This is a genomic window from Pseudomonas sp. PB103, from assembly GCF_009764635.1.
Taxonomy (GTDB): Bacteria; Pseudomonadota; Gammaproteobacteria; order Pseudomonadales; family Pseudomonadaceae; genus Aquipseudomonas.
Genome location: NZ_RWIL01000055.1, coordinates 1 through 56161, shown reverse-complemented (window position 1 = coordinate 56161; position 56161 = coordinate 1). Strand labels below are relative to the sequence as shown.

At 59.6% G+C, this 56161-nt stretch carries 51 protein-coding genes (1 of these 51 cut by a window edge); 21 read left to right on the top strand and 30 right to left on the bottom strand.

Annotated features, from left to right (window positions below):
* The 4 genes from EJA70_RS11545 to EJA70_RS11530 form a co-directional block, all read right to left on the bottom strand.
* Positions 1-278, bottom strand: the 5' portion of a protein-coding gene (locus EJA70_RS11545; protein ID WP_158830829.1) for a helix-turn-helix domain-containing protein. The gene continues 34 nt to the left of window position 1, outside the view; 278 of the gene's 312 nt are visible here — the first part of the coding sequence; it begins with the start codon at positions 276-278; its stop codon lies off the left edge, out of view.
* Between the two features lie 3 nt (positions 279-281).
* Positions 282-605, bottom strand: a complete 324-nt coding sequence (locus tag EJA70_RS11540) for a type II toxin-antitoxin system RelE/ParE family toxin (RefSeq protein ID WP_158830828.1) — start codon at positions 603-605, stop codon at positions 282-284.
* A gap of 200 nt (positions 606-805) precedes the next feature.
* Positions 806-1183: a DUF6124 family protein gene (locus EJA70_RS11535; RefSeq protein WP_158830827.1), complete on the bottom strand. Its 378-nt coding sequence runs from the start codon at positions 1181-1183 to the stop codon at positions 806-808.
* A gap of 437 nt (positions 1184-1620) precedes the next feature.
* Positions 1621-2724: a cytochrome P450 gene (locus EJA70_RS11530; RefSeq protein ID WP_158830826.1), complete on the bottom strand. Its 1104-nt coding sequence runs from the start codon at positions 2722-2724 to the stop codon at positions 1621-1623.
* A gap of 768 nt (positions 2725-3492) precedes the next feature.
* On the opposite strand from EJA70_RS11530, the gene EJA70_RS11525 reads away from it, so the two are divergent.
* The 5 genes from EJA70_RS11525 to EJA70_RS11505 all read left to right on the top strand — a co-directional run bounded on the left by EJA70_RS11525 (position 3493) and on the right by EJA70_RS11505 (position 7612).
* Positions 3493-3915: a hypothetical protein gene (locus EJA70_RS11525; protein WP_158830825.1), complete on the top strand. Its 423-nt coding sequence runs from the start codon at positions 3493-3495 to the stop codon at positions 3913-3915.
* 160 nt (positions 3916-4075) lie between these two features.
* A complete protein-coding gene (locus EJA70_RS11520; protein WP_158830824.1) occupies positions 4076-4495 on the top strand; it encodes a hypothetical protein in 420 nt (139 codons plus the stop codon).
* 180 nt (positions 4496-4675) lie between these two features.
* The gene (locus EJA70_RS11515) at positions 4676-5437 is read left to right on the top strand and encodes a helix-turn-helix transcriptional regulator (RefSeq protein WP_158830823.1); all 762 of its coding nucleotides are present in this window, start codon (positions 4676-4678) and stop codon (positions 5435-5437) included.
* 121 nt (positions 5438-5558) lie between these two features.
* Positions 5559-6779, top strand: a complete 1221-nt coding sequence (locus EJA70_RS11510) for a putative DNA modification/repair radical SAM protein (protein WP_158830822.1) — start codon at positions 5559-5561, stop codon at positions 6777-6779.
* Positions 6776-7612, top strand: coding sequence for a TIGR03915 family putative DNA repair protein (locus EJA70_RS11505; protein ID WP_158830821.1), 837 nt, complete (start codon positions 6776-6778; stop codon positions 7610-7612). Before EJA70_RS11510 ends, EJA70_RS11505 begins: the two co-directional genes overlap by 4 nt.
* Positions 7613-7860: 248 nt before the next feature.
* Here the strand turns inward: EJA70_RS11505 and EJA70_RS11500 are convergent, their stop codons facing one another.
* From EJA70_RS11500 to EJA70_RS11480, 5 genes are all read right to left on the bottom strand, one after another.
* Complete coding sequence (locus EJA70_RS11500; protein WP_008086978.1) at positions 7861-8880, bottom strand: branched-chain amino acid aminotransferase; 1020 nt, start codon at positions 8878-8880, stop codon at positions 7861-7863.
* A 255-nt stretch (positions 8881-9135) separates the two neighbouring features.
* Complete coding sequence (gene lpdA, locus EJA70_RS11495) at positions 9136-10509, bottom strand: dihydrolipoyl dehydrogenase (RefSeq protein WP_158830820.1); 1374 nt, start codon at positions 10507-10509, stop codon at positions 9136-9138.
* A gap of 7 nt (positions 10510-10516) precedes the next feature.
* Positions 10517-11791: a dihydrolipoamide acetyltransferase family protein gene (locus tag EJA70_RS11490; RefSeq protein ID WP_158830819.1), complete on the bottom strand. Its 1275-nt coding sequence runs from the start codon at positions 11789-11791 to the stop codon at positions 10517-10519.
* On the bottom strand, positions 11792-12850 hold the full coding sequence (locus tag EJA70_RS11485) for an alpha-ketoacid dehydrogenase subunit beta (RefSeq protein WP_008086973.1): 1059 nt from the start codon (positions 12848-12850) through the stop codon (positions 11792-11794).
* Position 12851: 1 nt separating this feature from the next.
* Positions 12852-14087, bottom strand: a complete 1236-nt coding sequence (locus EJA70_RS11480; RefSeq protein ID WP_158830818.1) for a 3-methyl-2-oxobutanoate dehydrogenase (2-methylpropanoyl-transferring) subunit alpha — start codon at positions 14085-14087, stop codon at positions 12852-12854.
* A 185-nt stretch (positions 14088-14272) separates the two neighbouring features.
* Here EJA70_RS11480 and bkdR point away from each other — a divergent pair, with 185 nt between their 5' ends.
* Entirely contained in the window at positions 14273-14761 is a 489-nt protein-coding gene (gene bkdR / locus EJA70_RS11475) for a Bkd operon transcriptional regulator BkdR (RefSeq protein WP_158830817.1), read from the top strand.
* 178 nt (positions 14762-14939) lie between these two features.
* Here bkdR and EJA70_RS11470 read toward each other — a convergent pair whose 3' ends face one another.
* Positions 14940-15803 carry an MBL fold metallo-hydrolase gene (locus EJA70_RS11470; protein WP_158830816.1) on the bottom strand — a complete coding sequence of 288 codons (864 nt, stop codon included), beginning with the start codon at positions 15801-15803 and terminating at the stop codon, positions 14940-14942.
* A gap of 91 nt (positions 15804-15894) precedes the next feature.
* Here EJA70_RS11470 and EJA70_RS11465 point away from each other — a divergent pair, with 91 nt between their 5' ends.
* The 3 genes from EJA70_RS11465 (at position 15895) to EJA70_RS11455 (ending at position 18458) form a co-directional block, all read left to right on the top strand.
* Complete coding sequence (locus tag EJA70_RS11465) at positions 15895-16236, top strand: helix-turn-helix transcriptional regulator (protein ID WP_008086967.1); 342 nt, start codon at positions 15895-15897, stop codon at positions 16234-16236.
* A gap of 167 nt (positions 16237-16403) precedes the next feature.
* On the top strand, positions 16404-17648 hold the full coding sequence (locus tag EJA70_RS11460; protein ID WP_158830815.1) for an FAD/NAD(P)-binding oxidoreductase: 1245 nt from the start codon (positions 16404-16406) through the stop codon (positions 17646-17648).
* Between the two features lie 9 nt (positions 17649-17657).
* The gene (locus EJA70_RS11455; RefSeq protein ID WP_158830814.1) at positions 17658-18458 is read left to right on the top strand and encodes a sulfite exporter TauE/SafE family protein; all 801 of its coding nucleotides are present in this window, start codon (positions 17658-17660) and stop codon (positions 18456-18458) included.
* A gap of 101 nt (positions 18459-18559) precedes the next feature.
* On the opposite strand, the gene EJA70_RS11450 is transcribed toward EJA70_RS11455, so the two are convergent.
* The 6 genes from EJA70_RS11450 to EJA70_RS11425 all read right to left on the bottom strand — a co-directional run bounded on the left by EJA70_RS11450 (position 18560) and on the right by EJA70_RS11425 (position 24923).
* On the bottom strand, positions 18560-19840 hold the full coding sequence (locus EJA70_RS11450; protein ID WP_158830813.1) for a TRAP transporter large permease: 1281 nt from the start codon (positions 19838-19840) through the stop codon (positions 18560-18562).
* On the bottom strand, positions 19840-20367 hold the full coding sequence (locus EJA70_RS11445; protein ID WP_008087213.1) for a TRAP transporter small permease: 528 nt from the start codon (positions 20365-20367) through the stop codon (positions 19840-19842). The genes EJA70_RS11450 and EJA70_RS11445 overlap by 1 nt, the downstream gene beginning before the upstream one ends.
* 79 nt (positions 20368-20446) lie before the next feature.
* The gene (locus tag EJA70_RS11440) at positions 20447-21418 is read right to left on the bottom strand and encodes a TRAP transporter substrate-binding protein (protein ID WP_008087215.1); all 972 of its coding nucleotides are present in this window, start codon (positions 21416-21418) and stop codon (positions 20447-20449) included.
* Positions 21419-21473: 55 nt separating this feature from the next.
* Entirely contained in the window at positions 21474-22367 is an 894-nt protein-coding gene (locus EJA70_RS11435) for an SMP-30/gluconolactonase/LRE family protein (protein ID WP_008087217.1), read from the bottom strand.
* A 29-nt stretch (positions 22368-22396) separates the two neighbouring features.
* The gene (locus EJA70_RS11430) at positions 22397-23221 is read right to left on the bottom strand and encodes an NAD(P)-dependent oxidoreductase (protein WP_158830812.1); all 825 of its coding nucleotides are present in this window, start codon (positions 23219-23221) and stop codon (positions 22397-22399) included.
* Positions 23222-23627: 406 nt separating this feature from the next.
* The gene (locus EJA70_RS11425) at positions 23628-24923 is read right to left on the bottom strand and encodes an OprD family porin (protein WP_158830811.1); all 1296 of its coding nucleotides are present in this window, start codon (positions 24921-24923) and stop codon (positions 23628-23630) included.
* 286 nt (positions 24924-25209) lie between these two features.
* Between EJA70_RS11425 and EJA70_RS11420 the strand changes: the two genes are divergently transcribed.
* Together EJA70_RS11420 and EJA70_RS11415 are read left to right on the top strand one after the other, a co-directional pair.
* A complete protein-coding gene (locus EJA70_RS11420; RefSeq protein WP_158830810.1) occupies positions 25210-26865 on the top strand; it encodes an MFS transporter in 1656 nt (551 codons plus the stop codon).
* Positions 26862-28004, top strand: coding sequence for an HlyD family secretion protein (locus tag EJA70_RS11415; RefSeq protein ID WP_158830809.1), 1143 nt, complete (start codon positions 26862-26864; stop codon positions 28002-28004). Before EJA70_RS11420 ends, EJA70_RS11415 begins: the two co-directional genes overlap by 4 nt.
* 78 nt (positions 28005-28082) lie before the next feature.
* Here EJA70_RS11415 and copD read toward each other — a convergent pair whose 3' ends face one another.
* Positions 28083-28940 (bottom strand): copper homeostasis membrane protein CopD, encoded by an 858-nt coding sequence (gene copD / locus EJA70_RS11410; protein ID WP_158830808.1) that lies wholly within the window; start codon positions 28938-28940, stop codon positions 28083-28085.
* Between the two features lie 3 nt (positions 28941-28943).
* Positions 28944-29306, bottom strand: coding sequence for a copper homeostasis periplasmic binding protein CopC (copC, locus tag EJA70_RS11405; protein ID WP_158830807.1), 363 nt, complete (start codon positions 29304-29306; stop codon positions 28944-28946).
* 138 nt (positions 29307-29444) lie between these two features.
* Between copC and EJA70_RS11400 the strand changes: the two genes are divergently transcribed.
* A complete protein-coding gene (locus tag EJA70_RS11400) occupies positions 29445-30065 on the top strand; it encodes a TetR/AcrR family transcriptional regulator (protein WP_008081940.1) in 621 nt (206 codons plus the stop codon).
* 141 nt (positions 30066-30206) lie between these two features.
* Here the strand turns inward: EJA70_RS11400 and preA are convergent, their stop codons facing one another.
* From preA to hydA, 3 genes are all read right to left on the bottom strand, one after another.
* Complete coding sequence (gene preA, locus EJA70_RS11395; protein ID WP_008081943.1) at positions 30207-31481, bottom strand: NAD-dependent dihydropyrimidine dehydrogenase subunit PreA; 1275 nt, start codon at positions 31479-31481, stop codon at positions 30207-30209.
* Positions 31482-32849 (bottom strand): NAD(P)-dependent oxidoreductase, encoded by a 1368-nt coding sequence (locus EJA70_RS11390; protein ID WP_158830806.1) that lies wholly within the window; start codon positions 32847-32849, stop codon positions 31482-31484. It abuts the gene before it with no gap.
* 194 nt (positions 32850-33043) lie between these two features.
* Positions 33044-34483 carry a dihydropyrimidinase gene (gene hydA / locus EJA70_RS11385; RefSeq protein ID WP_158830805.1) on the bottom strand — a complete coding sequence of 480 codons (1440 nt, stop codon included), beginning with the start codon at positions 34481-34483 and terminating at the stop codon, positions 33044-33046.
* A gap of 635 nt (positions 34484-35118) precedes the next feature.
* Here hydA and EJA70_RS11380 point away from each other — a divergent pair.
* The 3 genes from EJA70_RS11380 to EJA70_RS11370 all read left to right on the top strand — a co-directional run bounded on the left by EJA70_RS11380 (position 35119) and on the right by EJA70_RS11370 (position 39066).
* Positions 35119-36603, top strand: a complete 1485-nt coding sequence (locus tag EJA70_RS11380) for an NCS1 family nucleobase:cation symporter-1 (RefSeq protein ID WP_158830804.1) — start codon at positions 35119-35121, stop codon at positions 36601-36603.
* 159 nt (positions 36604-36762) lie between these two features.
* On the top strand, positions 36763-38046 hold the full coding sequence (locus EJA70_RS11375; RefSeq protein WP_158830803.1) for a Zn-dependent hydrolase: 1284 nt from the start codon (positions 36763-36765) through the stop codon (positions 38044-38046).
* Between the two features lie 105 nt (positions 38047-38151).
* On the top strand, positions 38152-39066 hold the full coding sequence (locus tag EJA70_RS11370) for a bifunctional oligoribonuclease/PAP phosphatase NrnA (RefSeq protein ID WP_158830802.1): 915 nt from the start codon (positions 38152-38154) through the stop codon (positions 39064-39066).
* A 98-nt stretch (positions 39067-39164) separates the two neighbouring features.
* Here EJA70_RS11370 and EJA70_RS11365 read toward each other — a convergent pair whose 3' ends face one another.
* The 9 genes from EJA70_RS11365 to EJA70_RS11325 all read right to left on the bottom strand — a co-directional run bounded on the left by EJA70_RS11365 (position 39165) and on the right by EJA70_RS11325 (position 49190).
* Positions 39165-39362, bottom strand: coding sequence for a hypothetical protein (locus EJA70_RS11365; protein ID WP_158830801.1), 198 nt, complete (start codon positions 39360-39362; stop codon positions 39165-39167).
* A gap of 214 nt (positions 39363-39576) precedes the next feature.
* Positions 39577-40965, bottom strand: a complete 1389-nt coding sequence (locus EJA70_RS11360) for an amidohydrolase family protein (RefSeq protein ID WP_158830800.1) — start codon at positions 40963-40965, stop codon at positions 39577-39579.
* A gap of 13 nt (positions 40966-40978) precedes the next feature.
* Entirely contained in the window at positions 40979-42346 is a 1368-nt protein-coding gene (locus EJA70_RS11355; RefSeq protein ID WP_158830799.1) for a nucleobase:cation symporter-2 family protein, read from the bottom strand.
* Positions 42347-42602: 256 nt separating this feature from the next.
* Positions 42603-43658, bottom strand: coding sequence for a GTP-binding protein (locus EJA70_RS11350; protein WP_158830798.1), 1056 nt, complete (start codon positions 43656-43658; stop codon positions 42603-42605).
* A 131-nt stretch (positions 43659-43789) separates the two neighbouring features.
* Positions 43790-44437, bottom strand: a complete 648-nt coding sequence (locus EJA70_RS11345) for a UbiX family flavin prenyltransferase (RefSeq protein ID WP_256677669.1) — start codon at positions 44435-44437, stop codon at positions 43790-43792.
* Between the two features lie 11 nt (positions 44438-44448).
* Positions 44449-45834: a UbiD family decarboxylase gene (locus EJA70_RS11340; RefSeq protein ID WP_158830796.1), complete on the bottom strand. Its 1386-nt coding sequence runs from the start codon at positions 45832-45834 to the stop codon at positions 44449-44451.
* A gap of 303 nt (positions 45835-46137) precedes the next feature.
* Positions 46138-47043 carry an amidohydrolase family protein gene (locus EJA70_RS11335; protein WP_008081961.1) on the bottom strand — a complete coding sequence of 302 codons (906 nt, stop codon included), beginning with the start codon at positions 47041-47043 and terminating at the stop codon, positions 46138-46140.
* Between the two features lie 4 nt (positions 47044-47047).
* Positions 47048-47977, bottom strand: a complete 930-nt coding sequence (locus tag EJA70_RS11330) for an amidohydrolase family protein (protein WP_008081962.1) — start codon at positions 47975-47977, stop codon at positions 47048-47050.
* Between the two features lie 322 nt (positions 47978-48299).
* On the bottom strand, positions 48300-49190 hold the full coding sequence (locus tag EJA70_RS11325) for a LysR substrate-binding domain-containing protein (protein WP_158830795.1): 891 nt from the start codon (positions 49188-49190) through the stop codon (positions 48300-48302).
* A 118-nt stretch (positions 49191-49308) separates the two neighbouring features.
* On the opposite strand from EJA70_RS11325, the gene EJA70_RS11320 reads away from it, so the two are divergent.
* From EJA70_RS11320 to EJA70_RS11295, 6 genes are all read left to right on the top strand, one after another.
* Positions 49309-49773, top strand: coding sequence for a (2Fe-2S)-binding protein (locus EJA70_RS11320; RefSeq protein ID WP_158830794.1), 465 nt, complete (start codon positions 49309-49311; stop codon positions 49771-49773).
* Positions 49773-51986 (top strand): molybdopterin cofactor-binding domain-containing protein, encoded by a 2214-nt coding sequence (locus tag EJA70_RS11315; RefSeq protein WP_158830793.1) that lies wholly within the window; start codon positions 49773-49775, stop codon positions 51984-51986. Before EJA70_RS11320 ends, EJA70_RS11315 begins: the two co-directional genes overlap by 1 nt.
* A gap of 6 nt (positions 51987-51992) precedes the next feature.
* Complete coding sequence (locus tag EJA70_RS11310) at positions 51993-52886, top strand: LysR substrate-binding domain-containing protein (protein ID WP_158830792.1); 894 nt, start codon at positions 51993-51995, stop codon at positions 52884-52886.
* 168 nt (positions 52887-53054) lie between these two features.
* Positions 53055-54545, top strand: coding sequence for a helix-turn-helix transcriptional regulator (locus tag EJA70_RS11305; RefSeq protein ID WP_158830791.1), 1491 nt, complete (start codon positions 53055-53057; stop codon positions 54543-54545).
* Between the two features lie 135 nt (positions 54546-54680).
* Positions 54681-54938 (top strand): DUF1652 domain-containing protein, encoded by a 258-nt coding sequence (locus tag EJA70_RS11300; protein WP_158830790.1) that lies wholly within the window; start codon positions 54681-54683, stop codon positions 54936-54938.
* A gap of 565 nt (positions 54939-55503) precedes the next feature.
* Positions 55504-56097, top strand: coding sequence for a trimeric intracellular cation channel family protein (locus EJA70_RS11295; protein WP_256677668.1), 594 nt, complete (start codon positions 55504-55506; stop codon positions 56095-56097).
* Positions 56098-56161 lie beyond the last annotated feature (64 nt).

Here is a 56161-nt window from a genome sequence, read left to right as displayed (position 1 = left end):
CAGATGTCTACTTCCAACTCTGCTGCTGCCGAAATATTGACCAAGGCATCAAGGGAGAACTTGTCGATTTTCCCGTTGAGTACATCATTGAGGCGTGGCTGAGTAATGCCCAGACGCTTGGCTGCCTCCTTTTGTGGAAGCTCCCAAGCGCGAATGGTCTCGCAAAGCGTACGCATCAATTTGGCCCGCAGACGCAAATTGGCTGCGTCCTGCGGCGTGTCTTCCAGTGCATCCCAGACGCTTGTAAAACGCAGGGATTGGTCTTGATGATCCTTCATGGCCTAACCTATTTCCTGGTATCTGGCGCGAGCCAGTTCGATATCTCGCGTTTCAGTTTTTCGTGTGGTCTTGTGCATGGCGTGCAGCACATAAATGGCTTCAGGCCGATTGACCACATAAAACACCCGAAACGCTCCTGAATCCTCAGTGATCCTGATTTCGTTGACGCCACGGCCCATGGTTTTCATAGGACGCCAATCAAAAGGTTCTTCACCCTGTTGCAAAAGATCCAACTGAAAACCCGCAGCCCTTCGGGCATCAAGCGGGAATGCACGCAGATCTTTGAGCGCACTCCCGACAAACATCACATCCTTGTGTCTGGGCATCGACTTCTCCTGTTAGAAAGGAAAAGCGTAATAGCTCAGAACCGATCGTGATGCGTCGGAGTGTTGCAAGGGATGGCAAGAGTCTCCATGCCAAAGGTTATATCAGAACAGATATAAAACAAGCTGGGTTTGATCCATCAGACATCTGGTAACAGAAAGCAGAGGTGCGGAAGTACGCTCCCTCACCTCATCAACCCACTTCAATTTCTGGTCGGCGGCTCCAGGTTGTCGAGCGCGCGGTTGACGGCGAGTTCGCCGAGCATCACCACTTGCTGAATGCCGAGCAGGGTATTGCGGTAGGGCGTTTCGAGCAGGCCGGCGAAGTCGCTGAGCATGATGCTGGCCGAGGCCATGGATTCGCAGGCGTGAGCAAGGAGGGTTTCGGTGTCCATGTTCGGGGCGACCAAGAACATGGTGCTGGGTGTTCGCTGCGGTGGGGCGTGGGGTTTGAGGTAGTGATCGAGGGCGCGTTCGGCGGCGTCGTTCAGTTTTGTCGGGTCTAGCGTGGAGTAAGGGGATGTTGGATCGGATTCGGGTATGGCATCCGCTTCTGGCGGATTTGGCGTTACTTTGAACATATCTTGGGCAACCTCATTGAAGGCTGACACGTTCTTGCGACTAAACAATAGGTGGCAGCTGTACGCAGGTTAGTCGACCAGTACCCAAGCATTACCGGCGCGCCCGAAGGCGCCCTGCGCACAGCTACCATTTAGCGCAGGCGTATAAATACCTGACTGAATGACAGCTCGCGAACCTGGAAAAACACCGAGCGACTAAACCCGATCACTGAACATTCAGTGACGCGAACCAAGTTACCGGCGCCCCCCAAGCCGCACAAGCCGGCGGATTCTGGCGTAGTTGTAGGCAAAGGCGCAAGGCGCTGTAGCCTGGTGGATGATGTCGAAATGATGCGTTGTTTTTCCGGGCTTTTTCGCGAGCAAGCTTTGCTCCTGCAGTGTCTCGGGGTGTGCAAGAAACCTCTGTAGGAGCCGGGCTTGCCCGCGAAGGCGGACGATCAGTCACCGACGATATTGAACAGTGGAATCCGCCCATTCAGCGAAGGCCGGTAATGCCAGGCCAGTCGCTCCAGATTCACACCGTGATCAAGGATTTTCCTGACAGTCGCACAGGCAATTTCCATCGCCAACATTTGCCCCGGACACTGATGCCGCCCGCTGCCAAAGCTGAAACTGCGCCGATTTGGCCGATCCAGCAAAAACCTGTCTGGCTGTTCATTAAGCGCCGGATCGCGGTTGGCCGAGGCCAGCAGCACCAGAATCACATCCCCGGGCTCGACGCGCACACCGTCGATCTCACAAGCCGCAGCCACAAACCGCCGAGTGTTCTGCACTGGCGGATCAAAGCGCTGCACCTCAGCCAACACCGCAGCCATGGACGCCCTGCGCAATTCGGGCTGACGCTTCAGTGCCACCAACCCATTGCCAATCAACCCGGCGGTGGCTTCATAAGTCTGCGAACAAAGGCCGATCAGATTGGCGATCAACGCCTCTATATCCCCTTCGAATCGTTGCCGAATGGCCGTCAGCAGTTGGCTGTCGGACTCGGCCAGCAACTCAACGAAGTAACCGCGCAATTGCTCAGCCGCCCCGTGTGCCTCCACGAGTTGCAAGTCATTGCTCAACGGCGACAGACACGCGACGAAATCGGCGGTCAGCGCACTGATCGTTCGACCCTGCGCCGGGTTGAAACCGAGCAGCGCAGCGACCACGCACACCGGCCCGCGAAACATGGCTTTATATAAGCCGTCGGCGTCTAGGTTGATCAATCGAGCGGCCACCAAGGCTCGAATGTGCGCCTCATCAATTAGCTCAAGCGCAGGCTCGATCGCCGCACGCGGACAGCGTTGGCGTTCGCCGTCATTCATCCGCATCAACTGACCAAACACCTTGCCAGCCATGCCCTCAGCGATCGCTTTGGGTACCGGCTCCTGCGCAGGGCGCACCCGACAATCGGCATGCGCCAACACCGCGCACACCGCCCGCGCGCTGCTGGCGACCCACACTTTTAGCCCTGCATGAAAGGCGAGCCCGCCCTCGGTGCGAAGTTGCGCGTAGTAGGGATAAGGTTCGGCATGCGTCGCAGCAATGATCGGGTCCATGGTTTACCGCCTTGTGGTGGGAGAGAGGGCTTCTACTGTCTGCCGTTTTTGAGGGCGATGATTCGTTGTGCAGCGAAATGTGTTAGCTGATGTTTGAATAGGGTTTTTGCTGTTTTATGTAAAAGTTAAAGTAGTGATGAACCTGTTTTTTTCCAAAAATACTTAAGTAAAGAAGGGCTTGCGCATCATGATGGCTGAGAACTTACTAACATTGCAAAAGTGTTTTGTGTCGTCAACTGTCAGATATGACAGTTGACGATAAAAGGCGCGTGGCGCAATGTTCAAGATATGGGCAGATACTATAAGAGGGGAGCAAAACTGAACCTCGTTTAATGTTTTTAAGGAGGATGCTCGGATGCCGGGCGAATGAAGCTGAAGTCTTTTTTCAGGCAAGTAAAATGCTTTTACCTGCCCAAGCGAGCGAAAGAGCGGTCGAGGTGACGAATTTTGAGAACGACGGTCTGGTAGTTGCGGGATCTATTAAGGTGAAAACTGGCTATAAGCTGGGTGTCAGGTTTGAAGTGTCTTTGTTGTTAGATTAGTTCATGCGTCGGACAGTTATTTAAGTGCTGAGAAAGTCGTGAATACGGCCGCTCGGCTTTAGGTCGTGCAACTCGCAAAGAAATTTGAGTGCAGAGATCTCACGCTTGTCGGCAATAAAATGATGCGCGTATCTTCACTCCGCAGTGGCGATCATTTACTTGGTGGCGAAGGAAGGACGTCTAAATGAGTGGCTGAAAATCAGAAAATGTATTTGGAGGAAAAGAAATGAATGATGTCGTTTCAAGTGTGAGTGAAGACAAATTTCCCAGAGTATGTCTGGTTGACGGTGCTATCAGCAGACCAGACGGTTCGTTTGAGCTGGTAAGAATCAAACGGCTTGATGTCTTTAATTATAGCTTGATTTACTTGCTGTTTAAAATAAGCGGGAATCAACACGGGAAGACACAGACTTTAATGGTCGAGTTCAAAGTTCCGCCGGTGGTAAAGACCTACACGGTGACGGACAGGTCTTCCAATCCGGTTCATGTTTTTTTTATGCCTAGTGGAATGCCTGTAATGTTGCAAGCAACCTCTGGAACGTTAGCCGTGACCAGGTTTGATGTGCTGACGGGGATTATCGAGGGTCGTCTGCAAGTGGCCACTGAGAAATATAAGATGCAGGCTAAATTCGAAGTTCTTGCGGCGTGAGTGTGTTTTGCCGAATGTGCATTTTGCTCTTGATTTTAACGTAGATGTACAATGTCAGTTTCACAGGAAATAAACTTTACGGGTGTGTCACTCTGCGGCGAGCCTTAAAGAAAGGCTCGGGAGAGCTCAATTTATTCACGATTTTTCCGAGGGCGCTAAAATGGATGATGTTATTGTCGAAGCGACTGAAACCAGTTTCTCTAAAGCTGGTTGGTTAGAAGGTGCTGTAAAGTCCCCTGACGGGGTGTACGAGATTCTGAAGATGTACATGTCTTCGTACAGCCTCGGTTCAGGGAGTGAAATTTGGTACTTTATGAATAACCCGCTGGTGAATGAGAGTTTTCATGTCAAAATTACGATTAGAAACCCAGATGTAAGGGAGTACGTTGTGGATACATGGGGCGCGACTGAAGCGAAAGTTACCTTTCAGTCCAGTAAAATGGTTTTGCCAGCCAATGCTAGCAACGGCACTCTCAAGGTGACGAAGTTTGAAAACGGTGGCCGGGTTGTAGCAGGCCATATTCGCGTGGGTGCCAACGGTAATGATTTGGATGCCAAGTTCGAAGTGGGTTTGTTGTGAGATGAATGCATATACCAATAGTTGCTTAAGTGCCAGATTGAATCGCATCGATTTTTTCAAGAGTGATTAAATGGACGACAGTATTTCGACGTTGAGGAAAACAAGATCACGCTTGTCGGCATTAAAGTGATACGCGTATCTTCAAATCAACAGCGGCGATCATTCGCCCAGGAGCGAAGTATGCACGCGGATCACCAGGACATCGGCGTTTCACAGGTGGCCGCCGCCATCGCGGAACCGGCGCGAACGAGAATCCTCTGTTCACTGATGGACGGTCACGCCCGCACCAGTACGGAGTTGGCGACTATCGCCGAGGTCAGCACTTCAACGGCGAGCGCGCATCTGGCCAAACTCAAAGACCTGGCGTTGATACGCCTGCACGTACAGGGCCGCCACCGTTATTACAGCCTCGCCGACAAACGTGTCGCTCAAGCGCTGGAAGCCTTGATGGTGATTGGTCAGAACGCCACGCCGACGTTCAAACCGCATACTCCGGATCGACTGCAATTTGCTCGCACCTGTTACGACCACATGGCCGGGACACTCGCGGTGTTGCTGCATGACCGTTTGATCGAGGCGGGATGGCTGGTCGAGACCGACGAGCAGGCGTATCGCTTGAGCGACAGTGGCGCGGCGTTGTTCGAAGGGCTGGGCATTGAGGTGCAGAATTTGAGCACGCTGCGGCGCAAGTTCGCCTGCCCGTGCCTGGACTGGAGCATGCGCCGGCCGCATCTCGGTGGGTCGCTGGGGGCGGCGTTGTTGCAAGCGGCGTTGAAGCGCCAATGGGTGACGCAGGATCTGGACAGTCGGGCGCTGGCGTTGACGGTGGTGGGGCGCAAGGAAATCGCCGCGCGGTTTGGCGTTGAGTTGGCGATTGAACACGGCCAGAGCAAAAGATCGCAGCCTTCGGCAGCTCTTACAGGAGTTCGAGATCTCATGTAGGAGCTGCGGAACGCTGCGATCTTTTGATCTGGAGCTCCTGACCGACGAGGTGCGCTTCTACCACCTTGTAACCCCGAGCTCGACCCTATACTGTACATCCAAACAGTAAAGAGCCCGCGCCATGCAAATCATCGACAAGCTCAGCATCCTCGCCGACGCCGCCAAGTACGACGCCTCCTGCGCAAGCAGCGGTGCGCCCAAGCGCAGCTCCGAGGGCAAGACTGGCCTGGGCTCGACCGATGGCATGGGCATCTGCCACAGCTACACGCCTGACGGGCGTTGCGTTTCGTTGTTGAAAATCCTCCTGACCAACTTCTGCCTCTACGATTGCCAATACTGCGTCAATCGTCGTTCCAGTGATGTTCCCCGCGCGCGCTTCACCCCTGAAGAGGTGGTGGCGCTGACCCTGGATTTCTATCGACGCAACTGCGTCAGCGGTCTGTTCCTCAGCTCCGGCATCATCCGCTCGGCGGATTACACCATGGAACAGCTGGTGCGCGTGGCCAAGCTGTTGCGTGAAGAGCATGAGTTTCGCGGCTACATCCATCTCAAGACGATTCCCGACGCCGACCCGGCGTTGATCGCGGAAGCGGGGCGCTACGCCGATCGTCTCAGCGTCAATATCGAGTTGCCCACCGACGTCAGCCTGCAAACTCTGGCACCGGAAAAAGACATTGGCTCCATCAAACAGGCCATGAACACCATCTACACCGGCGTGCAAACGGTCCTCAACGAACCCCGTTCGGCGAAGTTCGCGCCCGCCGGGCAAAGCACGCAAATGATCGTCGGCGCCGATGACACTGACGACAGTACGATTTTGCACAGTGCCCAGTCGCTCTACGGCAACTACCGCTTGCGCCGTGTGTACTATTCGGCGTTCAGCCCGATCCCCGACAGTCCGAAAAGCGTGCCACTGGCCGCGCCACCACTGATGCGCGAGCACCGTTTGTACCAAGCCGATTTCCTCCTGCGCAGCTACGGTTACAGCGCCGACGAACTGCTAAAGGGACCGGGCAACCTGGCGTTGGACATCGACCCGAAACTGGCGTGGGCGTTGCAGAATCGCGAGGTGTTCCCACTGGATCTGAACCGTGCCGAAGCATCCCTGATTTCGCGCATTCCCGGCATCGGGCTGCGCACCACCGAACGTCTGGTCGAGCTGCGCCGGCAACGCAAGATCCGCTACGAAGACGTCGCGCGCATGCGTTGCGTATTGGCCAAGGCCAAACCGTTCATCATCACCAGCGACTACCACCCGCAGCAGGCCGAGGTCACCAGCCATATGCTTTATCAGCAACTGCGCGACAGGCCGATGCCGCAGCAAATGGGGCTGTGGGGATGATCAACCTCGATTGCGACGACCTGTTCGCCACCTGGCGCCAACAGGCGCGCTGGCTGCTCAGCCATGAAATCGACCCGAGCTTGGTGAGCTGGGCCTCGGAAGGCGTGGGTGATCTGTTTGCCAATAATGATGATCCGGTGCCTGAAGGGCAGGGGCCGTTTATGGCGAAGATCCCGCGTGTGCTGCTCGATACCTTGGAGCAAGCCGCGCAATACCGGGGCGACCAGCGCTGGAGTCTGTTGTACGAAGTGTTGTGGCGCGTCAGCCACGGTGATCGCACGGCAATGATGACCGGTGACAAACTGGGCAGCGAGTTGCAGCGGCGAATCAAACAAGTGCGCCGCGAAGCGCATCACCTGCATGCGTTTGTGCGCTTCATTGAACGGCCGAAATCCAGTGTCGGCCCGCAATATGTCGCGTGGCACGAACCGGCCCACGACATCCTGCACAGCGCCAGCGAACACTTCATCGGGCGCATGGGCCAGCATCGCTGGCTGATCGCCACGCCGCGTGACGGGGTTTATTACGATGGCGAGCAACTGCTTCATCAGCGCCAATGCCCGCTGGAATGGCAACAATTGGCGCAGAACGTCGACGATCCGCATGGCGAACTGTGGCTGACCTATTACAGCCACATCTTCAACCCGGCGCGGTTGAACGAGAAGGTCATGCAAGGGCATCTGCCGGTGCGATTCTGGAAGAATTTGCCGGAGGGGGAGTTGATTCCCGGGTTGATTACGCAGGCGCGGATGGGAAAACAGCAGAATGGGCAGGCGAGTGGGATAGCTGAACGACTTGGTAAACGGATAACGCTGAAAAGCCCCTCACCCTAACCCTCTCCCGGAGGGAGAGGGGACTGACCGAAGTGTTCTCGCCTACTACATCGGCCTGAAAATCCGCGTCGAACTTCAGTCTGGAGAACAACCGAGATCGGCTCCCTTTCCCCCTCGCCCCCTTGGGGGAGAGGGCTGGGGTGAGGGGGAAAAAATCTCAAGCCCTACACAAAAATCCCCACCAAACGCAATAAAAGCCCCCCACCAATCACTCGGTGGAGGGCTTTTATACATCCAGAGCCGTCAAATCAAACCTTGACGATCCAGCCCGCTGGCGCTTCGATGTCGCCGGTCTGCACACCCGTCAGCTCTTTATAAAGCTTCTGAGTCACTGGACCGACTTCAGTCTCACTGTGGAACACATGCAGATGATCGTTGTAGCTGATGCCACCGATCGGCGTGATCACCGCAGCGGTACCGCAGGCACCGGCTTCTTTGAAGTCCGACAGTTTGTCGATCAGCACGTCGCCTTCAACCACTTCCAGGCCCAGACGCGATTTCGCCAGTTCGATCAGCGACAGGCGGGTGATGCCTGGCAGAACGGACGGCGAGTTCGGGGTGATGAACTTGTTGTCGTGGGTGATCCCGAAGAAGTTGGCCGAGCCGACTTCTTCGATCTTGGTGTGGGTCATCGGATCCAGGTAGATCGCGTCGGCGAAGTTGGCTTTCTTGGCTTTCGAGCCCGGCATCAGGCTGGCCGCGTAGTTGCCACCGACCTTGGCCGCGCCGGTGCCTTGTGGGGCGGCGCGGTCGTAGCTGGAGATCTGGAAGTTGTGCGGGGTCAGGCCGCCCTTGAAGTAGGCGCCGACCGGGATGCAGAAGATCGAGAAGATGAACTCGGGTGCAGTGCGCACGCCGATGTTGTCACCGACGCCGATCACGAACGGACGCAGGTACAGCGCGCCGCCGGTGCCGTATGGCGGGATGAAGCGCTCGTTGGCACGCACCACGGCTTTACAGGCTTCGATGAACTGCTCGGTGTCGACCGTCGGCATCAGCAGACGCGCGCAGCTGCGTTGCATACGCAGGGCGTTCTGGTCCGGGCGGAACAGGTTGATCGAGCCGTCCTTGCAACGATAGGCCTTCATGCCTTCGAAGCACTGCTGGCCATAGTGAAGGGCAGTCGAGCCTTCGCTGATGTGCAGCACGTTGTCTTCGGTCAGGGTGCCTTTGTCCCACTCGCCATCGCGAAAGTACGACAGATAGCGCTTGTCGGTCTTGATGTAGTCAAAACCCAGCTTGTCCCAATTGATGCTTTCGTTACCCATGACACCCTCTATCACTGAACAACCGTCGAAACGGTTCAAGGCTTCTGACGTTTTTTGGATGGGCACAACAATACTTCATTCTTGAGCGGTTTCGCAGCCCGGACGATGGAGGGATGAGCAGATTTATTAGCCTGCTTATGAAAAATCCTCGTTCATCGCTGAAAAGATCGCAGCCTGCGGCAGCTCCTACAGAATCGGCGAACCCCTGTAGGAGCTGCCGAAGGCTCGGGCCGCGATCGGACGATCTTTTGATCTTTACAGGTGCAACGCATGCCCGAGAGCACGCAACGCCGCTTCCTGCACCGCTTCACCCAGCGTCGGATGCGCATGAATGGTGCCGCCGATGTCTTCCAGTCGCGCGCCCATTTCCAGGCTTTGCGCAAACGCGGTCGACAACTCGGAAACCCCCACGCCCACCGCCTGCCAACCGACAATCAGATGATTGTCCCGACGAGCGACCACGCGCACGAAACCGCTTTTCGACTCCAGCGTCATCGCCCGGCCATTCGCCGCGAACGGGAAACTGGAAACGATGCAGTCCAGACCGGCAGCCTTGGCCTCGTCCGGGGTCTTGCCGACCACCACCAGTTCCGGATCGGTAAAGCACACCGCAGCAATCGCCGTAGGGCTGAATTCGCGGGTTTTGCCGCTGATCAACTCGGCAACCATTTCGCCTTGGGCCATGGCGCGGTGAGCGAGCATCGGTTCGCCGCTCAAATCACCGATGGCGTAAACGTTGCGCATGCTGGTCTGGCAGCGGCTGTCGATTTTGATCGCCGAACCGTTCATGTCCAGATTCAGTGCTTCGAGGTTCCAGCCCTGGGTATTCGGCTTACGACCCACGGCGACCAGCACCTGATCGGTTTCCAGGTTCAGCGTTTCGCCTTCAGGGTCGCGCACCTGCAACGTGCCGTCGAAACCCAGCACGCTGTGTTTCAGGTACAGCTTCACACCCAGTTGCTTCAACGCCTCGTGCACCGGCTGCGTCAGTTCAGCGTCGTAGGCCGGCAGGATGCGATCCTGCGCCTCGACCACGCTCACGTCAGCTCCGAGCTTGCGGTAAGCGATGCCCAATTCCAGCCCGATGTAACCACCGCCGACCACTACCAGACGTTTCGGCACGGATGTCGGCGCCAGCGCCTCGGTGGAGGAGATGACCGGCCCGCCAATCGGCAGGATCGGCAGATTGACGCTGGTCGAACCGGTCGCCAGCACCAGGTGCTCACACTGAATACGCGTGTCGCCGACTTCGACAGTTTTGCCGTCGATGACTTTGGCCCAGCCATTGATGACCTGAACCTTGTTCTTCTTCAGCAGGGCAGCCACGCCAGTGGTCAGGCGATCAACGATGCCATCCTTCCACTCGACACTTTTAGTGATGTCGAGCGTCGGCGCGGAAACGCTGATGCCGAGCGCCGAATGCTGACTGTGATGCCGGGTCTGGTGAAACTGCTCAGCGACATGAATCAACGCTTTCGACGGGATGCAGCCGATGTTCAGGCAGGTGCCGCCCAGCGATTGGCCTTCGACCAGAATCGTCGGAATGCCCAGTTGCCCGGCGCGAATCGCCGTTACATAGCCGCCAGGGCCGCCGCCGATGATCAGCAGCGTAGTGTTCAGAGATTGCATGCGAGCCTTACTCCACAAACAAAGTGGCAGGTTGTTCGATCAAGCCGCGAATGGCCTGGATGAAGAGTGCCGCGTCCATGCCGTCGACCACGCGGTGATCGAACGAGCTGGAGAGGTTCATCATCTTGCGGATCACCACTTGGCCTTTGACGACCATCGGCCGTTCGACGATTTTGTTGACGCCGACGATGGCCACTTCCGGCAGGTTCAACACCGGGGTGCTGACGATACCGCCCAGCGCACCGAGGCTGGTGAGGGTGATGGTCGAGCCGGACAATTCGTCGCGGCTGGCCTTGCCATTGCGTGCGGCGTTGGCCAGGCGCGAGATTTCTATGGCGCTGTCCCACAGGCTGCGCGCCTCGGCGTGACGCACCACCGGCACCATCAGGCCCACATCGCTTTGCGTGGCGACGCCGACATGCACCGCGCCGAGGCGGGTGATGACCTGAGCTTCGTCGTCGTAACGGGCATTCATCTGCGGGAAGTCGCGCAGAGCAACGACCAGGGCGCGGACGAGGAACGGCAGCAAGGTCAACTTGCCACGGCTGGCACCGTGTTTTTCATTCAGGTGCGCACGCAGTTCTTCGATTGCGGTGACGTCGATTTCTTCGACATAACTGAAGTGTGCGGCACGCTGGGTAGCGTCCTGCATGCGCTGGGCGATCTTGCGGCGCATGCCGATGACTTGAATCTGTTCTTCGTCGTTACGCTGGGCGTAAGCAGCGGCCACCGGCGCCGAGGCGTTCGACTGACCTTGCGCCAGATAGGCGTCGAGGTCGTCATGCAGCACTCGACCGGCCGGGCCGGAACCGCGCACCAGACGCAATTGAATTCCCAGATCCAGCGCATGTTTGCGCACGGCTGGCGAGGCGAGCGGGCGTTCGTCTGCTTCGCGAGCGACCATCGGGCCCTGACAAACAGCTGCCGGACGTGGCGCGGCGGCAGGAGCAGGTTTGCTCTCAACAACCGCTTCAGCTTTCGGTGCTACCGGCGCCTCTTTAACGGGCGCGGGTGCGGCGGACTCTTTCAAGTTACCGGCACCCTCAACCTCGATGCTGATCAGCACACTGCCAACCGCCATCACTTCACCCGGCTGACCACCAAGTGCAATCACCTTGCCGTGTACCGGCGATGGAATATCAACCATCGCCTTGTCAGTCATCACGTCCGCCAGCACCTGATCTTCAACGACCAGATCGCCGACCTTGACATGCCACTGCGACAGTTCTACTTCTGCGATGCCTTCGCCGATGTCCGGCATCTTGATAACGTGCGTGCCCATTCAGACCTCCATGACCCGTTTCAACGCCGCGCCCACTCGGGACGGCCCTGGGAAATACGCCCACTCTTGCGCGTGCGGGTAGGGGGTGTCCCAACCGGTGACGCGTTCGATCGGCGCTTCCAGGTGATGGAAGCAATGCTCTTGCACCAGCGACACCAGTTCGGCGCCGAAACCGCAGGTGCGCGTGGCTTCGTGAACCACCACGCAACGGCCGGTTTTCTTCACCGACTTGACGATGGTTTCCAGGTCCAGCGGCCACAGGCTGCGCAGGTCGATGACTTCAGCGTCGACACCGGATTCTTCGGCAGCGACTTGCGAGACGTACACGGTGGTGCCGTAAGTCAGCACGGTCACGTCCTTGCCCGGACGGGTGATCGCGGCAACGTCCAGCGGCACGGTGTAGTAACCGTCCGGAACCTGGGCTTGCGGGTGTTTCGACCACGGCGTTACCGGGCGGTCGTGGTGGCCGTCGAACGGGCCGTTGTACAGGCGTTTTGGCTCGAGGAAGATCACCGGGTCATCGTTTTCGATGGAGGCGATCAGCAGGCCTTTGGCGTCATACGGGTTGGATGGCATCACGGTGCGCAGTCCGCAGACCTGAGTGAACATCGCCTCGATGCTCTGGCTGTGCGTCTGACCGCCGTAGATGCCGCCGCCGCAGGGCATGCGCAGGGTCATCGGTGCGGTGAACTCGCCAGCCGAGCGATAACGCAGGCGCGCCGCTTCGGAAATAATCTGGTCGGACGCCGGGTAAACGTAATCAGCGAATTGAATCTCGGCGACCGGACGCAAACCGTAAGCGCCCATGCCCACGGCCACGCCGACGATGCCGCTTTCCGAGATCGGCGCATCGAACACGCGCGAGGCGCCGTACTTGGTTTGCAGGCCTTCGGTGCAACGGAACACGCCGCCGAAGTAGCCGACGTCCTGACCGAACACCACCACGTTATCGTCACGCTCAAGCATCACATCCATGGCCGAGCGCAGGGCCTGGATCATGGTCATGGTGGTCGTGGTCATGGCGGTTTCCAACTGAATATTGTTGTTGTGATCGTTCATGTCAGATCCCCAACTGCTGACGCTGGCGCTTCAAGTGCTCCGGCATCTCTTTGTAGACGTCTTCGAACATGGTCGCGGCGCTTGGAATCTGGCCGCCGGCGAGGGTGCCGTACTGTTCGGCCTGTTTCTGCGCGGCAATCACTTCGGCTTCGAGCTCGGCGCTGACGGCGGCGTGCTCTTCGTCCGACCAGTGGCCAACCTTGATCAGGTGCTGTTTGAGACGGGCAATCGGGTCGCCGAGCGGGAAGTGGCTCCAGTCATCGGCCGGGCGGTATTTCGATGGATCGTCGGAGGTCGAGTGCGGACCCGCGCGGTAGGTGACCCATTCGATCATGGTCGGGCCGAGGTTGCGGCGGGCGCGTTCGGCAGCCCAGGCAGAGGCCGCATACACAGCGTAGAAGTCGTTACCATCAACGCGCAGCGAGGCGATGCCACAACCGACGCCGCGTCCGGCGAAGGTGGTGGCTTCACCACCGGCGATCGCCTGGAAGGTCGAAATCGCCCATTGGTTATTCACGACGTTGAGGATCACCGGCGCGCGATAAACGTGGGCGAAGGTGAGGGCGGTGTGGAAGTCCGATTCGGCGGTAGCGCCGTCACCGATCCACGCCGAAGCGATTTTGGTGTCACCCTTGATCGCCGAGGCCATGCCCCAGCCGACCGCTTGAATGAACTGGGTGGCGAGGTTGCCGGAAATGGTGAAGAAACCAGCCTCTTTAACCGAATACATGATCGGCAACTGGCGGCCCTTGAGCGGATCGCGCTCGTTGGACAGCAGTTGGCAGATCAGGTCGACCAGCGGCACTTCGCGGGCCATCAGGATGCTTTGTTGACGGTAGGTCGGAAAGCACATGTCGTCGATGTTCAGCGCCAACGCCTGAGCACTGCCAATGGCTTCTTCGCCAAGGCTCTGCATGTAGAACGACATTTTTTTCTGACGCTGGGCGACCACCATGCGGTTGTCGTAGATACGCGTCTTGAGCATGGCGCGCATGCCTTTGCGCAGGATCTCGACCGGCACGTTTTCAGCCCATGGGCCGAGGGCGTTGCCCTGATCGTCGAGCACACGAATCAGCTCACGCGCCAGGTCGGCGGTGTCGGCAGGTTCGACGTCGATGGAAGGTTTGCGCACCGTACCGGCATCGGTCAGATGCAGGTAGGAAAAATCGGTTTTGCAGCCTGGACGGCCCGAGGGTTCAGGGACGTGCAGACGCAGCGGTTCATACGCTTGGGTCATGGCTTCTACGCTCGATCTTGTGAATTTCTTGTAGTGAGCTGGCAGTCATTCTTCGGTAGAAGAAATCTTGTCCTACAACAATCATAGGCCGGGCCAAGAAGAATATTTATCTCTGTTTCGTTGCGCTGGAGACGATTTGCAGATAGAAATTCTGCATAAACATAAAAAACAGGTGGTTTTGTCTCATGCGCAAACTGGATCGTACCGACATCGGCATTCTCAACAGCCTTCAGGAGAACGCGCGCATCACCAACGCCGACCTCGCACGCTCGGTCAACCTGTCGCCGACGCCGTGTTTCAACCGGGTCAAAGCGATGGAAGAATTAGGCCTGATTCGCGAGCAGGTGACGCTATTGGATGCCGACCTGCTGGGGCTGCACGTGAACGTGTTTATTCACGTCAGCCTGGAGAAACAGGTGGAGTTGGCGTTGCAGCATTTCGAGGAAGCGATTTCCGATCGCCCCGAGGTGATGGAATGCTATTTGATGGCGGGCGATCCGGATTATCTGATCCGGGTGCTGGTGCCGACGATTCAGTCGTTGGAGCGCTTCATGATGGACTTTCTGACCAAAGTGCCGGGGGTGGCGAATATCCGCTCGAGTTTTGCGTTGAAGCAGGTGCGGTATAAAACGGCGCTGCCGCTGCCGGCGAATGGCTTGACCCTGGGGACGTGAAGATCAAAAGATCGCAGCCTTCGGCAGCTCCTACATGGGATGCGCATAATGCAGCCCGTGACGCTCTGCGTCACTTCCCGAAGCGGAACGCGGAGCGTCCCCGGGGGCATTCCCACGCAGAGCGTGGGAACGATCAATTTCTCCTGTAGGAGCTGCCGCAGGCTGCGATCTTTTGACGTTAAAGCTTATTGATCGGGATCTTCAGATACACCACGCCATTGTCCTCAGCCGCCGGCAAATTCCCCGCCCGCACATTCACCTGAATCGCCGGCAGCAACAGCGTCGGCATACCCAGCCCGGCGTCACGCTGCGTGCGCATCTCGACAAACGCCGCCTCATCAACCCCGTCATGCACATGAATGTTGCTTTTGCGCTGCTCGCCAACCGTGGTCTGGCACTGCGACTCGCGGCCTTCTGGCGGGTAATCGTGGCAAACGTAAAGCTTCACGCTCGCCGGGAAGGCCAGCAATTTATGGATCGAATTGAACAACTGATGGGCGTCGCCCCCCGGGAAGTCGCAGCGCGCCGTGCCGACATCCGGCATGAACAGCGTGTCGCCGACCAGAATCTGCTCTCCGTCGATCAAATAAGCCATGTCCGCCGGTGTGTGTCCGGGTACATGCAGCGCCGTAGCTTTGAGATTGCCGATGCTGAATGACTCGTTCGGCGCGAACAGGTGATCGAACTGCGAGCCGTCGACACAGAACTCCGGCTCCAGATTGAACAGTGCCTTGAACACGTTCTGCACTTTACTGATCGATTCACCAATGGCGATCTTGCCGCCCAGTTCGCGGCGCAGATACGGCGCGGCAGACAGATGATCGGCGTGGGCGTGGGTTTCCAGCAGCCATTGCACTTGCAGGTTGTGCGCCCGCACGAACGCGATGATTTTATCGGCTTGCGCGGTGCAGGTGCGCCCGGCGGCGCCGTCGTAATCGAGCACTGGGTCGACGATCGCGCATTGCCCGCCGTCAGCCTCGTAGACCACGTAGCTGTAGGTCGAGGAGGCGGGGTCGAGGAACGATTCAATCTGCGCGGGCATGGACACCAACCTGAATAAGGGAAATGGGTTGCAACACTTTATCTAAAAACATAATGTTCGCAGCTTAAGTGACGTTGAAGGCATCGTGCAAATGCAATCCAGTCTGACCGAATGTGAAGTCGCCCAACTGCGTGCCTCGGCCTCCAAGGCTTGTGCGCTGCTCAAGGCGTTGGCCAATGAAGATCGCCTGTTGATTTTGTGTCAGCTGACTCAGGGCGAACGCAACGTTGGCGAACTGGAAACCATGACCGGCGTGCGTCAGCCAACGCTGTCCCAGCAACTGGGCATCCTGAGGGATGAGGGGCTGGTCGCGACCCGTCGTGAAGGCAAGTACATTTTCTACGGCCTCGCCAGTCACGAAGTGATTCAAGTGATGAAGACCCTGTCGGGGCTTTATTGCGGTGCCGTCCTCAAAAGCTGGGAACAGCCATAAATGCCAGCCAGAACACCACGTACCCTGTGGGAGCTGGCTTGCCAGCGATGAGGCCGGCACATCCGACATCTATGGTGAAGGACAGGCCGCCATCGCTGGCAAGCCAGCTCCCACAGGTTTAGTGGTTGACTCGGAAAAATCCTTGCGTGCAGCAAAAGGAACAAGCAATGAACGATCAACACTGGGGCCCATCCATCAGTGCAGACATCGTGGTCATCGGCGGCGGTACGGCCGGCATCGGTTTCGTCGCCAGCCTGCTCAAGCGTGATCCGCACCTGAACATCACGGTCATCGAGCCGAGCACCCACCATTACTACCAGCCGGCGTGGACGTTGGTCGGCGGCGGCGCCTACGACGTGAAAGACACCGCAAGACCCATGGCCAAAGTGATGCCGCGTCAGGTCAACTGGCTGCAAACCGCCGTCACCGGCATTGATCCCGACAAACGCCAACTCACCCTCAACGATCAACGCTCGGTCAGCTACCAGAACCTGATCGTCTGCCCCGGCCTGCGCCTGGCCTGGGAGAAAATCGAGGGCTTGCAGGAAAGCCTGGGTCAGCACGGCGTCACCTCCAACTACAGCTACCAGCACGCGCAATACACCTGGGATCAGGTGCAGAAACTGCGCGGCGGCAAAGCGCTGTTCACCCAGCCGGCCATGCCGATCAAATGCGCCGGGGCGCCGCAAAAAGCCCTGTACCTGTCCTGCGATCACTGGCTCAAAAGCGGTGTACTGAACAACATCAACGTCGAATTCAATCTCGCCGGCGCCGCGCTGTTCGGCGTGGCGACGTTCGTCCCGCCACTGATGAAGTACATCGAAAAATACCATGCGCAACTGGCCTTCAACTCGAACCTGGTCAAGGTCGACGGCCCGGCGAAAACCGCGTGGTTCGAGATCAAGGACGCCGACGGCAACGTCACCCGCGAGGCGAAAAGCTTCGATCTGCTCCACGTTGTGCCGCCGCAGGTCTCGCCGGATTTCATCGCACAAAGTCCGCTGGCCGACGCCGCCGGCTGGTGCGAAGTCAATCCGCACAGCTTGCAGCATCCGCGTTATCCCGAAGTGTTCGCCCTCGGCGATGTCTGCGGCACCAGCAACGCGAAAACCGCGGCGGCGGTGCGCAAGCAAGTCGTGGTGGTAGCGGAAAACCTCTTGGCCCTGCGCAAGCAACAACCGTTGCCGCTGAAGTACGACGGTTACGGTTCCTGCCCGCTGACGGTCGAGAAGGGCAAAGTGATCCTCGCCGAGTTCGGTTATGCCGGTAAGTTGCTGCCGACCTTTCCACTGGACCCGACCGTGGCGCGGCGTTCGGCGTGGTTGCTCAAGGCAACTTTGCTGCCGTGGTTCTACTGGAACGGCATGCTCAAAGGCCGTGAGTGGCTGACACGTGTGTCCAAGGTCGACTGAGAAAACCCTATGTTGCTGGCAAGTCTGTTTGGCGTGGTGATGGGGTTGGTCCTCGGCTTGACCGGGGCCGGTGGCGGCATTCTCGCCGTGCCGGCGCTGGTGCTGGGGCTTGGCTGGACGATGACGCAAGCGGCGCCGGTGGCCTTGTTTGCCGTCGGCAGTGCGGCGGCGGTTGGCGCTATCGATGGCTTGCGTCATGGCCTGGTGCGCTATCGCGCGGCGCTGTTGATTGCGGCGTTGGGTGCGGTGTTTTCGCCGTTGGGGATCTACTTCGCGCATCAGTTGCCGGAGAAGATCCTGATGATTCTGTTCAGCCTGCTGATGGTCATGGTGGCCTGGCGCATGCTGCGCCGCGAGCGCCAGCAGCAAGGGCCGAGCGATCACGGTCACGCCAGTTGGGGCCAGAAGAACTGCATGCTCAATGAAGAAACCGGGCGCTTTGACTGGACGGCCAAATGCACCGCGACCCTCGCCGCATTGGGCGCGATCACCGGGGTGGTTTCCGGGTTGCTCGGGGTCGGCGGCGGGTTTTTGATTGTGCCGGCGTTCAAGCAACTGACCGATGTGCAGATGCGCGGGATTGTCGCGACATCGTTGATGGTGATCAGCCTGATTTCGGTGATCGGGGTGATCGGCTCGTTTCACGCCGGTGTGCGGATTGACGGGCAGGGCGCGGCGTTCATCGTCGCCAGCGTTGTTGGCATGATCATCGGGCGCAAGCTGTGCGCACGAGTGCCGGCGCGGGCGTTGCAGGTGGGGTTTGCCAGTGTGTGTCTGGTGGTGGCGGGGTATATGTTGTTGCGTGCCTGAGTATTTGAAGATCAAAAGATCGCAGCCTCGTTTCACTCGACAGCTCCTACATGGAATGCGATTTCTGTAGGAGCTGCCGAAGGCTGCGATCTTTCAGGTTGTTACAACACCAAATGCGGTAGCCACAGGGAAATGGCGGGAATGTAGGTGACCAGCATCAACACCAGAAACAGCACCGCGTAAAACGGCAGCAGCGCCTTCACCGTGCTCTCGATACTGACTTTGCCCACCGCCGAACCGACAAACAGCACCGCGCCCACCGGCGGCGTTATCAGCCCGATCCCCAGGTTGACCAGCATGATCATGCCGAACTGCACCGGATCGACGCCGATGCCGAGAATCACCGGCATCAGGATTGGCGTGAGGATCAGGATCAGCGGCGCCATGTCCATCACCGTGCCGAGCAACAGCAGCATGACGTTGATGCACATCAGGATCACGTAGCGGTTGTCCGACAGGGTCAGGAACAGCGTGGTGATTTTCGCCGGGATCTGCATCAGGGTCATGATGTAGCCGAAGCTCGCGGCGAAACCGATCAGGATCATCACGATCGAAATCGTCCGTACCGTGCGGTGCATCAGCTTCGGCAGTTCGCTCCACTTGTAGTCGCGGTAGATGAACATGGTGACGAAGAACGCCCAGAGCACGGCAATCGCTGCCGACTCGGTCGCGGTAAAGATCCCCGAGAGAATCCCGCCGAGGATGATCACCATCGCCATCAGCCCCCACAGCGCTTCGCCGCAGATTTTCAGGGCTTCACGCAGCGGAATCACTTCGCCTTTCGGGTAGTCGCGTTTGCGCGCGAAGATCAGGCACAGCACCATCAGGCACGCGCTCATCAACAGGCCCGGAACCACGCCGGCCATGAACAGCGAGGCGATGGACACGGTGCCGCCGGCCGCCAACGAATAGAGCACCGAGTTGTGGCTCGGCGGTGTCAGCAACGCCTGCACCGAACCGCTGACGGTGACTGCTGTGGCGAAATCGCGCGGATAGCCTTTGCGCTCCATCTCCGGAATCAGCACCGAACCGACCGAAGCGGTGTCGGCCACCGACGAGCCGGAGATCGCACCGAAAAACGTCGAGGCCATGATGTTGACCAGTGACAGGCCGCCACGCACGAAACCCACCAGCACGCCGGCAAACGCCACCAGCCGCCGCGACATGCCGCCCTCGGCCATGATCGCCCCGGCCAGCACGAAGAACGGAATCGCCAGCAGCGAGAATTTGTTCACGCCGCCTGCGACCTGAATCATCAAGGCCTGAAACGGAATGTCGATCCACCACGCGCCAATCAGCGCCGACAGCCCGAGGGCGTAGGCGACCGGCATGCCCATCAGGATCAAAGCGATAAAACTGCCCAGCAGAATCAATGCGTCCATCAGGCAGCCCCTTCGCTTTCTTCAACCAGATCAAACCGCACAACCCGACGGTTGCTCTGGTCGCCAAACAACAGTTTTTCCAGAACGAACACCAGCGTCAGCGCGCCACCCACCGGGATCGGCATGTAGGTGATGCCAACGCGCAAGGTTGGCAGGGCGCTCATGAACTGGTTCCAGGTCGAGGCGCACAGCTTGGCGCCCCAAATGGTCATGAACAGGCAGATCGTCGCCATCAATAGCTGCGAAACGATGCTCATGGTTCGGCGCAGGTTCGGTGGCAAACGGTCGGTGACCATCGCCACGGCCATGTGTGCACCGGCGCGATAACTGGCGGCGGCGCCGAGGAAGGTGAAGACCATCATCAGCAGGATCGCGGTCGGCTCCGGCCAGCTCGAGCCGGTGCCGAGGGCGTAACGGGCGAACACGCCCCAGGGAATGATCAGGGCGATGGCGAGTACGGACAGGCCGGCGATCCAGATACAGGTCATGTAGAGAACATCGTTGAGGCGCAGCAGCGAATTCTTCATCGGGTTCCACCGTAACCGGGCAGCCGCTAACGTCGATGGACGCCAGCGCTGCCGGGCCTTTCATTGAGGGCTGGGAGGGTTACTGCACCGCTTCGATGCGCTTGATCAAATCGGCGTAAGGCGCGCCGTATTTCTCGCGAACCGAGGCGGTGGCCTCGTAGAAGGGTTTCTTGTCGACGGTGATGAATTCGACGCCGGCAGCCTTGAGTTTTTCTTCGCTGCTGGCGGATTTCGCATCCCACAGCGCGCGCTCTTCAAGTTGCGCAGCCTTGGCGGCTTTCTTCACCAGGGTCTGCTGGTCGGGGGTGAGTTTTTCCCAGGTGATTTTCGACATCACGATCGGCTCGGGCAGGATCAAGTGCCCGGTCAGGCTGTAGAACTTGGCGTTCTGGAAGTGGTTGTGTTCAAGCAGGGTCGGCGGGTTGTTTTCCGCGCCGTCGATGACGCCGGTCTGCAAGGCGCTGAAGATTTCACCGGTGTCCATGGCAATGCCGTTACCGCCCATGGCGTTGATGGTTTCGATGAACATCGGGTTGCCCTGCACGCGGATTTTCATGCCCTTGAGGTCTTCGAGTTTGCGCACCGGTTTCTTGGTGTAAATGTTGCGCGTGCCGCCGTCCATCCAGGCCAGGGCCACCAGGCCGAATTCGGAATTTGTGATGCGGTCGAGAATCGCATCGCCGACTTCGCCATCGATGACCGCGCGCATGTGCGCCTGGTCGCGGAAGATGAATGGCATGTTGAACACGTTCACATCCGGCACCACCGGGCCGACGATGCCGAGGCTGACACGGGTCATCTGGATCGCGCCGACCTGTGCCTGTTCGATGACCTCTTTTTCCGAGCCGAGCACACCGCCCGGGAAGTACTTGAAGGTGAGGTCGCCGTTGGTTTCCTTGGTCAGGGCTTTGCCCATGCTTTCTTCAGCAACCACGGTCGGATAACCGGCGGGGTGAATGTCGGCGAACTTGATTTCCAGCGCCTGAGCGGCGTTGGCGAGGGAGAAGGCGAGCGGTAAAGCGACGGCGAGCAAGGTGCGTTTGAAGTACATGGGGGTGAGTCTCCAGTCTTGTTATTTTTGTGTTCAAGGCGCAGCGGTGCAGGTGTTACAGGGAATCGTCAAACACGGGTTCGTGAAGGCCTTTGACCCCGGGGTTGAGGGCGAACACGCCGCCGGCCAGGGATTGCGGATCGTGGTCATCGCCGGGGCGAATCGAGGTGACGAAAAGGGTGTCCATCCGGCTGCCGCCGAAGGCACACATGGTCGGTTTTTTCACCGGCACGGCCAGCGAGAAGTCGAGCCGGCCATCCGGCGCGAAACGGTGGATGAGGCCGGCGTCGTTGGCGCAAATCCAGTAGAAACCTTCGGCGTCCACGGCGGCGCCATCGGGGCGGCCGGGGAAGTGGTTCATGTCGACGAAGATGCGGCGGTTCGACGGTGTGCCGGTATCGGTGTCGTAATCGAACGCCCAGATCAATTGCACGTCGGGATGCGAATCGGACAGGTACAGGGTTTTGCCGTCCGGGCTGAAGCCGAGGCCGTTGGGCACAATGAAGCCGTCGAGTTGCGCTGCAATCACGCCAGACTGCCCGGCACCGTAGCGATAGAGCCGACCTTCGGGCGCGTTCAGACCCATGTTCAACACCATGCTGCCGGCCCAGAAACGGCCCTGACGATCGCAGCGACCATCGTTGAGGCGCATGTCTTTGCGGCCGTGCTCGACGCTGGCGAGTCGCTCACTGTCGAGGCTGCCGTCGCTGTGCGGCTGTAGATGAAAGAAGCCACTTTCCATGCCGGCGACCCAGCCGCCACGGCTGTGGCGAGCGATGCAGGCGAGCATCTCCGGGGTTTTCCAGGCGTGGACATGGCCGCTGTCGGCGCTCCAGCGTTGCAACCCGCCGTTGGCAATATCGACCCAGTACAGCGCGTTTTCCTGCGGCACCCACACCGGGCTTTCGCCCACGGCATTGCGGGCATCGACGATCAGTTCGGCTTGCATACTCATTCCTTTGTGTCGTTTCGCAGCGATCAGTCGCCGAACGGGCCCGCAGCGACAAACGCGCCGCCCTGATAGATCCGCGCCGGATCATCGGCGGCGGGCAGCGGCTGCGCCTCGACCTTTTCGCGGAACACTTCGGAGCTGTCCCTGGCCTTGAAGCCGAGGTGGCTGGCGAAGCGGTTGTCCCACCAGACGTCCTTGTTGTCGGACATGCCATAGACCACGGTGTGGCCGACGTTGGGCGTGTACAGCGAGTGTTCGAGCAATTGCGTGAGGTCGTCGAAGCTCAGCCAGGTGTGCATCATTCGACGGTTTTGCGGCTCGGGAAACGAGGAGCCGATGCGAATGCTGACGGTCTCGATGCCGTAGCGATCGAAATAGAAACTCGCCATGTCTTCGCCGTAGGACTTCGACAAGCCGTAGTAGCCATCAGGGCGGCGGGCGGAGCTGGCGTCGAGCGGCTCGTCCTGTTTGTAGAAACCGATGACGTGATTGGAGCTGGCGAAGATCACCCGCTTCACGCCATGCCGACGCGCCGCTTCATAGATGTGGAAGACGCCGCAGATATTGGCGCCGAGGATCTCTTCGAACGGCCGCTCAACAGAGACGCCGCCGAAATGCAGAATCGCGTCGACGCCTTCGACCAGTTGATGCACGGCGTGTTTGTCGGCCAGGTCGCAGAGGACGATTTCTTCACGGTCATCGATGGCCGGGGTGAGGGCGGCAATGTCGGAAAGACGCAGGACATTGGCATAAGGGCGCAGGCGTTCGCGCAGAACTTTGCCCAAGCCACCGGCCGCGCCGGTCAGCAGCAGACGGTTGAACGGGGCGCGGGGAACAGAGGTAGACGTCATGGCAATCCCTTACACGTTTGTTATTAGGTTTGTTGTAGGTTGTCGTATGACTGCGCTGAAGTATCGGTAGGATTTCCGGAACTTGTCAACGCGACTTTCGGTGTAAATGACGGAAGGCCAATTGATCTTCCTTCAGCACAATTCCCTCCTTGCATTGCGGTTCCCCTGTGGGAGCGCGCCTGTTTGCGAAAGCGGTGTTTCGATCAACATCAATGTTGAATCTGCCGCCGCCATCGCTGGCAAGCCAGCTCCCACAGAGTTTTGTGGTGGCCACGGACATCGAAAATAACTTCGATACCTGTGGGAGCTGGCTTGCCAGCGATGGGGCCGGTGCGGCAACTTTTGCATCGACTGACAGGACGCCTTCGCGAGTAGGCTCGCGCCCACAGAGTAAGAAGAGATCTGCCTACAACAACGAAATCGGATAACTGATAAAGACCCGGTTTTCATCAAACTCGTTGGTGCTGAAGTCCCGGCGGATCGTCGCGTTGCGCCATTTCACGTTGAGGTTTTTCAGCGGCCCGCTCTGCACGGTATAGGCCAGCTCTGACTCACGCCCCCATTCCTTGCCGTCGGTGATGGTCCCGGTGTGTACGTTATCGCCGCTGATGTAACGGTTCATCATCGTCAACCCGGGGACGCCGAGGGCGACGAAGTTGTAGTCGTGGCGCAACTGCCAGGAGCGTTCCTTGGCGTTGTCATAACTGGCGTTGTAACTGTCGTTAGCCAGGGTGCCGCCGCTGGTGCCGTTGACCCGCATCCAGGCGTCGTCGCCGCTGAGTTTCTGCAGGCCGACGTAGAAGGTGTTGCCGCCGTATTTGGCCGAGAGCATGGCGAACGCGGTCTTGTTGTCGAGGTCGCCGGCCTGGGCGCTGCCGTCTTCTTTACCGGTGAAGAATCCGAGGTTGGCGCCCAGCGTCCAGTCGCCCAGCGGCTGGCTATGGCTGAGGTTGAAATACTGCTGCTGATAGATGTCGCTGAGTTCGGCGTACCACACGCCGACCAGGGTGCGCTTGTCGTTGAAGGTGTATTCACCGCCACCGAAGTTGAAGCGATCCGAGGTGAATGCACCGCGGCCGTTCATCGACATGTCTTCCATGCTCGCGTCGTTGCGTGGGCTGTTGCCGCGGAACTGGCCGCCGTAAACGGACAGGCCGTTGATTTCGGTGGAGGTGATCTGGCCGCCGCGAAAGGTCTGCGGCAGGGAACGGCCATCGTCGGATCGCAGGATCGGCAGCACCGGCATCCACTCGCCGACTTTCAATTCTGTCTTCGATACCTTGGCTTTCAGCGCCACGCCCATGCGCCCGAAATTGTCGGCCGGGCGCCCGTCATCGTGAATCGGCAGCAGTTGAGTGCCGCCCGTACCCTTGCCGCCGTCGAGTTTCTGCGAGTACATGCCGAGGATGTCGAGACCGAAACCGACGGTGCCTTGGGTGAAGCCGGATTTTGCGTCGAGGATGAAGTTCTGCGTCCACTCTTCAGCCTTGCCTTGCGGGTTGGCCGGGTTGACGAAGTTGCGATTGAAATAGGCGTTGCGCAGGTTCAGCGTGGCTTTGCTGTCTTCAAGAAAACCTTCAGCCTCGGCGCTCATTGGCAGGGCGAGGGCGAGGCTGCTGCAGCCGATCAGGCCAAGGGTGGAACGCGGGCGAAGTGTGGAAAAGCGCGAAGGGCGGACGGAATTGCAGACGAGTGTGCTCACTGTGACGCTCCCTGTTACGTTTGTTGTTTTTATTATTCGTCATACGTCGTCGTACAACGCTGGTGCGGATATTTCCTACGTTTCCCGGGAATGTCAACCCTCGGTTGTACGATAACCCTGTAGGAGCTGCGGCACGCTGCGATCTTTTGATCTGGCTTTTTTAAAATCAAAAGATCGCAGCCTCGTTTCACTCGACAGCTCCTACAGGGATTTGTGTTGTCCATGGGATGTGTGTTGCCGGTGAAATTGCGGCAAACTTCACTCACCTTCCGCACAAGGCCTTTCAATGGATCAATACGCCCCGCGCCACTGGCAGCCGCACGAGAAGCCCAGTCTGCCCGGTTCCCCCTCGACGCCGTTGCACTCCAACCCCAAGCGCCTGGCCTATGCGCTGGTCGGTGTGCTGGTGGCGGTGACCGGTGGTTTGGGCAACTCGCTGGTGGTCGCCAACCTGCCGTATCTGCAGGGCGCCCTCGGCGCGACCACCGCAGAAATGGCCTGGCTGCCGGCAGCGTACGTGATGACCAACGTGTCGATGAACCTGCTGCTGGTGAAGTTTCGTCAGCAGTTCGGTTTGCGCGCGTTCACCGAAGTGTTCCTGGTGCTGTATGCGCTGGTGACCTTCGGTCACTTGTTCGTCAACGACCTCAATTCCGCCGTGGCGGTACGTGCGGCGCACGGCATGGTCGGTGCTGCCCTCAGCTCTCTGGGCCTGTATTACATGGTCCAGGCGTTCCCGGCGAAGTGGCGAATGAAGGCGCTGGTGCTTGGTCTCGGCACCTCGCAATTGGCCTTGCCGCTGGCGCGACTGTTCTCCGAAGACTTGCTGCAAATCGCCGAATGGCGCGGCTTGTACCTGTTCGAATTGGGCATGGCGCTGCTGTCATTGGGCTGCGTATTGATGCTCAAGTTGCCGCCGGGCGACCGCTTTAAAACCTTCGAAAAACTCGACTTTCTCACCTTCGCCATTCTCGCTAGCGGCGTGGCGTTGTTGTGCGCGGTGTTGTCGTTGGGGCGGATCGATTGGTGGCTGGAGGCCGACTGGATCGGCGTCGCGCTGGCGTCGTCCATCGTGCTGATTCTCGCCGGCCTGGCCATCGAACATAATCGCAGCAACCCGATGCTGATGACCCGTTGGCTTGGCAGCGGGACGATGATCCGTCTGGCGCTGGCGGTGACCCTGATTCGTATGGTCACCTCGGAGCAGTCCACCGGGGCGGTCGGATTCATGCAGAACCTCAACATGGGCTATGAGCAGTTGCACAGCCTGTACGTGGTGATGCTGATCGGCAGCGTCGCGGGGTTGTTGACCAGCGCGCTGACGATCGACCCCAAGCATCTGCTGATGCCGTTGATCATCTCGCTGGGTCTGATGGCCACCGGGGCGGTGATGGACAGTTCTTCCAACAACCTGACCCGCCCGGAAAACCTCTATTTCAGTCAATTTCTGTTGGCCTTCGGCAGCACGTTTTTCCTCGGCCCGACCATGGTCCTCGGCACGCGCAACGTGCTGACCAATCCGCGCAACCTGGTGAGTTTTTCCGTGCTGTTCGGGATCTGCAATAACCTCGGCGGTCTGCTTGGCGCGGCGCTTCTGGGCACCTTCCAGATCGTCCGCGAGAAGTTTCATTCCAGTCACATCGTTGAGCACCTGACGCTGTCTGACCCTTTGGTGGCGGCGCGCGTGCAAAGCGGCGGCTCGGCGTATGGTCCGTTGCTGGCCGACCCGAGCCTGCGCAACCTTGCGGGTATTCGCAGCCTGGCCAACGCCGCCACTCGTGAGGCCAACGTGCTGGCCTATAACGATGTGTTCATGCTGATCGCCGTGATTGCGGTGCTGACCATGATCTGGCTGTCCATTCGCGCGCTGTGGCTGATGAGCACCACCAAAGCCGTCGCCCCTGCGCCATCCACCCCTTCGAGCGGTGCCATTTCTTCATGACCGAACCGACCACCACTACCACCAATGCCATTGCCGCCACGCCTGAAGGTGTGGCGCCGCCGTCATCGCCGAACACCGAGCCGCGCTCGCTGCGGGTGCGGGTCATCTCTTCAATGGGCTTTGCCGCGATTGCCATCGTCGGCGTGTTGATCGTGCTCTATGCCTGGCAATTGCCGCCGTTCAGCAGCGCGGTCGAGACCACCGAAAATGCGTTGATTCGCGGGCAGGTGACGATCATCGGCCCGCAGCTCGCCGGTTATGTTTTCGAAGTGCCGGTACAGGATTTCCAGTACGTGAAGGCCGGCGATTTGCTGGTGCGCCTCGACGACCGTATCTATCAGCAACGCCTCGACCAGTCGCTGGCGCAACTGGCGGTGCAGAAGGCGGCGTTGGCCAACGTCGTGCAGCAACGCAACAGCGCCGAGGCGACGATCAAACTGCGTCAGGCGGTGCAGGCTGACAGCGAAGCGCAGTTGCGCAAAAGCGAGGCAGATCTGCGCCGCAACAAGGAATTGGTCAGCGACGGTTCGGTGTCCAAGCGTGAGATGGACGTGGCACTGGCGGCCAATGCGCAAAGCGTTGCAGCCGTGGCGCAGGCCAAGGCCAATCTGGAAATCGCCCGCCAGGATCTGCAAACGGTAATCGTCAATCGCGGCTCGCTGGAAGCGGCGGTGGCCAGCGCCGAAGCGGCGGTGCAACTGGCGCGGATCGACCTGTCGAACACGCGCATCGTCGCGCCACGTGACGGCCAGCTCGGGCAGATCGGCGTGCGCCTCGGCGCTTACGTCAACTCCGGGGCGCAGTTGATGGCGTTGGTGCCGAACCAGAAATGGGTGATCGCCAACATGAAGGAAACCCAGATGGACAACGTGCGGGTCGGGCAGCCGGTGCGCTTCAGCGTCGATGCGTTGAACCACCGTAAATTCACCGGGCACGTGCAGCATATTTCGCCGGGGACCGGGTCGGAATTTGCTCTGTTGCAGGCGGATAACGCCACGGGCAACTTTGTGAAGATTGCCCAGCGGGTGCCGGTGCGGATCACGATTGATGCGGATCAACAGGAAGAGGAACGCTTGCGGCCGGGGATGTCGGTGGTGGTCAGCATCGACACCGCCGCTGGCAACACCCAACCCCATTAAGATCAAAAGATCGCAGCCTTCGGCAGCTCCTACATGGGTACTCTGTAGGAGCTGCCGAAGGCTGCGATCTTTTGATTTTCAGGTTGTGATCATCGGGGGCAGGGTGCCGAGCAGGGAGACGGCGGCGACGGCGCCAATCCCGAGCAACCACTCCAGCATCACGCTGCGCTTGAGTGCGCCCATCCGCTGTTCGCAATCATCAATCCGCAAGCGGTTGAACAGCGCCAAGCCAAGCATCCCCAGCACGATCAGCGCCTTGATCAACAGAATCAAGGCAAACCCGCTGAACAACGGTGTCGGCCACCACTGCCCGGTCAGCACGCGCACGTTGATCAGCCCGGTGATCAGCAGTCCCGCGACCAACGTATAACCCACGCCACTGAAGCGCCGCAGAACCACCGGCACAGGTTCCGTTGGCTGGCGCAAAATCATCACCAGCAACAACAACCCGCCCAACCACGCGGCCACACAGGTCAGATGAACGATCTGGTTGAGAATCAGCAGTTGCCCGCTCAAACCATCGAGCATCGCCCCATGCCCGACCGGGGCCAGCGTCACCAACAGCAAGCCACTCAAACCCAACCGCAGCGGCATGCTTGAGCGCCACGGCGTAAACAACAACGCCAACAGCGCGGCGTTGATCAGCAGGTGCCAGCGCCATATCTGACCAAAAAACGTATTGCCCAGCACCAACGCAACGGTGTCTGGATCGAACGCGGCAGCAGCAGAACCAGCCATGCTCGCGGTAATCAACAGCGCCCAGGCAATCCCGCTGGCCAGTGCAATCGCGGTCAGCCAGCGCGCCAATCGCGCCAGGTGCCGGTCCACTTGTAGCGCTTCATCCTTGAGCAGCAACGGCCTGAACAGCCAGGCCCCGAACAGCATCAACACCACGATGAAATGCACAAAGCGGCACAGCACCAGCGCGTCACCCATGAATTACTGGCCCACCTTGAACTGGTAGGCGCCTTCGCTTTTGTGCGTGTCGACCGACACCGCGTGCCATTCGACTTTGTACTCGCCCGCCGTCAGCGGTGCGGCGGGGGTGACGATCAGGGTTTTCTTGTCGCCTTCGGTGGTCAGCGCTTTGACAGCGAGCGGCGCGCCATCCTTCGTCACGGTGACTTTGGTGAAACTGGCTTCGACGCCTTCGGAGAAGGTCAGGCGCAAATCGGCTGGAGCAGCGACGGTGCTGTCGGCGGCCGGGGTCTGGCTTTTCAGGTGGGCGTGGGCAAATACCGAAGATGCGGCGAACAGCGAGGCGAGCAGGGCAGTGGTGGTCATGACGTTCTTGAACAGCATCGCGGATACCTCTGGGGCAGGATCGAAAAACGTCAGTTTAGCCATCCCCTCGCGGCGATACGAAGTTTTGTTTGCAGCGGTCGCCCGCGCACCAGAGCGGATGCTAGTCTTGGGCAACGTTGTTGTCAGGGAGCCCACATGGGCAATCACAAGATCGAGATTCGTCGCAGTAACGTCGAAAAAATCCTTTTGGCGGCGGAAAAAGTCTTCGCCGAAAAAGGTTTCGGCAGCACCGCCATGGCTGACATCGCCGCCGAAGTGCAACTGCCGCGTTCCAACCTGCATTACTACTTCTCAACCAAAAGCGAGCTGTACAGCGCGGTGCTGTTCGACCTGCTGGAAGTGTGGAAGCAGGACGCGTTGTGCTTCGAGATGTTCGATGACCCGCGCGTGGTGCTGAGCAGCTACATCCGCGCCAAGATGAACCATTCGCGCAGCCGACCGTATGGCTCGAAAGTCTGGGCCAACGAAATCATCCACGGCGCGCCGACGCTGGGCGAGGCGCTGGATGTCAGCCTGTATGACTGGGCGAAGATGAAGGAGGCGAAGATTCGCCAGTGGGTCGAGGACAAGCGGATTCTGCCGGTGGAACCGTCGAGTTTGCTGTACATGATCTGGGCGTCGACGCAGCATTACGCCGATTTTGATCATCAGGTGAATATCCTCAACGAGCATCAGCCGCTGTCGGACATGCAGTTCGAGCGGGCGGTGCAGACGGTGACGAGCGTGATCCTGCGCGGGATCGGGTTGGAACCCTAAGTCAAAAGATCGCAGCCTGCGGCAGCTCCTACATGATCGTTCCCACGCTCTGCGTGGGAATGCCTCTAGGGACGCTCCGCGTTCCAATGGGACGCCGAGCGTCCCGGGCTGCATTCCCACGCAAAGCGTGGGAACGATCAGTCAAACCGCAACATGGTAGGGATTGCGCGGATCATGATTCCAGTCCAGAAACGGCTTGCCCGTTTCCATCGGCACCATCTCGATACAGTCCGCCACCGGGCAGGTGATCTGGCACAGGTTGCAGCCCACACACTCGTCATCGATCACTTCATATTTATGCGTGCCGTCCGCCTGCTTCAAACTGCCGATCGCCTGATGTGAAGTGTCCTCGCAAGCAATGTGGCAGCGCCCGCAACCGATGCACGCCGCCTGGTCAATCTTCGCGATCACCTGATAGTTGATGTCGAGGTACTTCCAGTCCGTGGTATTGCCCACCGCACGCCCGGAAAACTCACTGATGCTGGCGTAACCCTGACTGTCCATCCACCGCGACAGGCCATCCTTCATCTCCTCGACAATCCTGAAACCATGCAGCATCGCCGCCGTGCACACCTGCACGGCGCCGCTGCCCAACGCCATGAATTCCGCCGCGTCGCGCCAACTGCCGATGCCGCCAATGCCGCAGATCGGCAAGCCCTGGGTCTGCGGATCGCGGGCAATCTCGGCGACCATGTTCAGCGCAATCGGCTTCACCGCCGAGCCGCAATAACCGCCATGCGTGCTTTTGCTGCCGACGGTGGGCAGGGCGACCATGTGCTCCAGATCGACACTGGTGATCGAGTTGATCGTATTGATCAGCGACACCGCATCGGCGCCACCGCGATGGGCGGCGCGGGCGGCAACGCGGATGTCGGTGATGTTCGGCGTCAGTTTGACGATCACCGGCAGCGAGCAATAAGTCTTGCACCAGCGCGTCACCTGCTCGACGTACTCCGGCACCTGACCGACCGCCGCGCCCATGCCGCGCTCGGGCATGCCGTGCGGGCAACCGAAATTCAGTTCGATGCCGTCAGCGCCGGTCGCTTCGACCAGCGGCAGAATGTGTTTCCACGACTCTTCCACGCACGGCACCATCAGCGAGACGATGATTGCGCGATCCGGCCAGTCCTTCTTCACCTGAGTGATTTCGCGCAGGTTGATTTCCAGCGAGCGGTCGGTGATCAGCTCGATGTTGTTGATGCCCAGCACTTCACGGTTGTTGCCGTAGTGCGCCGAGTAACGCGACGAAACGTTGACCGCCGCCGGGTCTTCACCGAGGGTTTTCCAGACCACGCCGCCCCAGCCCGCTTCGAAAGCGCGGACGACGTTGTAGGCTTTGTCGGTGGGCGGCGCGGAGGCCAGCCAGAACGGATTCGGGGCTTTGATGCCGGCGAAGACAATCGAGAGATCGGCCATTTACGCAGCCTCCACGTTGAGCATCAGTTGCGCGTTGATCGCCTCGGCGGCGAGTTTGCCGTGCTGCACAGCTTGCACGGTGAGGTCTTGGTCGAGGCTGGTGCAGTCACCGCCGGCATACACACCGGGGATGCTGGTGCGCAGATTTTCGTCGACTTGAATGCGTTCGCCCTGACGCTTGAGCTCACGGGCCAACGGGTCGGCGAGGGCGCTGCTGTCGAAGGATTGGCCGATGGCTTTGAAGATCGCGTCGGCGGCCAGTTCGAAGGTTTCGCCGGTGGTTTGCAGGCGCCCGTCGACCAGATCGGTGCGGGCGAAACGCATGCCGCGCACGTGGCCCTGATGGTCGAGCAGCACTTCTTCCGGTTGCGCCCACGTCAACAGGCGTACCTGATTGGCTTTGGCGATGTCTTGTTCGTGGCCAGTGGCGCCCATGTCCGCCGCGCCTCGGCGATACACCAGATTGACATCGCGAGCACCGAGACGGGCCATTTGCACGGCCATGTCGATCGCCGTGTTGCCGGCGCCGAGGACGATGCAGCGTTCGGCCAGTGGCAGTTGCGTGAGGTCATCGGCCTGACGCAGTTCACGGATGTAATCGGTGGCGGCGAGCAGGCCCGGTGCATCTTCGTGGGCCAGGCCGAGCTGCTTGCTGGCATTCAGGCCGAGGCCAAGAAACACCGCGTCGAACTGCTGATGCAGTTCGCTGAGGGTCAGGTTCTCGCCAAGCTTTTGCCCGTGGCGAATTTCGATGCCGCCGATTTGCAGGAGGAAATCCAGTTCCTTCTGCGCGTAATCGTCGACCAGTTTGTACTTGGCGATCCCGTATTCATTGAGACCGCCGGCCTTCTCCCGCGCTTCGAAAATCACCACATCATGCCCGTGCATGGCGCTGCGGTGCGCACAGGACAAACCGGCAGGACCGGCACCGACCACGGCAATGCGTTTACCGCTGGCGGCGGCACGCTGGAACGGGTGCTCGCTGAAGTTCGCGTTGTCGACGGCGTAGCGTTGCAGCAGACCGATCAGCACCGGTGCACATTCGTGGGCGTTATTGCGCACGCAGGCTTGCTGGCAAAGAATTTCAGTCGGACACACCCGCGCGCAACTGCCGCCGAGGATGTTTGCCGAAAGGATTTTCTGCGCGGCACCGGGCACGTTGTCCTGATGGATATTGCGGATGAACGAAGGGATGTCGATCTCGCTCGGGCACGCATTCACGCACGGCGCGTCGTAGCAATACAGGCAGCGCGAGGCTTCCAGATGCGCCTGACGGTCATTGAGCGGCGGCGCCAGATCAGTGAAATGGCCGGCGAGGGCGGCCGCACTTTCGTGCGGGTGGGGGAGATGGTTCAGGGTCTCGATCACGGTTTTTTGCCTCACAGTAACTGCCTCTATCGGGCATTGGCCAAATCCCCTGTGTAGGAGCTGCCGAAGGCTGCGATCTGTTGATCTTGATCTAAAAAACAAGATCAAAAGATCGCAGCCTTCGGCAGCTCCTACAGGGGGAATGCATTGCAAATGTGGGAGCTGGCTTGCCAGCGATAGGCCGAAGGCCGCTATCAGCGTTTCACAGCAACAGGCTTATGTTGCTCAGCCCGCTTGCTCAGCAAATCAAACACCGCCGGGTACGCCGGCCGTTCGATATACCGTCCGGCGCCACGCTCGGCGCGCAGGTCGCCATCGGCCCAGACCAAACGGCCCTGGCTGACGGTATGGCTCGGCACGCCGCGCACGGTCTTGCCTTCGAAGATGTTGAAGTCCACCTGCTGATGGTGGGTCTTGGCGGAAATGGTGCGCGTGCCTTGCGGATCCCACAGCACCAGGTCGGCATCGGCGCCGACGCGAATCGCACCTTTGCGCGGATAAAGATTGAAGATCTTCGCCGTGTTGGTGGAGGTGAGGGCGACGAAATCCTGCATCGATAAACGACCGGAATTAACCCCCTCATCCCACAGCACCGCCATGCGGTCTTCAATGCCAGCGGTGCCGTTGGGAATCTTGCTGAAGTCATCGCGCCCGGCGGCTTTCTGCTCGGCGCAGAAACAGCAGTGGTCAGTGGCGGTGGTGTGCAGATTGCCGTTCTGCAGACCGTGCCACAGCGCCTCTTGATGACCGAGAGGGCGAAACGGCGGGCTCATCACGTAACCGGCGGCGGTCTGCCAGTCCGGATGCTGATAGACGCTGTCGTCGAGCAACAGATGCCCGGCGAGTACTTCGCCGTAAACTGGTTGGCCCTTGCTGCGCGCATAGGTGATTTCGTCGAGGGCTTCCTTGGTCGAGACGTGTACCAGATACAACGGCGTGCCGATGGTCTCGGCAATACGAATCGCTCGGCTCGCCGCTTCACCTTCAACCTGCGAAGGCCGCGACAGCGGATGCGCTTCCGGCCCGGTGATACCTTGCGCCATCAACTTGCGTTGCAGGTGATAAACCAGCTCGCCGTTTTCCGCATGCACGGTCGGCACTGCGCCCAGCTCCAGACACCGCTCGAAACTCGCTACCAACGTGTCGTCGGCGGCCATGATCGCGTTCTTGTAGGCCATGAAATGCTTGAAGCTGTTGATGCCGTGTTGGCTGACCAGCTCGGCCATTTCCTCACGCACCTGCTCGCTCCACCAGGTGATAGCGACGTGGAAGCCATAATCCGACGCCGATTTCTCGGCCCAGCCGCGCCACTGATGAAACGCTTCCATCAACGACTGTTGCGGATTGGGGATGACGAAATCGATGATCGACGTGGTGCCGCCGGCCAGACCGGCCGCCGTGCCGCTGTAGAAGTCCTCGCTGGCCACGGTGCCCATGAATGGGAGTTGCATGTGGGTGTGCGGATCGATGCCGCCGGGCATCAGGTATTGGCCGCTGCCGTCGAGCACTTCGGCACCGGCGGGAATATCCAGGTTTTCACCGATGGCTTTGATCACGCCGTCGGCGCAATAGACGTCGGCGCGATAACTTTCATCATGGGTAACAACGGTGGCGCCACGGATCAACAGAGACATTGCAGCTTCCTCGCAGGCATGACCGGCTTATACCGGTTCTATATGTTTTATAAGACGTCGATGCTGGAAGATATATTCCTGCCAACGCTGTCAGGAATAAAAACTAGCTGGTGTTAATCGAATGAGCAAGATTATTTTTTATAAGCTTATAACGCACATAAAGTATTGAAATATAAGGTTTAAATATTTAAATCACCAAAATGGTGAGGGCTTTCACCATTTTGACGCACTTGACAGGAACCAGATTTGAGCGAGATTTGTCATGGTAAATCAGTTGCTTGAACGCTAAAGAGTCGCGGCCCAGACGCCTGGCTGGAAATAACCGTGCACCACTTTGAACCTGGTTGTTCGAGTAACTTGTCGTGGTCTTTTGCCTGAGGGATGTAACAAGTAAGCAACATGATCCAATAATTTGAATAAAAGCGTTTAAACATCAAACAGTTGAAAGCGCTATACGGACAGGTCGGGAAACTCGGCGCAACAGTCGGCACGTTTATTGAGTGCTGGCGCTGACAAGCCAGGCCGGTGCGTGAAGTGCGTGTTCACATGCAAGTACTCCGGCCATCGCCCGGTGTGCGGCGCGTCCGCCCACCAGCCCGATGAGCAAAAATAATCAAAAAAACCGTGGAGCAGCCATGCAACAGAACAGATCGCAAGTGACCGAGCGCGACGGCTTGTTCGAACTCGAAGCCGGTAGCGACGTCCTCGACAGCCCCCGTTACAACCACGACATGGCACCGACCAAGGTGCGCGAACGAACCTGGAACAAATGGCACATCACCGCGCTGTGGGTCGGCATGTCGATCTGCGTGCCGACCTACACCCTCGGCGGTGTCCTCACCGCCTATTTCGGCCTGACCGTCGGCGAGGCGTTGCTGGCGATTCTGTTTGCCAACCTCATCGTGCTGATTCCGCTCACGCTGAACGCCTTTCCCGGGACCAAGTACGGCATTCCTTTTCCGGTGCTGCTGCGTTCATCGTTCGGCATTCTCGGCTCCAACGTGCCGTGCCTGATTCGCGCACTGGTCGCGTGTGGCTGGTTCGGCATTCAGACGATGTTTGGCGGGTTGGCGATCCACCTGTTTCTCGGCTCGATTTTCGATGGCTGGAAATCCCTCGGCGGCACCGGCGAGGTGATCGGTTTCATGATCTTCTGGGCACTGAACCTGTGGGTGGTGATTCGCGGCGCCGAGTCGATCAAGTGGCTGGAAACCTTGTCCGCGCCGTTGCTGGTAGCGGTCGGCATCGGCTTGCTGGTGTGGGCGATGCCCAATGTGTCGATGACCGAACTGCTGGCGATCCCGCCAAAACGTCCGGAAGGCGCCAGTGTGGTGAGTTACTTCGCCGCCGGGCTGACGGCGATGGTGGGTTTCTGGGCGACGTTGTCGCTGAACATTCCGGACTTCAGTCGTTACGCCAAGAGCCAGAAAGATCAGATCCTCGGGCAGATTTTCGGCCTGCCGCTGACGATGTTTCTGTTCGCCTCGCTGGGCGTAATCATGACTGCGGCGTCGGTGAAACTGGTCGGCGTGACGGTGTCTGATCCGGTCAGCCTGATCGGTCATATCCAGAGCCCGGTGTGGGTCGCGGTGGCGATGGCGTTGATCATCATCGCCACGTTGTCGACCAACACCGCCGCGAACATTGTCTCGCCGACCAACGACTTCCAGAACATCGCGCCGAAGGTGATCAACCGCACCAAAGCGGTGTTGCTGACCGGGTTGGTCGGGTTGTTGCTGATGGGCCATGAGTTGCTGAAAAAGCTTGGTTTGATTGTCTCCGATGTCAGCCTGGAGACCGTGTATTCCAACTGGCTGCTGGGTTATTCGAGCCTGCTCGGGCCGATTGCCGGGATCATGGTGGTGGACTACTTCCTGATCAAGAAACAGCAACTGGACCTGGCCGGGCTGTACCGCGATGACGTCTATCCGGCATGGAACTGGGCCGGGTTTCTCGCATTTGGTGTGCCGGTGGTGCTGACCTTGTTGTCGCTGGGCAGCGATGCGTTCAGCTGGTTTTACAGTTACGGCTGGTTCACCGGTTCGGCGCTGGGCGGGATTATTTATTACGGGTTGTGCGTGATGCGCGCGCAGCCTTCGGTCGTGAAATCAGCGGTGTAAGTGAGGCCCTCATCGCTGGCAAGCCAGCTCCCACAAGGATCGAGTCGTACACAAATACTGTGTTCAACCAAAAAACCTGTGGGAGCTGGCTTGCCAGCGATGGCGGCCTCAAAAACACCCGAGCAATATCCATAAGAAAAGCAGCCTGAGGAGATCCCCATGAACGCAGCTGTAGACGTTCTGCAATCGAGCCATCAGCACATCAACCGCGATCGCCTCTGGGCTTCGCTCATGGAACTGGCCAAACTCGGCGCCACGGTCAAGGGCGGGGTCTGTCGCCTGGCCCTGACCGACCTCGACCGCCAGGCCCGCGATCTGTTCGTGCAATGGTGCAAGGACGCCGGATGCAGCGTCACGGTCGATGCCGTCGGCAACATCTTCGCCCGTCGCCCCGGGCGCAATCCCGACCTGCCGCCAGTGATGACCGGCAGCCACATTGACACGCAACCCACCGGCGGCAAGTTTGATGGCTGCTTCGGTGTACTCGCCGGTGTCGAAGTGCTGCGTACCCTCAACGACCTCAAGGTGGAAACCGAAGCGCCACTGGAAGTGGTGGTCTGGACCAACGAAGAGGGCTCGCGCTTCGCCCCGTGCATGATGGGCTCGGGCGTATTTGCCGAGAAATTCACCCTCGAAGAAACCCTGGCCAAGGTCGATGCCGAGGGTGTCACGGTTGGCGAAGCGTTGAATGCCATCGGCTACGCCGGCTCGCGCAAAGTCAGTGGCCATAAGGTCGGCGCCTATTTCGAGGCGCACATCGAGCAAGGTCCGATCCTCGAAGATGAACAGAAAACCATTGGCGTAGTGCTTGGCGCGCTGGGGCAGAAATGGTTCGACCTCAAACTGCGCGGCGTCGAGGCGCACGCCGGCCCAACACCGATGCACCTGCGTAAAGATGCACTGGTCGGCGCCTCGGTAATCGTTGGTGCCGTCAATCGCGCAGCCCTCGGCCATCAACCGCACGCCTGTGGCACCGTCGGTTGCCTGCAAGCCTATCCCGGCTCGCGCAATGTCATCCCCGGTGAAGTGCGCATGACCCTGGATTTCCGGCATCTGGAACCGGCGCGGCTGAATTCGATGATTGCTGAGGTGAAGCAAGTCATCGAAGCGACCTGTGAGGAACATGGACTGACTTATGAACTGACCCCGACTGCTGACTTCCCGCCGCTGTATTTCGAAAAAGGCTGCGTGGAAGCGGTGCGCGGTGCGGCGAAAGGGTTGGGGTTGTCGCACATGGACATTGTCAGTGGCGCTGGCCACGATGCGATCTTCCTGGCCGAGCTGGGGCCTGCGGGGATGATCTTCGTGCCGTGCGAAGGTGGGATCAGCCATAACGAAATCGAAAACGCGGCGCCGGATGATCTGGCGGCGGGGTGTGCGGTGTTGTTGCGGGCGATGTTGGCGGCGTCGGCGGCGGTGGCTGGGGGGCAACGCGCGGCCTGAAGATCAAAAGATCGCAGCCTTCGGCAGCTCCTACATGGGTTTTTCGGCGGCTGCGATCTTTTCCTGTCACCTCAATGTCATGGAAATGTGCGACGTTGCCGGCCCATGAAAATCATCACCTCCGGCGCGTCCTATCTGGACATCGACGCCTACGCCTGCTGCATCGCCTACGCAGAACTGCTCAACCTGCAAGGCATCTCCGCCCGCGCTGTCAGCAGCGCAACAGCCAACGCCAGTGTCTCGAAAACCGTGCTCGATTGGGGCTGCGCTTTTCAAACGCATGAACCATCGCCGACCGATGAATTCATCTTGGTCGACGTCTCCGACCATCACCATTTCGACCCAATGGTGGTGCTCGACAGGGTGGTGGAGGTCATTGACCATCATCCGGGTTACGAAGATTACTGGGCAGACAAACTTGGATCGGCCGCCGACATTCGCCCGATCGGCGCTGCGGCAACTCAGGTCTTTCAGCGTTGGCAGACCTCAGACTTGCTAGCAAAAATCAGCGAACAAAGCGCCGCACTGTTGGCCACCGCGATTCTCGACAACACCCTGAATTTCACCAGCCAGATGACCACGCCAGCGGACATCGACGCATACACCGACCTCGCGTTTCGGGCGAAACTCGCAACGAACTGGCCCGAGTACTACTTCCTCGAATGCCAGGCCGACATCGAATCAGACCTCGCCAATGCCTTGGTAGCCGACTTGAAACGGATGAAACCCGAAAGCAACCTGCCGCAGATTTTCGCGCAGATGACCGTGTGGGATGCGGATGCGTTGCTGCAGAAATACCGGCCGACGATCAGCCAATGGATGGCGGAGCAGGGCGAAGACTGGCTGCTGAATGTGATCAGCATCCGCGACGGAAAAAGCAGCTTTCTTGCAGAACCCCTTTCGAGCCAACGCAAACTCAATCATCTGCTGAAACTGGACTGGCACGCAGGAATGGCAGTCACCGTACCCTCGATCCTGCGCAAGGAATTGCTGAGGTCAGGCCTGAACAGAAACCTGTAGGAGCTGAGCTTGCTCGCGAAGGCGTCGTGTCAGGCAAATCACATCTAGCTAACACGACGCCTTCGCGAGCAAGCTCAGCTCCTGCAAGGGTTGTGTGATTAATCCGGGGGAGTGGTTTTTGCACGGCGCTCATTGCCCTTCGGATTGCCGATATCCAGCAACCGTCTTTCCACCAGGACATTCTCCAGCGCCTGACGTTCGAACGGCGCCATTTGGTGTTCGCGCTTTTTCAGCTCCAGCAAAATGGGGCTGGACCAGGTGCGGTAGGTCTGTTCGATGTTGCGACGCGACGTCATCAGTCTCTCCTTGATCAAGAGCCCGGTCTCGCTGGCAGGGGCTCAATCCGATGAGGGATTAACCTTAGCCGACAAACCTGGAAGTCGCGAATGCACCTATCCCCCTTGTAGGAGCTGCCGAAGGCTGCGATCTTTTGATCTTGCTTTTAAAAAACAACATCAAAAGATCGTCCAATCGCGGCCCGAGCCTTCGGCAGCTCCTACAAGGGGCGGGTTAGTCGTCGATGTTCATGAGTTGCTGGACGCCTTGCCAGGCTTCGGCGCGCATGCGTTCGATGTCCAGGCCCGGGATCACGCCGTTGTCGACGACGATCCGGCCGCCGACCAAGCTGTATTTCACGGTGATCGGTTCGCCCGCGACCACCGGCGCGACGGCGCTGTCGTGGAAGCCATAGAACCGAGGATGATCGAGGCTGTAGACGACCAGATCCGCCGCTTGCCCGATTTCCAGCGTGCCGACCGCGCCAAGCCCCAACACCTGCGCGCCACCCGCCGTGCCCCAGTGAATGACGTCTTCAGCGGTGGTCGCCGAGGCGCCTTGTTCGGCACGGTGGATCAGCCATGCGGTGTTGGCTTCGCCGACCATGCTCCCGGATTCATTCGACGCGACGCCATCAACGCCAAGGGAAATCGGCACACCCGCCTCATACATCTGCGGCACCGGGGCAACCCCGCTGCCCAGTCGCGCGTTGCTCACCGGGCAGTGGGAGATGCCGGTGCCGGTCTGCGCGAGCATGCGGATTTCACCCGGTTGCAGGTGCACGGCGTGGGCGAACCAGACGTCGGGGCCGAGCCATTCGTGTTCGGCGACGAATTCCACCGGCAGGCAGTTGTATTTTTCGCGGCAGAAATTCACGTAGTTCTGCGTTTCCGACAAATGTGTGTGCAGGCGCAAACCGAGGCCGCGTGCGGTGTGGGCGAGTTCGCGCAGCAGCGTTGGCGGTAGCGAGAACGTTGGCGTGGTTGGCGCGACAACCACGCGGCGCATCGCGTCTGGAGTGTCCTGGTGATACAGCGATTTCAGCCGTTCGATGTCGCCGACCATTTGCTCAAGGCTCTCCGGTTGCAGCGCGGTTTTCGAGAAGCCCGGGTGTGCGCTCGCCGATTCCAGCGCGCCGCCACGGCACAACACAAAACGCAGGCCAAATTCATCGGCCATGTCGAACAGCAAGTCGCCGGTCTCAGTGCTGCCGTGGGCGTGGTAGAGGTAGTGGTGATCGGCGCAGGTGGTGACGCCGGACAGCAGCAACTCGACCATGCCCAACCGTGCGGCGATCCGCGCCAGTTGCGGGGTAAAGCGGTTGAGGCGCGGGTAGGGCACGCTCGCCAGCCAGCCTTGCAGATCCTGATTCAGGCCTTCGGGTACGGCTTTGAGCAGGTTCTGGAACAGGTGATGGTGGGTGTTGATCCAGCCCGGATAGACCACGCAGTTGCGTGCGTCGATCAGCCGTTCGCCGGGTTGTGGTTCAAGGTTCGCGGCCATTTCGGCGATGCGACCGTTGACCACGCGGATGTCCACGGCACCGGCCCGCGCGCGAGTGCCGCGCAGGCCGGTCATCACCGCGACGGGGTTTTTGATCAGGATGTTCTGAAGTTGAGTCATGGGCAGCTCCAAACTAAAGGATGTGCGAGGCGGATTTGCTGGCGGTGGTTTCCGCCACGCTGACGCCATTCAGCGCGGCGTTGAGCAGCACCGACACCAGGCAAGCGATAACCACGCTGCTGTGCAGGAACGGCTGCGACCACTCGGGGAGTTGTTTGAACAAGGTTGGCGCGAGCACCGGCACCAGCGCGGCGGCGATGGTGAAACCGACGATCAAGACGTTGTAGCGGTTGCGCTCGTAATCGACTTTGGCGAGGGTCTGAATGCCCGCCGCCGCGACCACGCCGAACATCGCAATGCCAGCGCCACCGAGGGCGGCGGTCGGCATCGAAGCGATGATCGCGCCGGCCTTTGGCACCAAGGCAATCGAGCACATCAGCAAACCGCTGACCGCGACCACCCAACGGCTGCGCACGCCGGTGAGGATCACCAGGCCGACGTTTTCCATGAAGGCGATAAACGGGAACGCGGCGAACATCCCGGCGATGGTGCTGGCCAAACCATTGGCGCGCAGACCGTTGATGACCTGTTTGTCCTCGACCGGTTTTTCGACGATGTCGCCGATGGCCACGAACAGCCCCATCGACTCGACCATCTGCACGATCATCACCACCACCATGGTCGCGATGGGGATCAGGCTGAAGGTTGGCAGGCCGAAATAGAACGGGTAGGGCACGGTCAGCCACGGCGCTTCTTCGACGGTATGAAAACTGCCCATGCCCAGGCCGTAGGCCAGACCGGCGCCGATCAGCATGCCGATCAACACCGCCATGTTGCGCAGCATCGGGCTGCCATAGCGGTTGACCAACAGGATCGTCAGCAACACCACCACCGCCACGCCAAGGAATGCCGGCGCGCCGAAGTTGCTCGCATTGCGTCCGCCGCCAACCCATTCGTAGGCAATCGGGAACAGCTGCAAACCGATCACGGTGACGATGCAACCGGTGACCACGGGCGGAAAAAACCGCCGTAATCGACCGACGAAGGGCGCCATCAGCATGGTGAAAATCCCCGCGCCGATCACCGCCCCGCAGACCCCGGCGAACCCCACCTCCGGGTTGCTGCCGATGGCGATTACCGGGCCGACGCTGCTGAACGCCACGCCTTGCAGAATCGGCAGGCGCACGCCGAATTTCCAGAAGCCGACGGTTTGCAGGAGGGTGGCGATGCCGGAACAGAACAGCGTGGTGCTGATCAGCACCACCGTGTCGGCGTGAGACATTTTCAGTGCGCTGGCGACAATCAACGGCACGGCGATGGCGCCGATGTACGAGACGGCCATGTGTTGCAGGCCGAGGGTGAGCATCTGTCGTACCGGCAGAATGCGGTCGACGGGATGCACGGTGGACGCGCTTTTTGATGGGGATGTGGCTGACGACATGGGGAAACACCTCTGGCTGTTTTTATGCGGTAGAGAGGGGTATTCGTCTGATGCCGATCAGCTCAAGAACACAGTGGAACCCTGTGGGAGCTGGCTTGCCAGCGATGGCGATTTAGCAGTCACCATTTTTATAAACTGACAGTCCGCTATCGCTGGCAAGCCAGCTCCCACAAGTTTTGTGTTGTGCAAAAAACTGGCATCAGTCATTCGTACACATGTGCCCGAAGCCGCCATCCACCGGCTCCGATGCCTTGTTTCAGCCTGCCAGGCAGGCGGCGAAGCCCTGATTCAGGGCCGCGCGGTCCAGGTCGCGGCCGATGAACACGATTTTGCTCGAGCGCGGCTCCGTGCCCCACGCGGTTGAGGCGCGAAATTCCACCAGGCTGTGCACGCCTTGCAGCACGTAGCGCTGGTCTTCATTGGCCACGGCGAGCACGCCTTTCATGCGGTACAGGTTGTCGGCCTGGGAGGAGCGCAGCTCGCTGATCCAGCGATGAAACGCCATCAGGTTGACTGCGCCGTCCACGGCGATGCCCACCGATGACACGCTTGGGTCGTGTTGGTGATCCTGCTCTTCAATAGAGTGCTCAGCGTGATGGTCGTGATCATGGTGATCGTGCTGATCAGCACCGATTTCCATGAGCTTCTGCGTGCATTCAAACGCGCCGATACCGAGGATTTTCGTCAGGTCGATTTGCGCGTGGGTCGAGGTCACCAGATCTGCTGTGGCATTCAAACCGCGGATCTTGCCGCGCAGGGTTTCAACCTCTTCAGCGCTGACCAGATCGACCTTGTTGATGACAATCCGATCGGCGCAAACAATCTGATCCACTGCCTGATTGTCGACGCCATCGAGTTGCAGATCCTCCAGATGCTGGGCGATGTGTTTGGCATCGACCATGGTCACGATGGCGTCGAGTTCGACTTCATCGGCAATTGGATCGTTGATGAAAAAGCTCTGCGCCACCGGGTATGGGTCGGCCAGGCCGCTGGTCTCGATAAGGATGTGGTCAAGCCGCACCGGCCGCGCGACCAGTTCGCGGACGATGCGCACCAAGTCCTCGCGAACCTCGGCGGTGCAGCACACGCAGCCGTTGACCATCTCGTAGATTTCTTCGGTTTCCGAGCTGAGCACCAGATCGCCGTCGATGCCGACCTCGCCGAATTCGTTTTCGATCACGGCGATTTTGCGGCCGTGGTTTTCCTTGAGGATGTAGTTGAGCAGGGTGGTTTTACCGGCACCGAGGAAACCGGTGAGGATGGTCACGGGGATTTTGGTATTGCGGGTTGGGGCGGTGAATGGGGTGTTCATGGTGAGGCTCCTTTGATTGACCGGTGCACACTGAATTCGGGGGGATTAAATTTTTGATGTGTAACCCTTGTGGCGAGGGGATTTATCCCCGATGGGCTGCGAAGCGGCCCCAAAACTGCAAATGAGGTGTGTCAGGTTGAATGCGGTTGCTGACTCAACGACTGCTGCGCAGCCGGTCGGGGATAAATCCCCTCACCACAGGTATTTGTGTCAGATGATGGAACTGGTTTGGGTTCACGCCAGCGTCGTGCAACGCCCGCATCGAGGCCGAACAGGTCAAGCACGCGGCCGAGGCTGTGGTCGACCATTTGCGCGAGGTTTTCCGGGCGGGCGTAGAACGCCGGTACTGGCGGGGCGATGATTCCGCCCATCTCGGTGACGGCGGTCATGTTGCGCAGGTGGGCGAGGGTCAGCGGGGTTTCGCGGGCCATCAACACCAGCGTGCGGCGCTCCTTGAGCGTGACGTCGGCAGCACGGCCGATCAGCCCCGAAGACGTGCCAGTGGCAATCTCCGCCAGCGTCCTCATCGAACACGGCGCAACCACCATGCCGAGGCAGCGAAACGAACCGCTGGCAATCCCGGCGGCGACGTCATCGGCGCGGTGGTAATGACTGGCCAGCGCAGTCACGTCGGCGAGTTTGTAATCGGTCTCGTGGGCCATGGTCAGCAGCGCCGCGCGGCTGATGATCAGGTGGCTTTCGATGTCCAGTTCAGCCAGCAATTGCAGCAAGCGCACGCCGTAGATGAAACCGGACGCGCCGCTGATGCCGACCACCATCCGTTGCCGGTTCACGATTCCAGCTCTTTGAGCAAAACCCTCGCCCGCTCAAGAACATCCTGATCAAGCTGCGCCTTGATCCCGTCAAACCCGGAACCGCGTGTCGCATCCAGGCCCATCCGCGACGTCGTGCCATTGACCGACGACGATGGATCGAGCGGACTACCGGGCAAACCATCAATGGTGAAAATATCCAGGTGCGGCTGAAAGTGCGTGGCCAGCGCCCACAACACCTGGCTGTCATCGCTGATGTCGATATCGCTGTCCACCGCGATCACGGTTTTCAGGTACGGATCCCAGCCGAGCAGGGCCAGCATGATCTGCCGCGCCTCACCATCGCGGCTCTGATCCAGCGCCACGTAGCAGTGAAAATGCGTGCCGGAATTCGGGTAGTGCACAGCGGTGACAGCGGGGAAACGCGCCTTGAGTTTTTCGCTCATCTCCGCTTCGCGCGGCAGGCGGGCGAGGGTCAAATGCTCGGCGTAGCGGCCACCCATGACGTCGACCAGCCAGGCGTCTTTGCGCTTTAACAGGGTGTCGACACGCAGCACATTGTTGGTCGAGCGATCCGAGGAATAACCGCTGAATTCGCCGAACGGGCCTTCCTCGGCGTAGGCCGCCGGGTCGATGGCACCTTCCAGAACAAACTCGGCGTACGCTGGCACACCGATGCCGTAGCGTGGAGTTTTCACCAGTTCCAGCGGCGCACCGAACAGCCCGCCGGCGACGGCGCGTTCATCGGCGCCATAGGGCAAGCGTGCAGCAGCGGCGAGCATGAACAGTGGATGCGCACCGACCACCATGGCCACACGCAATTCTTCGCCACGTTCGCGGGCGGTTTGCAGCATCCGCCACAGGTGGCCGCGTGAGTGCAGGCTGGTGGCGAGGGCCTGGCGGGCGTGGCGCATCGAGCGGTGATAGCTCATGTTGGCGATGCCGGTCAGCGGGTCTTCGGCAACGATGATGGCGTTGGTGATGTACGGGCCGCGATCGCTGTCGAAATGCTTGAGCATCGGCAGCAGCGCCAGGTCCAGCGCTTCGCCTTCGAAGACTTCATCGAGAATCGGGCCGGTCTCCACATAACGCGGAGCGATGGATTGGTTGGCGCGGGTTTGAAAGGTTTCGTGCAGTTGCGCAGGCGTTACGCCGAACAGCCGGGCGATGCGGGTTCGCGAGGCGAACAGATTGGTCGCCACCGGCACGCCGAGGTGGCCGACGATTTCGCAGATCAGCAGCGGATCGCGGCCTTGGGCGGCGAGGGCATCGACCAGGGCGGTGACGTCCTGATCGGCAGAAATCGGTTGAGTGACGGTCAGCACATCGTCCGGGTACTCACGGCGATAGGCGTCGATGAACACGTGAAAGTCCTGAGAATCGCCGAGCGTCGAACGGGTCATGGTGTCACCTCGTAAAAAGCAGGCACGCAGGGGTGAGAGGGCGTTCGATCAAGCAGCCGTTGGCCTGCCGGTCGAACGAACGCCGGGTCATCTTCGTGCCTGTAAAGTCGCTGTGTGCTCTGTGTACAGATCCCTTGTGGCGAGGGGATTCATCCCCGATCGGCTGCGAAGCAGTCGTAAAACCAGTAAACGCGATATGCCTGATACAACGCGGTCGCAGGTTTTGGGGCCGCTGCGCAGCCCATCGGGGATAAATCCCCTCACCACAGGAAACTCCATTTCCACACCAGGGTTTGCGTAAAGTTAGAGGTACGTTGTAGTCAGGCGTATGTCAGCCTCGGCCAGGTCTTTGGGTGGTGGCGTCGGTTCGATCCCGCACAACCTTGCGATGTTGTTGCCCAGGTAGTCTTCGAGATGATCCTCATCAATCCCCAACCCCTGCGGTGCCGGCGAGCACAACACCTCCAGTTCCCGCAACCACATCCCCGGCTCGTTCGGCGGTGAATCCGTGCCGAACACGATCTTGTTGCGCGGCAGTTCCTTGGCGAATTCGACGATCCGCGACTGGAAGCACCAGCCCGATTCGCAGTACACATTCGGCGTGTCCATCGCCATCCAGAACGCTTCGAACGAGTAGTTGCCGCCGGTCTGGATACCGAAGTGGCCGATGATGAAATTGACCATCGGGAATTCGCGGATGATCGGGTAGAACATCGTCGGAATCGTGTACGGGCCGTCGCCGGTGTGGATCAGCACGACGATGTTGTACTTGGCGCAGACCTTCATCGCCGGACGCAACCAGTCGAGTGCGCGATCCGGGCGATAGCCGTGCATGTTGGCGTGCAGCTTGAGCATCTTGAAGCCGTATTCCTTGATGTGGAATTCCAGCTCCGCCGCACCGTTTTCCGGTCCCCAGCGCGGGTTGAAGTTGAAGTTGCCGATAAAGCGATCCGGGTACTTCATGCACAGTTCGGCGATGTACGACATGTAGTCGCGCACGCCTTCGCGGCCTCGGCGGTTGCCGTCGCGATAACCGGTGTTGCCCGGTGGCGGCTGGATGAAACCCATGTCGATGCGGCGTGGTTTGCCGTTGATCATGTACGGGCCGTCCATCAACTTGAGCATGCGCTCGCCGGTGAACGGTTCGCCGGTGTGGCGCCAGGCCTCGTCGACCAGGTTGGTGGGGTGCAGATGGGTGTCGATGATCATCGGTTCAGCTCCTGGCCAGTTGAGTGGTGACGGGGCGCTTGAGTTGCGCCTCTGCTTCGGAAACGGAACGGGGTGGCGGGGTTGGCTCAAGGCCGATCATCCGCGCGGTGTTGTTGCCCAAGTAGTCTTCGAGGGTGTCCTCGTCGAGATTCAGGCCTTGTGGCGGTTCGTGGCAGAGCACCTCAAGCAAGCGCAGCCACATGCCCGGTTCGTTCGGCGGCGTGTCGGTGCCGAAGAGGATCTTGTGCGTCGGCAAGACCTTGGCGAACTCGACGATCCGCGATTGCAGGCACCAGCCGGATTCGCAGTAGACGTTGGGCAACTCCATCGCCCATTGCATCGGTTCGAACACGTAGACGCCGCCGGTCTGCACACCGAAGTGGGCCATGATGAAATTGACGTTGGGGAATTCCTTGATCATCGGCACCCATTCCGACGGGATGCTGTAAGGCCCGTCGCCGGTGTGCAGCTTGACCGGGATGCCCAGTTCGGCGCATTTCTCGAAGCACGGGCGCACCCAGTCGAGTGCACGGTCAGGACGATAGGCGTGCATGTTGGCCTGCATCTGCACCATGCCGAAACCGTGTTCCTTGACGTAGCGCTCGATCGCTTCGACGCCGTTTTCCACGCCGCAGCGCGGGTTGTAGACGAAGCAGCCGATGAAACGATCCGGGTAGGTCTGGACCATTTTCAGGGTGTAGGCCATGTAGGCGTCGATGGATTCGCGGCCGGTCAGATCGCCGTCGGTCCAGGTATAAATCGTGTTGCCTTGCGGCGGCTGGATGAAGGCTTTGTCAATGCGGCGAGGCTTGCCGTTGACCATGTACGGGCCATCCATCATCTCCAGCAGACGCTCGCCGGTGAACGGGTCACCGTCATGCCTCCAGGCGAGGTCCACGAGATCCGTGGGATAGCAGCTGATATCGATGATCATTGCAGTCGATCTCCTGATAGCGGGGAAGGGAGCCTTGCGGCTCTCGGCATCCACGTCCCGGGCAATCGGCCGTTGCTATGCGCAAGACTCGCGCATTCCCTCGCCTGTTCGCATCCGGCCCGGGTGGGTGGCTGCTGAGGGCGAGTATTGGAAAGGGGGGAGGGGTTCGTACAATATTAATTGGGCGGGGTGGTGATATGCGTTCGATATGGGCTGCATCAAGATCAAAAGATCGCAGCCTTCGGCAGCTCCTACACCGTTCAATGTAGGAGCTGCCGAAGGCTGCGATCTTTGATCTTCAATGGTAGTGCCAGCGCTGTCGTCAGGATTGTGTCCGCAGGGCCAACTGTTTGATCGCTTCAACCACCGGCGCCACACGCTCCGCCTGTCCATGCGGCCACACGGCGTAAAGGTTGTAATGCGCGGCAATCTGCGCCTCGTTCAACGCCACCAACCGCCCACTGCGCAATGCATCAGCCGCCAATAATCCACGCACCAGCCCCGCGCCAACGCCAGCCTCGGCAGCCGCAATCAAATTCGCCGCATTATCAAAAATCACCCGTGCCGGCGGCTCGGTCGGCGTCATCCCAGCCGCATCCAGCCACGGAATCCACGACCTTCGCGTATAGCCCAACAACGGCAACTGAAGAATCTGCGCCGGGCTCAACGGCGCCTGCAAACCATAGCGCTCCAGCAATGCCGGCGAAGCCACCGCCAGCACCCGATCGCCACAAATTTGCGTCATTTCGCAGTCATCCCAATCGCCATAGCCATAACGCAGCGCCAGATCGACTCGCTCAAACGTACTGCGATCACTGCGCGGCATCGACAGCAGCGTCACCTCATGATCCGGCAGACCATCAAGCAACTGCGGCAGGCGCGGATTGAGCCAGCTCTGCGCCAGTTCGCTGTCGACATCGAGGGTCAAACGCTGCGCCACGCTACGGTTTTTCACCGACGAGATTGCCCGGTCAATCTGCGCCAGACCATCCGACAAGACACTGGCAAACAACTGCCCGGCATCGGTCAGATTGCTGCCGCCGCCCTCACGCACGAACAACGGCTGGCCGATGAAATCTTCCAGCGCGCGGATCTGCTGACTGATCGCGCTGTGGGTCAGATCAAGTTTGCGCGCAGCGCTGGAGAAACTGCCGCTGCGCGCCGCGTGGATAAACGCGCTCATGGACTGCACCGACGGGTATCGCTTGTACATGTTGTTAGTCCTGCTTACAGCGGTTGGCAGAAATCGTCGCTGGCCGCGTGTGGCTCAGGGTTCCAATAATCGGTGACCAGGCCCGCACAAAGACGGGCCGCTCTTTTGGAGCCTGACAATGATTGCATTCACGGTTAACGGCGAACGACGCGAGCTGGATGAAGCGTCCTCCTCCATGCCCTTGTTATGGGTCTTGCGTGATCAACTGAAACTCAGCGGCACCAAGTTCGGCTGCGGCATGGGCCTGTGCGGTGCCTGCACCGTGCACCTGGACGGCGTCGCGGTGCGTTCCTGCCAATTGCCGGCGGCCGCCGTCGCGGGCCACAGCATCACCACCATCGAAGGCTTGTCACCAACGGAAAGCCATCCGCTGCAACTGGCCTGGGTCGCCGAAGATGTGCCGCAATGCGGCTACTGTCAATCCGGGCAGATCATGTCCGCCGCCGCATTGCTCAACACCGGTGCGGCCGTCACCGACGATTCGATCCGCAATGCCATGTCCGGAAATATCTGCCGCTGCGGCACTTACGGACGTATCAACAAAGCGATCAAACGTGCGGCGAACGCGCCGAAGGAGGCGTGATGAGCCTCATCGACGACACCCGCATTGAACTGCCGCGGCGGGTTTTTCTCAAGCAAGCGGCGACTGTTGCTTCCGGCCTGGCGATTGCCCTGTACCTGCCGGGCGGCATGGCGGCCACGGATCCGAAAGCCATGGCGCCGGCCAACGAGTTCGAACCGAATGCCTGGGTGCGCATCTTTCCCGACGGCACGGTGAAACTGGTGGTACACAAGCACGATTCCGGCACCGGCACGCAAACGGCATTGGCCGCGTGTGTGGCGGAAGAGCTGGACGTCAACCCGATGACCGTGCAGGTCATCACCCCGGAAGACCCGTTCTTCGAAACCTACATTCATCCGGTCTGGAAAGTCTTCTCGACCGGCGGCAGCACCAGCGTTTCTCTGGAATACGATCGCTTGCGCATGGCCGGTGCCACGGCGCGGGCGCTGTTGATCACCGCTGCCGCGAAACAGTGGAAAGTCAGCCCCGACAGTTGCACCACCGAGGAAGGTCGAGTGATGCACGCGGCGAGCAAACGCAGCCTCGGTTACGGCGAACTGGTCGGCGTGGCCGCGCATCTGCCGGCCCCGGCAAAGGTCACGCTGAAAGACCCTACGCAGTTCAAATACATCGGCAAATTGCGCCACAAGCGCGATGCGGCAGCCAAGGTGTGCGGGCGTTTCAAGTACAGCATCGACGTGCAATTGCCGGACATGCTGGTGGCGGTGATTCAGCGCGCGCCCGTGGTCGGCTCGAAAGTGCTCAGCGTCGATTCAGCGGCTGCATTGAAAGTGCCAGGTGTGCGCAAGGTACTGGCCATTCCGGGGCGTCCTGATGTGCTCGGCGGCAATCTGGAAGGCGTCGCGGTGTTGGGGGATACGTTCTGGGCTGCGCAGCAGGGCCGCAAAGTGCTGGAGATCAAGTGGAGCGATTCAGCGCTGGCCGGGTTCGACAGCGAACAGTTGTCCAGCGCGCAGGCCCAAGCCATCGGCGATCCAAAAACACAAACCGTCAAAGCCATGACCCAAGGTGATGTCGCCGGGCAATGGGCGGGTGCGGCGAAGCTGATCGAAGCGGATTACACCATGCCCTACAAGGTGCAAAATCCGCTGGAACCGATCTGCATCACCGCACAAGTCAAGGACAAGGCGATCACCTATTGGGGCGGCGTGCAGGTGCCGTCCTCGGCGCTGGAAGCGGCGCAAACCGTGTGCGGAATCGACAAGGCCAACGTGACCATTCATGAGCTGGTCTCGGGCGGCAGCTTCGGTGCGCGGGAGGCCAAATACTGGTTGTTTGAAGTCGCGTATCTGGCGCAGAAAACTGCTGTGCCGGTGAAACTGCTCAACAGCCGCGAAGATGAAATGCACGCGCTGTTCAATCATCCGGCAACCTTGCATCGGGTCAAAGGCGCGCTCGATGCCCAAGGCAAACTCAGCGCGCTGCAACTGCACGCGGTGTCGCCCGCCTCACCGGAACAGTGGGAACCGGGTTACTTCGAACGCCCGGACAAGATGGATTACAGCACCACCGAAGCGATCACCGCGTGGGACTTCGCCTACCGTCCGCCGCATCTGGAACTGAACTGGGTCAAGCACGAAAGCGAGGTGCCGAGCGGCTGGTATCGTTCGGTGAGCTTCATCCCCAACGTGTTTGCCGTGGAAAGCTTCATGGATGAACTGGCGCATGCGGCGGGTACTGATCCGCTGCGGTTTCGTCTCGCCAACATGCAGGAAAGACCCCGTCATGTGGCGGTGCTCAAGCAAGCCGCCGAGCGTGCCGGTTGGGGCCAGCCGTTGCCACCGGGAACCGCGCTGGGGATTGCGACCAATCAGGGTTACACGAGTTTTATTGCGGTGGTTGCGCGGGTGGCGATGGTCGACGGCAAGCCGAAAATCGAGAAGCTCACCTGCGTGGTCGATTGCGGTTTGGCGGTGTCGCCGGGCGGTGTCGAAGAACAGATCTACGGCGGGTTGATGTGGGGCCTGGGCCACGCGCTGTTCGACCGGCTCGACATCAAACAGGGCCGGGTGGTGCAGAGCAATTTCCACGACTATCGCGTCACGCGCATGTCCGACATGCCGGCCACCGACATCCTCGTGCTCGACGGTGAGCCGAGCAAACCCGGTGGCGTCGGCGAGTTGGGCAGCCCTTCGGTGGTGCCGGCCATCGCCAATGCGTTGTTCGCGCTGACCGGCGTCCGTCAGCGTTCGACGCCACTGAGCCTGGGATAATTCGCCATGGATTTGCGCCTGCTGCGGTACTTCATGGCGTTGGCCGATGAGTTGCACTTCGGTCGCGCCGCCGAACGCCTGCACATCTGCCAGCCGCCGCTGAGCCAGCAGATTCGTTTGCTGGAGGAGGAACTGGGCACGCCGCTGTTCGAGCGCAGCCATCATCGGGTCGAACTGACGGCGGCGGGGCAGATGCTCAAGGAGCAAGCGCCGCTGGTGTTCGAACAGCTCGACCGGGCGCTGGATTTGACCCGGCAAACCGGGCGCGGTCAGCTCGGCGAACTGGAAATCGGCATGATCAGTTCGGTGATGGTCGGCGTGTTGCCCAAGGCTTTGCACCTGTTTCGCGAGCGTTACCCGCAGGTCAACTGGCGCTTGCACGAAATGACCCCGGCGGCGCAGGTCAAGGCGTTGAAGGAGAAGCGCATTGATGCCTGCGTGTTTCGCGTGGGTTATGACGATCCGTTGTTGCGCAATGAACTGCTGATTTATGAGCCGATTCACGTGGTGATGCCGGCGGATCATCCGTTGGCGCAGCGCGAGGTGCTGGCCCCGGCGGATCTGGCGCAGGAGCCGTTTGTGGCGCTGGAGTTGAAGCAGTCGCGGTTCGCTAATTTTCTCTATCAGTGCTGCATTCAGGCGGGGTTTACCCCGCAGATACGGCAGCAGGTGATTGAGGTGCAGACGCTGCTGAGCCTGGTCCGCGCCGGGTTCGGCGTGGCGCTGTTGCCGGCCTCGATTGAACAGTTGGCGCCGGCGGGGCTGGTGTTTCGACGGCTGACCCCGGCATTGCCGGATGTGCCGCTGTACGCGACGTACCGCGCGGATGATGCCTCCCCAGTCCTGAAACTCTTCCTCGACACCCTCCGCGAACTCAACGGCAATCCTCAACCCCTGTAGGAGCTGCCGAAGGCTGCGATCTTTTGATCTTGTCTTTTAAAAACAACATCAAAAGATCGCAGCCTTCGGCAGCTCCTACAGGGGGATGTGTTGTGTGTGAATAGAGGTGCACGATCGCGATTGGCTGCGGTCGTACTCTTCACATGGCGCATCACTTGTGGAGATCCAATGAGCCAGGAAGTCCTGACCACCGAAACCAATCGCCGCCAGTTGCAGCAGATCATCGCCGGGTTGTCCGACGGGGTGATTCTGCTGGAGCGGGATCAAAGCATCCTCTGGGCCAACGAGGCCGCGCTGGCCATGCATGGCGTCAGCCGGATCGGTGAGCTGGGCCACAATGCCACCGAATACGCGCAGCGTTTCAACCTGCGTTATCGCAACAACCACACGCTGGCGCCCGAGAATTATCCGATCAGCCGCGTGGCCCGCTGCGAGGCGTTCAATGATGTGCTGATCGAAGTGAATGCGGCGGATGATCCGGAACGCGTCTGGGTACACAGCGTGCGCAGCATGATCCTCACGGATCGCGAAGGTCAGCCCGAGTCGCTGGTGCTGATCATGAGCGACGTCACCGATTGGGCCAACGCCGAGCAGCGCTTCGAGAAGACCTTCAATGCCAACCCGGCGCCGGCGGTGATTTGCCGTATCAGCGATTTGCGTTACATCAAGGTCAATCCCGGATTTCTGGAGATGACCGGTTATACCCGCGAGCAGGTGATCGGCACGTCGGCTTATGAAATCGATATCTACGAGCAGGCAGAGAAGCGCGATCTGGCCATTCAGCGCCTGCGCGATGTCGAGACCATTCCGCAAATGCAGGCTGAATTGCGCTTGCCCGATGGCAGCAGCAAACAGGTGATCGTCGCCGGGCAACCGCTGCTGCTCAACGATGAAGACTGCATGCTGTTTTCCTTTGTCGACATGGAACTGCGGCACAAGGCCGAAGTGGCGCTGCGTCAGAGTGAGGAGCGGTTTGCCAAGGCGTTTCGCCTGACGCCGGTACCGATCCTGATCTGCACGGCGGATGAACAACGGGTGCTCGACGTCAATCAGGCGTTTCTCGATACGCTGACATTTGACAGCGACGATGTACTCGGTAAGACCGTGACGAAGATTGGTTTTATCGATGACAACGGGGCACGCACGCGTTTGCTCGCGGCGCTTGAGAAAAACGGCCGGGTGGATCGGGTGGATGTGCGGGTGCGCACCAAAGACGCCGACTTGCTGGAGTGCGCGCTATCGGCCGACACGGTGAATATTCATGATGTGCCGTGCTATTTGCTGGTGCTGATGGACATCACCGAGCGCAAGCGCACCGAGCTTGAGCTGGTGGCAGCCATTGAAGAGGTGATGAAAGATGCCTCATGGTTCAGCCGCACGTTGATCGAAAAACTGGCCAATGTGAAGAAGGTCAATTCGCCGCAACTGCCGAGTGTGTCGTTCACCGATCTGACGGCGCGTGAGCGTGATGTGCTGGGGCTTATCTGTGAGGGGCTGGCGGACAAGGAGATCGCCGCGCGGCTGAAACTGGCGCCGAACACGGTGCGTAATCATGTGGCGACGGTGTATTCCAAGCTCGATGTGCACAGCCGCAGCGAGGCGATTGTCTGGGCTCGGGAGCGTGGGCTGTTTTCCGGCGAGTGGCGGGGGCAGCGCTAGGGTGCAAATGCACTAGTTGATCCGGTGCAAATTGAGGTTCTGATGGGGGCGGGTGGTTCTTAGTCTGGTGGGGTACGGTGCGTGTCTTTTTTTGCGTGATCGTGTCCCTTCGAAGCAGCTAAAGGAACAACCTCAATGATGAATCTTGCGCAGTTGCGCGCTCAGCTTGAGCAGAGTTTTTCGCCGCTGGCGTGTGAGTGTCTGGTGGATGGTGATCATTCGCTGACGGTGAAGCTTTATCATCCGGTGTCAGGGCAGGTGGATCTGGTGATCAGCGGGTTGAAACTCAATGGCTTGCGTACACCTGAGTCTGTCGAAGCTTTAATTGAAGAGCTGCGTTATGAGCTCGAAAGCAATTCCCTGCGCTCCTCCCGAAACCCCGAACCCATGTAGGAGCTGCCAAAGGCTGCGATCTTCTGCTTCTGCTGTTCTGTGGGAGCTGGCTCGCCAGCGATGGCGGCCCTCTGGCCGCCCCATCTCTAACTGATACACCCCATCCAACTGTAGGAGCCAGCCTGCTGGCAATGGCGGCTCTACGGCCAAACGAATTCCGTCCCTCCACCCCAAAATCGACAGCCACTTCCCCGCAATCCACCGGGTTTTCTGGCGCTTGCAGCCACCTCGGCTATAAAGAATGAGTGGTCAGGTCTCCCGTGGTCGGTTTGGTTGCGGGAGTTTGTCTCTCATTTCTCGCGGGTCGTCCTATGAACAATCTTGGGAAACGCGTGTTGCCGTTGGCTTTTTTTGCTGTGTTGTTGGCAGGTTGTGCCAGTCCGCCACCGCCTCCACCCGTAGCGCCTCCACCACCGCCGGAACGCACGTGTCAGGTGCTGGAAAACACTGAGGTCGCCGGCGATATGTATGTCGACGGGCAAGTCACTCGCCACATCACCACCACGCGTTGCGTCACGCAATAGCGCCGGCGGGGCGTAAGTCCCGGGTTGAGCGGATTGTGCTGGTGGCCGATCTGGCCGGCACGGCAGTGTTTGCCGTGGAGGGTGCGATTGCGGCGATGCGCAGTCAGCTCGACCTGCTCGGGGTGATGGTGATTGCGTTCATCGTCGCCCTCGGCGGCGGGGTGACTCGTGACCTGTTGATCGGCGCCACGCCGCCCAATGCGGTGGCGGATTGGCGCTATCCGGCCCTGGCGTTTTTCATGGGCGGGCTGGCTTTCGTCTTTCATGAACAGGTGCTGAGCTGGTCCGGTTCGACGTTGATTGTGCTGGATGCGGCGGGGCTTGCGCTGTTTGCCGTGGCGGGGGCGCAGAAGGCACTGAACTTCGGAATTACGCCGTTTGTGGCGATGTTGATGGGCACGGTCACTGGCGTCGGTGGCGGGGTGATTCGCGACATTGTGCTGGCGCGTATACCGGTTGTGCTGCAGGCGGACTTATACGCGAGTTCGGCGTTTGTCGGCGCGGCGGTGTTGATCATCGGCCGCAGGCTGGGTGTATCGCCGGTAGCGGCGGCTTTGCTGGCGGGGGCGGCGTGTCTGGCCTTGCGCTTGCTCTCGGTGCATTTCGGCTGGCAACTACCCAAAGTGCAAGTCTGACCCCATAACCTGTAGGAGCTGCCGCAGGCTGCGATCTTTTGATCTGTCTTTTAAAAACAAGATC

Excerpts from the sequence above, each read along its gene's own strand:
- EJA70_RS11460 (WP_158830815.1), top strand. The coding sequence starts at position 16,404 with ATGAACGATCAACACTGGGGCCCATCCATCAGTGCAGACATCGTGGTC.
- EJA70_RS11510 (WP_158830822.1), top strand. The coding sequence starts at position 5,559 with ATGCAAATCATCGACAAGCTCAGCATCCTCGCCGACGCCGCCAAGTAC.
- EJA70_RS11340 (WP_158830796.1), bottom strand. The coding sequence starts at position 45,834 with ATGACCCGTTCGACGCTCGGCGATTCTCAGGACTTTCACGTGTTCATC.
- EJA70_RS11455 (WP_158830814.1), top strand. The coding sequence starts at position 17,658 with ATGTTGCTGGCAAGTCTGTTTGGCGTGGTGATGGGGTTGGTCCTCGGC.
- EJA70_RS11300 (WP_158830790.1), top strand. The coding sequence starts at position 54,681 with ATGATGAATCTTGCGCAGTTGCGCGCTCAGCTTGAGCAGAGTTTTTCG.
- EJA70_RS11350 (WP_158830798.1), bottom strand. The coding sequence starts at position 43,658 with ATGAACACCCCATTCACCGCCCCAACCCGCAATACCAAAATCCCCGTG.
- EJA70_RS11500 (WP_008086978.1), bottom strand. The coding sequence starts at position 8,880 with ATGGGTAACGAAAGCATCAATTGGGACAAGCTGGGTTTTGACTACATC.
- EJA70_RS11535 (WP_158830827.1), bottom strand. The coding sequence starts at position 1,183 with ATGTTCAAAGTAACGCCAAATCCGCCAGAAGCGGATGCCATACCCGAA.
- EJA70_RS11345 (WP_256677669.1), bottom strand. The coding sequence starts at position 44,437 with ATGGTGGTCGGCATCAGCGGCGCGTCCGGTTTCATCTACGGCGTGCGC.
- EJA70_RS11310 (WP_158830792.1), top strand. The coding sequence starts at position 51,993 with ATGGATTTGCGCCTGCTGCGGTACTTCATGGCGTTGGCCGATGAGTTG.
- EJA70_RS11420 (WP_158830810.1), top strand. The coding sequence starts at position 25,210 with ATGGATCAATACGCCCCGCGCCACTGGCAGCCGCACGAGAAGCCCAGT.
- EJA70_RS11440 (WP_008087215.1), bottom strand. The coding sequence starts at position 21,418 with ATGTACTTCAAACGCACCTTGCTCGCCGTCGCTTTACCGCTCGCCTTC.
- EJA70_RS11330 (WP_008081962.1), bottom strand. The coding sequence starts at position 47,977 with ATGATCATCGATATCAGCTGCTATCCCACGGATCTCGTGGACCTCGCC.
- EJA70_RS11430 (WP_158830812.1), bottom strand. The coding sequence starts at position 23,221 with ATGACGTCTACCTCTGTTCCCCGCGCCCCGTTCAACCGTCTGCTGCTG.
- EJA70_RS11445 (WP_008087213.1), bottom strand. The coding sequence starts at position 20,367 with ATGAAGAATTCGCTGCTGCGCCTCAACGATGTTCTCTACATGACCTGT.
- EJA70_RS11530 (WP_158830826.1), bottom strand. The coding sequence starts at position 2,724 with ATGGACCCGATCATTGCTGCGACGCATGCCGAACCTTATCCCTACTAC.
- EJA70_RS11400 (WP_008081940.1), top strand. The coding sequence starts at position 29,445 with ATGGGCAATCACAAGATCGAGATTCGTCGCAGTAACGTCGAAAAAATC.
- EJA70_RS11525 (WP_158830825.1), top strand. The coding sequence starts at position 3,493 with ATGAATGATGTCGTTTCAAGTGTGAGTGAAGACAAATTTCCCAGAGTA.
- EJA70_RS11490 (WP_158830819.1), bottom strand. The coding sequence starts at position 11,791 with ATGGGCACGCACGTTATCAAGATGCCGGACATCGGCGAAGGCATCGCA.
- EJA70_RS11370 (WP_158830802.1), top strand. The coding sequence starts at position 38,152 with ATGAAAATCATCACCTCCGGCGCGTCCTATCTGGACATCGACGCCTAC.
- copC (WP_158830807.1), bottom strand. The coding sequence starts at position 29,306 with ATGCTGTTCAAGAACGTCATGACCACCACTGCCCTGCTCGCCTCGCTG.
- EJA70_RS11485 (WP_008086973.1), bottom strand. The coding sequence starts at position 12,850 with ATGAACGATCACAACAACAATATTCAGTTGGAAACCGCCATGACCACG.
- EJA70_RS11365 (WP_158830801.1), bottom strand. The coding sequence starts at position 39,362 with ATGACGTCGCGTCGCAACATCGAACAGACCTACCGCACCTGGTCCAGC.
- EJA70_RS11380 (WP_158830804.1), top strand. The coding sequence starts at position 35,119 with ATGCAACAGAACAGATCGCAAGTGACCGAGCGCGACGGCTTGTTCGAA.
- EJA70_RS11540 (WP_158830828.1), bottom strand. The coding sequence starts at position 605 with ATGCCCAGACACAAGGATGTGATGTTTGTCGGGAGTGCGCTCAAAGAT.
- EJA70_RS11480 (WP_158830818.1), bottom strand. The coding sequence starts at position 14,087 with ATGACCCAAGCGTATGAACCGCTGCGTCTGCACGTCCCTGAACCCTCG.
- bkdR (WP_158830817.1), top strand. The coding sequence starts at position 14,273 with ATGCGCAAACTGGATCGTACCGACATCGGCATTCTCAACAGCCTTCAG.
- EJA70_RS11515 (WP_158830823.1), top strand. The coding sequence starts at position 4,676 with ATGCACGCGGATCACCAGGACATCGGCGTTTCACAGGTGGCCGCCGCC.
- EJA70_RS11360 (WP_158830800.1), bottom strand. The coding sequence starts at position 40,965 with ATGACTCAACTTCAGAACATCCTGATCAAAAACCCCGTCGCGGTGATG.
- EJA70_RS11470 (WP_158830816.1), bottom strand. The coding sequence starts at position 15,803 with ATGCCCGCGCAGATTGAATCGTTCCTCGACCCCGCCTCCTCGACCTAC.
- EJA70_RS11450 (WP_158830813.1), bottom strand. The coding sequence starts at position 19,840 with ATGGACGCATTGATTCTGCTGGGCAGTTTTATCGCTTTGATCCTGATG.
- EJA70_RS11375 (WP_158830803.1), top strand. The coding sequence starts at position 36,763 with ATGAACGCAGCTGTAGACGTTCTGCAATCGAGCCATCAGCACATCAAC.
- EJA70_RS11355 (WP_158830799.1), bottom strand. The coding sequence starts at position 42,346 with ATGTCGTCAGCCACATCCCCATCAAAAAGCGCGTCCACCGTGCATCCC.
- EJA70_RS11435 (WP_008087217.1), bottom strand. The coding sequence starts at position 22,367 with ATGCAAGCCGAACTGATCGTCGATGCCCGCAATGCCGTGGGCGAAAGC.
- EJA70_RS11465 (WP_008086967.1), top strand. The coding sequence starts at position 15,895 with ATGCAATCCAGTCTGACCGAATGTGAAGTCGCCCAACTGCGTGCCTCG.
- EJA70_RS11335 (WP_008081961.1), bottom strand. The coding sequence starts at position 47,043 with ATGATCATCGACACCCATCTGCACCCCACCAACCTGGTCGACGAGGCC.
- preA (WP_008081943.1), bottom strand. The coding sequence starts at position 31,481 with ATGGCCGATCTCTCGATTGTCTTCGCCGGCATCAAAGCCCCGAATCCG.
- EJA70_RS11315 (WP_158830793.1), top strand. The coding sequence starts at position 49,773 with ATGAGCCTCATCGACGACACCCGCATTGAACTGCCGCGGCGGGTTTTT.
- copD (WP_158830808.1), bottom strand. The coding sequence starts at position 28,940 with ATGGGTGACGCGCTGGTGCTGTGCCGCTTTGTGCATTTCATCGTGGTG.
- lpdA (WP_158830820.1), bottom strand. The coding sequence starts at position 10,509 with ATGCAATCTCTGAACACTACGCTGCTGATCATCGGCGGCGGCCCTGGC.
- hydA (WP_158830805.1), bottom strand. The coding sequence starts at position 34,483 with ATGTCTCTGTTGATCCGTGGCGCCACCGTTGTTACCCATGATGAAAGT.
- EJA70_RS11325 (WP_158830795.1), bottom strand. The coding sequence starts at position 49,190 with ATGTACAAGCGATACCCGTCGGTGCAGTCCATGAGCGCGTTTATCCAC.
- EJA70_RS11520 (WP_158830824.1), top strand. The coding sequence starts at position 4,076 with ATGGATGATGTTATTGTCGAAGCGACTGAAACCAGTTTCTCTAAAGCT.
- EJA70_RS11505 (WP_158830821.1), top strand. The coding sequence starts at position 6,776 with ATGATCAACCTCGATTGCGACGACCTGTTCGCCACCTGGCGCCAACAG.
- EJA70_RS11415 (WP_158830809.1), top strand. The coding sequence starts at position 26,862 with ATGACCGAACCGACCACCACTACCACCAATGCCATTGCCGCCACGCCT.
- EJA70_RS11305 (WP_158830791.1), top strand. The coding sequence starts at position 53,055 with ATGAGCCAGGAAGTCCTGACCACCGAAACCAATCGCCGCCAGTTGCAG.
- EJA70_RS11320 (WP_158830794.1), top strand. The coding sequence starts at position 49,309 with ATGATTGCATTCACGGTTAACGGCGAACGACGCGAGCTGGATGAAGCG.